The sequence below is a fragment of the Zhongshania aliphaticivorans genome, from assembly GCF_902705875.1.
In the GTDB taxonomy this organism is placed as follows: Bacteria; Pseudomonadota; Gammaproteobacteria; order Pseudomonadales; family Spongiibacteraceae; genus Spongiibacter; species Spongiibacter aliphaticivorans_A.
This window is the reverse complement of the sequence record NZ_CACSIK010000003.1, coordinates 115344-173014: the sequence shown is the minus strand read 5'-3', so window position 1 is coordinate 173014 and position 57671 is coordinate 115344. Positions and strand designations below refer to the sequence as shown.

General features: G+C 46.5%; 52 protein-coding genes (2 of these 52 cut by a window edge). 31 read left to right on the top strand and 21 right to left on the bottom strand.

Annotated elements, in window-relative coordinates; translation table 11 throughout:
- Nucleotides 1-373, top strand: partial view of a LysR family transcriptional regulator gene (locus tag AELLOGFF_RS15900; protein ID WP_159269912.1) — the 3' end only. 545 nt of this gene lie to the left of the window's left edge; only the last 373 of its 918 coding nucleotides appear in the window; the start codon falls outside the window, past its left edge; the stop codon is at nucleotides 371-373.
- Between the two features lie 18 nt (nucleotides 374-391).
- Here AELLOGFF_RS15900 and AELLOGFF_RS15895 read toward each other — a convergent pair whose 3' ends face one another.
- The 3 genes from AELLOGFF_RS15895 to AELLOGFF_RS15880 form a co-directional block, all read right to left on the bottom strand.
- Nucleotides 392-2221 carry a tetratricopeptide repeat protein gene (locus AELLOGFF_RS15895; RefSeq protein ID WP_268818571.1) on the bottom strand — a complete coding sequence of 610 codons (1830 nt, stop codon included), beginning with the start codon at nucleotides 2219-2221 and terminating at the stop codon, nucleotides 392-394.
- Between the two features lie 762 nt (nucleotides 2222-2983).
- Nucleotides 2984-3820, bottom strand: a complete 837-nt coding sequence (locus tag AELLOGFF_RS15885; RefSeq protein WP_235035752.1) for a phytanoyl-CoA dioxygenase family protein — start codon at nucleotides 3818-3820, stop codon at nucleotides 2984-2986.
- A gap of 53 nt (nucleotides 3821-3873) precedes the next feature.
- The gene (locus AELLOGFF_RS15880) at nucleotides 3874-4776 is read right to left on the bottom strand and encodes an FkbM family methyltransferase (RefSeq protein WP_159269908.1); all 903 of its coding nucleotides are present in this window, start codon (nucleotides 4774-4776) and stop codon (nucleotides 3874-3876) included.
- 710 nt (nucleotides 4777-5486) lie between these two features.
- Here AELLOGFF_RS15880 and AELLOGFF_RS15875 point away from each other — a divergent pair.
- Nucleotides 5487-6878 (top strand): flavin monoamine oxidase family protein, encoded by a 1392-nt coding sequence (locus AELLOGFF_RS15875; protein ID WP_159269906.1) that lies wholly within the window; start codon nucleotides 5487-5489, stop codon nucleotides 6876-6878.
- Between the two features lie 25 nt (nucleotides 6879-6903).
- On the opposite strand, the gene AELLOGFF_RS15870 is transcribed toward AELLOGFF_RS15875, so the two are convergent.
- Complete coding sequence (locus tag AELLOGFF_RS15870; protein ID WP_159269905.1) at nucleotides 6904-7167, bottom strand: hypothetical protein; 264 nt, start codon at nucleotides 7165-7167, stop codon at nucleotides 6904-6906.
- A gap of 157 nt (nucleotides 7168-7324) precedes the next feature.
- Between AELLOGFF_RS15870 and AELLOGFF_RS15865 the strand changes: the two genes are divergently transcribed.
- Nucleotides 7325-8827, top strand: coding sequence for a PQQ-dependent sugar dehydrogenase (locus AELLOGFF_RS15865; RefSeq protein WP_235035751.1), 1503 nt, complete (start codon nucleotides 7325-7327; stop codon nucleotides 8825-8827).
- Between the two features lie 12 nt (nucleotides 8828-8839).
- Here the strand turns inward: AELLOGFF_RS15865 and AELLOGFF_RS15860 are convergent, their stop codons facing one another.
- The 4 genes from AELLOGFF_RS15860 to AELLOGFF_RS15845 form a co-directional block, all read right to left on the bottom strand.
- Nucleotides 8840-9691 carry an SDR family NAD(P)-dependent oxidoreductase gene (locus tag AELLOGFF_RS15860; protein ID WP_159269903.1) on the bottom strand — a complete coding sequence of 284 codons (852 nt, stop codon included), beginning with the start codon at nucleotides 9689-9691 and terminating at the stop codon, nucleotides 8840-8842.
- A complete protein-coding gene (locus AELLOGFF_RS15855; protein WP_159269902.1) occupies nucleotides 9688-10620 on the bottom strand; it encodes an alpha/beta hydrolase in 933 nt (310 codons plus the stop codon). Before AELLOGFF_RS15855 ends, AELLOGFF_RS15860 begins: the two co-directional genes overlap by 4 nt.
- A 287-nt stretch (nucleotides 10621-10907) precedes the next feature.
- On the bottom strand, nucleotides 10908-11240 hold the full coding sequence (locus AELLOGFF_RS15850) for a rhodanese-like domain-containing protein (protein WP_159269901.1): 333 nt from the start codon (nucleotides 11238-11240) through the stop codon (nucleotides 10908-10910).
- 29 nt (nucleotides 11241-11269) lie between these two features.
- Nucleotides 11270-12544: an NADH:flavin oxidoreductase/NADH oxidase family protein gene (locus AELLOGFF_RS15845; protein ID WP_159269900.1), complete on the bottom strand. Its 1275-nt coding sequence runs from the start codon at nucleotides 12542-12544 to the stop codon at nucleotides 11270-11272.
- A gap of 190 nt (nucleotides 12545-12734) precedes the next feature.
- On the opposite strand from AELLOGFF_RS15845, the gene AELLOGFF_RS15840 reads away from it, so the two are divergent.
- The 6 genes from AELLOGFF_RS15840 (at nucleotide 12735) to AELLOGFF_RS15815 (ending at nucleotide 18763) form a co-directional block, all read left to right on the top strand.
- Entirely contained in the window at nucleotides 12735-13511 is a 777-nt protein-coding gene (locus AELLOGFF_RS15840) for a glutathione S-transferase N-terminal domain-containing protein (protein WP_200842759.1), read from the top strand.
- A gap of 210 nt (nucleotides 13512-13721) precedes the next feature.
- Nucleotides 13722-14507, top strand: a complete 786-nt coding sequence (locus tag AELLOGFF_RS15835) for a DUF3348 family protein (protein ID WP_159269899.1) — start codon at nucleotides 13722-13724, stop codon at nucleotides 14505-14507.
- Nucleotides 14507-16603, top strand: a complete 2097-nt coding sequence (locus AELLOGFF_RS15830; protein ID WP_159269898.1) for a DUF802 domain-containing protein — start codon at nucleotides 14507-14509, stop codon at nucleotides 16601-16603. The genes AELLOGFF_RS15835 and AELLOGFF_RS15830 overlap by 1 nt, the downstream gene beginning before the upstream one ends.
- 2 nt (nucleotides 16604-16605) lie before the next feature.
- Nucleotides 16606-17253 (top strand): OmpA family protein, encoded by a 648-nt coding sequence (locus AELLOGFF_RS15825; RefSeq protein ID WP_159269897.1) that lies wholly within the window; start codon nucleotides 16606-16608, stop codon nucleotides 17251-17253.
- Between the two features lie 3 nt (nucleotides 17254-17256).
- Nucleotides 17257-18048, top strand: coding sequence for a DUF2894 domain-containing protein (locus AELLOGFF_RS15820; protein WP_235035766.1), 792 nt, complete (start codon nucleotides 17257-17259; stop codon nucleotides 18046-18048).
- 118 nt (nucleotides 18049-18166) lie between these two features.
- Nucleotides 18167-18763 (top strand): tRNA-uridine aminocarboxypropyltransferase, encoded by a 597-nt coding sequence (locus AELLOGFF_RS15815; RefSeq protein WP_159269895.1) that lies wholly within the window; start codon nucleotides 18167-18169, stop codon nucleotides 18761-18763.
- 60 nt (nucleotides 18764-18823) lie between these two features.
- Here AELLOGFF_RS15815 and AELLOGFF_RS15810 read toward each other — a convergent pair whose 3' ends face one another.
- The gene (locus AELLOGFF_RS15810) at nucleotides 18824-19687 is read right to left on the bottom strand and encodes a hypothetical protein (protein ID WP_159269894.1); all 864 of its coding nucleotides are present in this window, start codon (nucleotides 19685-19687) and stop codon (nucleotides 18824-18826) included.
- A gap of 368 nt (nucleotides 19688-20055) precedes the next feature.
- On the opposite strand from AELLOGFF_RS15810, the gene AELLOGFF_RS15805 reads away from it, so the two are divergent.
- The 3 genes from AELLOGFF_RS15805 (at nucleotide 20056) to AELLOGFF_RS15795 (ending at nucleotide 23265) form a co-directional block, all read left to right on the top strand.
- The gene (locus AELLOGFF_RS15805) at nucleotides 20056-20949 is read left to right on the top strand and encodes a DMT family transporter (RefSeq protein WP_159269893.1); all 894 of its coding nucleotides are present in this window, start codon (nucleotides 20056-20058) and stop codon (nucleotides 20947-20949) included.
- A 182-nt stretch (nucleotides 20950-21131) separates the two neighbouring features.
- Nucleotides 21132-21974 (top strand): glutathione-dependent disulfide-bond oxidoreductase, encoded by an 843-nt coding sequence (gene yghU / locus AELLOGFF_RS15800; protein ID WP_159269892.1) that lies wholly within the window; start codon nucleotides 21132-21134, stop codon nucleotides 21972-21974.
- Between the two features lie 163 nt (nucleotides 21975-22137).
- Nucleotides 22138-23265, top strand: coding sequence for a GGDEF domain-containing protein (locus AELLOGFF_RS15795; RefSeq protein ID WP_159269891.1), 1128 nt, complete (start codon nucleotides 22138-22140; stop codon nucleotides 23263-23265).
- A 72-nt stretch (nucleotides 23266-23337) separates the two neighbouring features.
- On the opposite strand, the gene AELLOGFF_RS15790 is transcribed toward AELLOGFF_RS15795, so the two are convergent.
- The gene (locus AELLOGFF_RS15790) at nucleotides 23338-24528 is read right to left on the bottom strand and encodes a class I SAM-dependent rRNA methyltransferase (RefSeq protein ID WP_159269890.1); all 1191 of its coding nucleotides are present in this window, start codon (nucleotides 24526-24528) and stop codon (nucleotides 23338-23340) included.
- Between the two features lie 117 nt (nucleotides 24529-24645).
- Nucleotides 24646-28461, bottom strand: a complete 3816-nt coding sequence (locus AELLOGFF_RS15785) for an ATP-binding protein (protein WP_159269889.1) — start codon at nucleotides 28459-28461, stop codon at nucleotides 24646-24648.
- A 204-nt stretch (nucleotides 28462-28665) separates the two neighbouring features.
- On the opposite strand from AELLOGFF_RS15785, the gene AELLOGFF_RS15780 reads away from it, so the two are divergent.
- Nucleotides 28666-29109 carry a YaiI/YqxD family protein gene (locus AELLOGFF_RS15780; protein ID WP_159269888.1) on the top strand — a complete coding sequence of 148 codons (444 nt, stop codon included), beginning with the start codon at nucleotides 28666-28668 and terminating at the stop codon, nucleotides 29107-29109.
- An 87-nt stretch (nucleotides 29110-29196) separates the two neighbouring features.
- Nucleotides 29197-30048 carry a DMT family transporter gene (locus AELLOGFF_RS15775; RefSeq protein ID WP_159269887.1) on the top strand — a complete coding sequence of 284 codons (852 nt, stop codon included), beginning with the start codon at nucleotides 29197-29199 and terminating at the stop codon, nucleotides 30046-30048.
- Between the two features lie 30 nt (nucleotides 30049-30078).
- Here the strand turns inward: AELLOGFF_RS15775 and AELLOGFF_RS15770 are convergent, their stop codons facing one another.
- The 5 genes from AELLOGFF_RS15770 to AELLOGFF_RS15750 form a co-directional block, all read right to left on the bottom strand.
- A complete protein-coding gene (locus AELLOGFF_RS15770) occupies nucleotides 30079-30705 on the bottom strand; it encodes a hypothetical protein (protein ID WP_159269886.1) in 627 nt (208 codons plus the stop codon).
- 73 nt (nucleotides 30706-30778) lie between these two features.
- Complete coding sequence (gene minE / locus AELLOGFF_RS15765) at nucleotides 30779-31036, bottom strand: cell division topological specificity factor MinE (protein WP_159269885.1); 258 nt, start codon at nucleotides 31034-31036, stop codon at nucleotides 30779-30781.
- Complete coding sequence (minD, locus tag AELLOGFF_RS15760; RefSeq protein WP_159269884.1) at nucleotides 31033-31848, bottom strand: septum site-determining protein MinD; 816 nt, start codon at nucleotides 31846-31848, stop codon at nucleotides 31033-31035. The genes minE and minD overlap by 4 nt, the downstream gene beginning before the upstream one ends.
- Before the next feature lie 55 nt (nucleotides 31849-31903).
- A complete protein-coding gene (minC, locus tag AELLOGFF_RS15755; RefSeq protein ID WP_159269883.1) occupies nucleotides 31904-32689 on the bottom strand; it encodes a septum site-determining protein MinC in 786 nt (261 codons plus the stop codon).
- 181 nt (nucleotides 32690-32870) lie between these two features.
- Nucleotides 32871-33599, bottom strand: a complete 729-nt coding sequence (locus tag AELLOGFF_RS15750; RefSeq protein ID WP_159269882.1) for a 4'-phosphopantetheinyl transferase family protein — start codon at nucleotides 33597-33599, stop codon at nucleotides 32871-32873.
- 260 nt (nucleotides 33600-33859) lie between these two features.
- On the opposite strand from AELLOGFF_RS15750, the gene AELLOGFF_RS15745 reads away from it, so the two are divergent.
- From AELLOGFF_RS15745 to AELLOGFF_RS15715, 7 genes are all read left to right on the top strand, one after another.
- Nucleotides 33860-34873: a DUF2804 domain-containing protein gene (locus AELLOGFF_RS15745; RefSeq protein ID WP_159269881.1), complete on the top strand. Its 1014-nt coding sequence runs from the start codon at nucleotides 33860-33862 to the stop codon at nucleotides 34871-34873.
- A 169-nt stretch (nucleotides 34874-35042) separates the two neighbouring features.
- Nucleotides 35043-36902: a S8 family serine peptidase gene (locus AELLOGFF_RS15740; RefSeq protein ID WP_159269880.1), complete on the top strand. Its 1860-nt coding sequence runs from the start codon at nucleotides 35043-35045 to the stop codon at nucleotides 36900-36902.
- Nucleotides 36903-37402: 500 nt separating this feature from the next.
- A complete protein-coding gene (locus tag AELLOGFF_RS15735; protein ID WP_159269879.1) occupies nucleotides 37403-38083 on the top strand; it encodes a c-type cytochrome in 681 nt (226 codons plus the stop codon).
- Nucleotides 38084-38085: 2 nt separating this feature from the next.
- Nucleotides 38086-39261: a cytochrome-c peroxidase gene (locus AELLOGFF_RS15730; RefSeq protein ID WP_159269878.1), complete on the top strand. Its 1176-nt coding sequence runs from the start codon at nucleotides 38086-38088 to the stop codon at nucleotides 39259-39261.
- Between the two features lie 33 nt (nucleotides 39262-39294).
- On the top strand, nucleotides 39295-40689 hold the full coding sequence (locus AELLOGFF_RS15725) for a parallel beta-helix domain-containing protein (RefSeq protein ID WP_159269877.1): 1395 nt from the start codon (nucleotides 39295-39297) through the stop codon (nucleotides 40687-40689).
- A gap of 84 nt (nucleotides 40690-40773) precedes the next feature.
- Nucleotides 40774-43035: a TonB-dependent receptor gene (locus AELLOGFF_RS15720; RefSeq protein ID WP_159269876.1), complete on the top strand. Its 2262-nt coding sequence runs from the start codon at nucleotides 40774-40776 to the stop codon at nucleotides 43033-43035.
- Nucleotides 43036-43315: 280 nt separating this feature from the next.
- The gene (locus AELLOGFF_RS15715) at nucleotides 43316-43897 is read left to right on the top strand and encodes a Tll0287-like domain-containing protein (RefSeq protein ID WP_159269875.1); all 582 of its coding nucleotides are present in this window, start codon (nucleotides 43316-43318) and stop codon (nucleotides 43895-43897) included.
- A gap of 32 nt (nucleotides 43898-43929) precedes the next feature.
- Here AELLOGFF_RS15715 and AELLOGFF_RS15710 read toward each other — a convergent pair whose 3' ends face one another.
- From AELLOGFF_RS15710 to AELLOGFF_RS15695, 4 genes are all read right to left on the bottom strand, one after another.
- Nucleotides 43930-44334 (bottom strand): hypothetical protein, encoded by a 405-nt coding sequence (locus AELLOGFF_RS15710; protein ID WP_159269874.1) that lies wholly within the window; start codon nucleotides 44332-44334, stop codon nucleotides 43930-43932.
- Nucleotides 44335-44483: 149 nt separating this feature from the next.
- A complete protein-coding gene (locus AELLOGFF_RS15705) occupies nucleotides 44484-44969 on the bottom strand; it encodes a GFA family protein (protein ID WP_159269873.1) in 486 nt (161 codons plus the stop codon).
- A complete protein-coding gene (nrtS, locus tag AELLOGFF_RS15700) occupies nucleotides 44959-45183 on the bottom strand; it encodes a nitrate/nitrite transporter NrtS (RefSeq protein WP_200842758.1) in 225 nt (74 codons plus the stop codon). Before nrtS ends, AELLOGFF_RS15705 begins: the two co-directional genes overlap by 11 nt.
- A 25-nt stretch (nucleotides 45184-45208) precedes the next feature.
- Nucleotides 45209-45841 carry a TetR/AcrR family transcriptional regulator gene (locus AELLOGFF_RS15695; protein ID WP_235035750.1) on the bottom strand — a complete coding sequence of 211 codons (633 nt, stop codon included), beginning with the start codon at nucleotides 45839-45841 and terminating at the stop codon, nucleotides 45209-45211.
- A gap of 115 nt (nucleotides 45842-45956) precedes the next feature.
- Here AELLOGFF_RS15695 and AELLOGFF_RS15690 point away from each other — a divergent pair, with 115 nt between their 5' ends.
- The 10 genes from AELLOGFF_RS15690 to AELLOGFF_RS15645 all read left to right on the top strand — a co-directional run bounded on the left by AELLOGFF_RS15690 (nucleotide 45957) and on the right by AELLOGFF_RS15645 (nucleotide 54744).
- Complete coding sequence (locus tag AELLOGFF_RS15690; RefSeq protein ID WP_159269871.1) at nucleotides 45957-47423, top strand: flavin-containing monooxygenase; 1467 nt, start codon at nucleotides 45957-45959, stop codon at nucleotides 47421-47423.
- A gap of 9 nt (nucleotides 47424-47432) precedes the next feature.
- Nucleotides 47433-48248: an SDR family NAD(P)-dependent oxidoreductase gene (locus tag AELLOGFF_RS15685; protein WP_159269870.1), complete on the top strand. Its 816-nt coding sequence runs from the start codon at nucleotides 47433-47435 to the stop codon at nucleotides 48246-48248.
- Between the two features lie 43 nt (nucleotides 48249-48291).
- A complete protein-coding gene (locus tag AELLOGFF_RS15680) occupies nucleotides 48292-49230 on the top strand; it encodes an alpha/beta fold hydrolase (RefSeq protein ID WP_159269869.1) in 939 nt (312 codons plus the stop codon).
- A 29-nt stretch (nucleotides 49231-49259) separates the two neighbouring features.
- Complete coding sequence (locus AELLOGFF_RS15675) at nucleotides 49260-50015, top strand: SDR family NAD(P)-dependent oxidoreductase (RefSeq protein WP_200842757.1); 756 nt, start codon at nucleotides 49260-49262, stop codon at nucleotides 50013-50015.
- A gap of 197 nt (nucleotides 50016-50212) precedes the next feature.
- On the top strand, nucleotides 50213-51760 hold the full coding sequence (locus tag AELLOGFF_RS15670) for a purple acid phosphatase family protein (protein ID WP_159269868.1): 1548 nt from the start codon (nucleotides 50213-50215) through the stop codon (nucleotides 51758-51760).
- 541 nt (nucleotides 51761-52301) lie between these two features.
- Nucleotides 52302-53183 carry a CBS domain-containing protein gene (locus AELLOGFF_RS15665; RefSeq protein WP_159269867.1) on the top strand — a complete coding sequence of 294 codons (882 nt, stop codon included), beginning with the start codon at nucleotides 52302-52304 and terminating at the stop codon, nucleotides 53181-53183.
- 173 nt (nucleotides 53184-53356) lie between these two features.
- Nucleotides 53357-53611, top strand: a complete 255-nt coding sequence (locus tag AELLOGFF_RS15660) for a type II toxin-antitoxin system Phd/YefM family antitoxin (RefSeq protein ID WP_159269866.1) — start codon at nucleotides 53357-53359, stop codon at nucleotides 53609-53611.
- A complete protein-coding gene (locus AELLOGFF_RS15655; protein ID WP_159269865.1) occupies nucleotides 53604-53870 on the top strand; it encodes a Txe/YoeB family addiction module toxin in 267 nt (88 codons plus the stop codon). The genes AELLOGFF_RS15660 and AELLOGFF_RS15655 overlap by 8 nt, the downstream gene beginning before the upstream one ends.
- 297 nt (nucleotides 53871-54167) lie before the next feature.
- Complete coding sequence (locus tag AELLOGFF_RS15650; protein WP_159269864.1) at nucleotides 54168-54446, top strand: type II toxin-antitoxin system RelE/ParE family toxin; 279 nt, start codon at nucleotides 54168-54170, stop codon at nucleotides 54444-54446.
- 10 nt (nucleotides 54447-54456) lie between these two features.
- Nucleotides 54457-54744 carry a HigA family addiction module antitoxin gene (locus AELLOGFF_RS15645; protein ID WP_159269863.1) on the top strand — a complete coding sequence of 96 codons (288 nt, stop codon included), beginning with the start codon at nucleotides 54457-54459 and terminating at the stop codon, nucleotides 54742-54744.
- A gap of 619 nt (nucleotides 54745-55363) precedes the next feature.
- Here AELLOGFF_RS15645 and AELLOGFF_RS15640 read toward each other — a convergent pair.
- On the bottom strand, nucleotides 55364-57671 hold the 3' portion of the coding sequence (locus AELLOGFF_RS15640) for a 1-acyl-sn-glycerol-3-phosphate acyltransferase (protein ID WP_159269862.1). Its footprint extends 38 nt past the window's final position; only the last 2308 of its 2346 coding nucleotides appear in the window; its start codon lies off the right edge, out of view; it ends in the stop codon at nucleotides 55364-55366.

Sequence of the window (57671 nt, the reverse complement as noted above, 5' to 3'; positions counted from 1 at the left end):
AGATTTAAGTGAACATAATTGTTTGATTTACAGCCTTCAGCAAGGTGGTGGTAATAATTGGTCATTTCGGAATGCTGAGGGGGCTAGCACAATTGTTACTGTGTCTGGCACGCTTGCAAGTAATAATGCTGTAGTGTTAAAGAGAGCATGTATGGCAGGTTACGGAATTACTTATGTCCCAAAATGTTTGGTTCATAGCGAAATAAAGGCTGGCTCATTGGTCAGTTTGTGGCATGAACTTAGTGCTAAAAGACAGGGTGTTTATGCAGTTTCTCCCTATAATCGAGTGCAATCACTACCCGTACGCACATTAATCGCGTTTATTGACAAAGCGTATAAGTCGCGAGAGTTCTGGTTTTTGAAATCACTTTAAGCATAAAGCTATTTGGGCTTATTTATCCTTTACGTGAGCCTTTAAATTAATAATTAACGTATCTAATTGTTTATTATCGGGTATTACTACTTTTAATTTGTTTGCAATTCTTAATGCCTGTTTCCAATTATTAAGGTCTTGATAGCTATTGAGCAGCGCCATTAAAATTTGTTGGTGTTCTGGTGAGATCTTTAAACCGCGTTCCCATTCGGTTATTGCGTCTTGCTTGTTATTAAGATATTGCAAAATTAATCCGTAGGTGTAGCTATATTGAGCATTAGTAGGTGCTATTAGTGTCGCTTTGTGTAAGAAAGACTTGGCTTGGGAATAGTTTTTTTGGCGAACCTTAAGCATTCCACCGCTATAAAATAGCGGAGCGGCTTGCGGCATTTTTTGTATCCCGGTATTTAGTATTTCCCAGCCAGCCTCATCATTGCTAGATCCACGATACAGGTCTGCGAGATTGATATATGCACTTAATTGATAGGGGTCCTGTTTTAGTGCTTGTTGATATGCTTTCTCAGCGGCAGCTGGATTTTTTTGCGCTAAGTGGTACATACCAATATTAAGCTGACCTTCAGGGAAGTCTGCCTGATAGTCTAAGGCTGATTCGTATTCACTCTTCGCGTTTCGCCAAGCGTTCAATTCGTCTGGAGTAAGTGATGCTTCGTTCATGCCAGCAAGTTGCTGTACAACAGCATGTCTAACGGATCGGCTCTTATCTTTGGTCAGGGGGAGTAGTATGGATTTACGATCTTCTGGTGGTAGTAAAGAAAAGACCCTCACTGCTGATGCTCGCTCCATAGGATTTTTACTGTGTAACTTATTCTGGGCAATCGCTATCGTTTGTTGATTTGGGTATTTAGCTAGTTCGGCCAAGCTTGAGGCTTGAATAATGCCGGGGACGGAATCATCCGTCACTAAATCTACAATCTTCATCATCTCATTCATTCCATTTGCACCATTTAGCGCTGGTGCAAGTAAATCACTGAAATGTGAAGGTTGATCATTATTGCCACGCCAATTAATGATTGCTTCATTGGCCCACGTTGGTGTTTTATCCAGATGGCATTGGTTGCAGGCATTTGGTGTGTCGTTGGCAATTGATAAATCTGGTCTGGGAACCCTAAGGCTATGATCACGCCGCGGATCGATTTGCATATAGGTTGTTGCTGGCATATGGCAGTTAACACACTCTGCGCCGGTAGAACCGTTTATATGATGGTGGTGAGCCGGTGTGTCAAAAACAGTTGATTGGTGGCATTGGCTACACACTTGATTACCCGGTAGTTTTAATTCTAGGCTATGTGGGTTGTGGCAGTTGCTACAAACAACGCCACTCTGGAACATTTTGCTCTGCATAAATGAGCCCGTGACATAAACCTCGTCATGAATTTGGCCGTCGGCATGGTATAAAGGTAACTGTATTGCTTGCAAATCATAAACATCATCAAAAGCGCTGCCCGGTTGTGAATCTGACATTGCTGCGCGACGTGAGTGGCAGCGTGCACACACGCCGAGTTGGCCGCTTAACTTATTGGGCTCATCGCTATCACTCGTCATTGTTGGCTTGTTATTGTTGAGTCGCCATGTCGTTGTTGGGGTAAGTTGTTCGGCAAAGCCCATGTTCAAGGGCGGGGTTGTGCTGGCTTTTCCCGACTTAGCTATTTCTTTGGTCCATGCTATGTGATCTTTACCCGGTCCATGACACGCCTCGCAAGCCACATTGATTTCGGACCACTCCGTTTGGTAAGTGTTTGAGGCGATATTATAATTTTTGTTTAAGTTGGTTGAGTGGCAGTCGGCGCAACGACTATTCCAATTAAAATAAGTGCCACTCCAGTGCAGTACATCACCGGGCGGTGTTGCTTCGTCTGGATACAGGTGGAACCAGCGTTGACCGCCGTCGATTTTTGATCTGCTATCCCAAGCAACAGTAAATGCTTGATATCTACCATCGTTGGTTTGAAGTAAATATTGTTGAAGGGGGTAGTAGCCAAATGTGTAAGAGACTTGAAAAGTTTCTTTTATACCCTCTGAATTTAGGGTGTTAATGAAATATTTGCCATCTTGTATAGAGAATTGAGTGACCTCGCCGTAATGCTCAAACTAAAGCCCTGAGAAATCACCTAAAACAAACTCGGGAGTAGCGGGCTTCATAGCCCAGTCGTGATGAGACCCCTGCCAATCAGAAAATTCTTGGATATGACATTGTTTGCATTGATTGCTTCCTATGTAATTGGCGTTCTCTAGACTTAATGAGGACTGCAATAGAATTGCGTAAAGGAAAAGCAATTGTGCAATAATTTTTATCAGCAACATGATGGGGCTCGTACATTACGTCTTTGTAGAAGAACCCTGAGTGAAAAAAGACATGATCGTCATAGTCAGATTAGTCTATCTTACAGAGTTAGATTGCGTACTGATGTTCTAATATTATTGTCTTGAACGGGACTGCCGTATTATTTAAGAGGTAATCCTAACTGGTGCTCCAAGTAGAGGTTATGCTGCCATCAATGGTGGAGGCTTAACTCATTATAGATTATACCCTTAGAGTAATTTAACGATAGTAGTAATTACCCTTTTGAGACACTTTTATTGGGACGTATCTCAGACGTTCTTATGCCATTCATTTTGATCTCGCATTTCGTCAAAAAGTGCGGGGTATTCGCGCCAGTAATATTGCTGGTTTGCGTCCTGCCATTTGGCGTAGATGGATTCCCAGGATAGGCTCTCTATACGCCAGCCATGATGCGGTTCGATATTGCTGATGAATACCGGCGCGCCATAGTTACAAAACCGGGTATCAACGCTGAGGCGTACAGCTTTGTCTGCGGTGTTCGCTTCGGCTTTGTGAACCGTGCAGGAATGGAAAATGATGACGTCGCCTTGTTGCACGTTCGATACGTGCCAGCAGGTTTCTTCTGGAAATATTTCGCACTGCACGCCACCCACTCCCTGAGCTTCTAATACCTTACGCACTCCGAGCTTGTGTGATTTCGGCAGGAGTTTAAGGCGGCCCATTGTTTCGTCTACATCGTGCAAGGCGACCCAAAGCCCGGCCATGGTCGGGCCGGCATGGTGAGAGTAGGCATCCTGATGGGGCGGTGTTTCATAGCCTAGCTTTCTGGGAGTCGCAATGCGGGCCATTTTCATGGGGTAGACAAATACTTCGGTTCCGCTGACCTTTGTCATTAGCGTTTGAAGCTCGGGTTTATGGAATAAGCGCTGAAAGGATTCAAGCGATTGCATGTTTGGATAAACCGCATCCCAGATTGGGTCGGTCTCAAAAAATGGCTCGCCGTATAGCTCAGGTAGGCCGGCCTCGTTTGCCGCAATATGCGGAGATAACGCATCCAGAAAGCCGTCTTTTATGGCATCGCAAGTATCGCTTGGCACAACCTGCTTGAAATACAGGTAACCCCATTGCTGAAAGCGTTGCTGCAATACGGAGGCAGACTCTGTTTGTGATGATACAACCAGAGGTTTGTTGTTGGTGTTCAGAGTTCGAATTCCTGTGTGCTAAGAAGTAAGTTGAAAAAACCTTCGTCGGAAGGGTTTGCGTCCAAAGCGTCTACCCAGTCGCGTAATTCGGATTCCTGGCAGGGGTGCAGGGTGCGCCCGATATGGTCAATCGTCCAAAACGGCAAATTCAATGAGGCCAGTAAATCCAGCAGCTGGTGGCCATGATCCCCCGCCTTTTTAAGGCCAAAGGGCCAAAACTCTATCATGATATGGACGTTTGGTAGGCTGGCACGCAAGGTTGCTTCAAGCCCAGAGAGCACTTGAAACTCTGCGCCTTGGGTATCGATTTTGATCAGGTCGAAACGCGATATTTTGTCTTTGAAAAAGTCATCACCCTTGAGGAGTTCGATGGGAATGCTTTTACGACACTCACCGCGAGAATAAATTTGGTGGTCGCCCCAATTGGTTTCGCTCAAAAAGAGGGTGCTTGCTGAATTTTCGGCCGCAAGACCGGCATTGATTGCGGTAGCGGTTTCAATGCCGTTCAGGGCGATATTGTTTTCGAGTAAGGCGAAATTGGCGGGTTCTGGTTCGAAGGCAAATACATGGCCTTCATGGCCAATGGCCGCAGCGGCGAGAACGCTGTAGTAGCCAATATTAGCGCCAACATCGACAACACAATCGCCGGGCGACAGAATTCTGCACATTAACTCAGATTCGTAGGCCTCCCACGTGCCTTGCTCACGAATCTGGGCCGATACGTGCTGATCGCCATCGGGGTGTACGCGCATAAATAGCGGCTGAGCTTGGCTTAATGAGGTCGGCAGTTTAAGAGCGTATTTCATATCACTGTTGGTCGAAGTTATTGTAGAGACAACCGTAGCAGAGGCATCCATGACGCAAGCAATAGCGTTATGAATACTTCTGACGGATCTCATTGTTGGTGCATTTTGAACAGGAATGGCCGTTGCGACAAGTAATTAATTGAATTTTGAGTGAGAAGGGAAGATCACTTTTGACGGTATTGTTAGACGGTGTAAGTTAATTCTATAGGTGAAGCAGCGAATTTCTCATTGGTTATATTGATGAGGTTTTGTACGATTACTTCATTGATTGCCGTACTTGTGGCAGGCCGCTAATCGGATAATTAACATGCCATCCAGTCCTTGACCGTGATGCGTCCCTCCTATTTCGTTCTGGGAATGTCTAAAACGTTGTGGGCTAAACCGCAGCAATCCGGGATAAATTCCTGAATGAAGCAGGCGCCGATATCGCGACTGCTTGGAACTTAGTGCTTCAAGCCCGTCAGAATGTTATAGAAACCAAAGAGCTTACTGATCGAGAAATACGCTGTATCGCTCAATCTATTTACCTGCTGGTTTCGAAGGACAATACACTTACTTATATAGTCATGTGAGACATGTTAATTTACTAAGACGCTATTCAATTAACTGTTTTGCTAAACAGGCGTTATATAACAATTCATAAATGTTGCGACAGGGTTATCCACGTGAAAACCAAATCTAGCCCATCAATAGAAGGTCTAACCCTACGTCAACGCCCTGTTAATAGAGGTGTATTAACAAATGAATGGAAAAAATAACCTTTAAGGCATAATCGCGTTGATGTTTGGCGCTTATTGGGCGTTATGATAACCAATATAAAAATTGTGGGGCAGTCACGTTTGGAAAATATTATTGTAATCGGTGCTGGTTTTTCCGGTCTGGCGGCGGCAGATGTTCTTAGTGCCGCTGGTAAGCAAGTAGTGATTCTGGAGGCGCGCGACAGGGTAGGGGGGCGTGCGCGCACCGAGCAATTGGCCGATGATATTTGGCTGGATTACGGGGGGCAATGGTTGGGGCCGGGGCAAACGGAGATGTATGAACTGGCAGAGCGCCTTGGTCATACTACTTGGCCGATGTTTGTTAAAGGCTATGTGCGCACGATATTTTCTGGTCGCATTGGTAAATATCGTGGATCTATTCCTTACAATTTGCCGCTTGCGGGTCAGTGGAGCTTGCTCACTGCAGTTGCTCGTTGGTATTGGCAATCTTGGCGTGTTCCGACCAGTTCACCGTGGAAGGCTTCTGGCGCAGCAGAGCTAGATGCAATGACGGTTGGCGATTGGATGCGTAAATACTTGCCTCATAAAGATGCTAGAAGCACTTTCCAAATTGCGATTGAAAGTGTGTTCGCGGCACACCCTGATGATATTAGTTTATTGCATGCGCTCTTTTATAGTCGCAGTGGAGGTGGCTTTTTGTCGCTGACAGAATCTGCGGGTGGGGCTCAGCAGGATCGTTTACAGCGTGGCGCACAACCGCTTGCGGAATCGTATTTGGCGGTGTTAGAAAAGCGTGGGGTTGAGTGTCATCTCAAGCAAGCGGTTCAGCGTATTGAGCAACAGGGTGAAGAGGTGGCAGTCTATTCAGAAACTGAACAATTTACGGCAAACCGAGTGATATGTGCAGCGCCTCCAGCGTTGGCTGCAGAGATCAGTTATGTACCGCCGCTGCCAGATGATAAATTAACTTGCTTGCAAAACCTGCAGCCAGGTTGTGCTATCAAATGCTTTGCGATTTACGAAAGACCGTTTTGGCGATCACAGGGTTGGTCGGGTTCAGTGATCAGTGATGTTGCGCCCTTTCACACTTGCTTTGATGTTACTCCGCCAAATGAGCAGCGGGGTATTTTGATGGGCTTTATTGAAGGGCGCGATGGCGTGCGGGCAAGTGATTACAGCCCTGAGCAGCGTCGCAACCAGTTTATTGATGCGCTAGTATCATTTTTTGGTTCGGAAGCGAGCAAGCCGATAGCTTATTACGATCATACTTGGCGCGATGATGAGTGGGCGCGAGGTTGTTATGCTGGTGTTGCTCCGGTCGGACACTGGACCACGGTGGGTTACCAGCTTCGTGAGCCTCATGTTCGGATTCATTGGGCGGGCACTGAAACGAGCACACGCTGGGCTGGTTACTTTGAAGGTGCAGTTCGCGCTGGGAAACGTGCGGCAAATGAGGTGCTCTCCGCCACACCATAAGCGCTATTGCTCTATTCAGTAAGTGTTATTTCAGCGCATCAGCTTCGCTAACGATGGGGCGGTCTGTTCGTGTGCCGCGCATTACATTAGACTCAGTGGTGGGTGTTTCGCCATAGTGGGTCAGTAAGACATAATCATCGTGAACGTCGACTAATACGCCAACAAACGGCATATCCATCATGCTGCCTTCAACGCGGTAACTCACTACGTCACCGACTTTAAAGGTGCTGGGGTCAAAGTTGAGATCGAAAGGGCATTTGTCGCCGCTTTCATTGCCCATGTTCATCATAGCGTTCTACCTTTATTGTTGTGTAAAAGAACAGCGTTAACATCAAGTATATCAGTTTTTATTTTCGCCTCCAGCGTTGTTTGCTGGATTAGGGTGCTGTATGTGTACAGCGTAACGGACTAGTTTACATAGTATTTCTAGGAATATGAGGCGCACAATGATGAAGGTTTTGCGATCCATTTTTTTTGTTTTGGTTATCTTAATGGCCGTGCCATTTTTACTGATGCATTTCGGGCCGTCAGGTGTAGCAACAACCTCCAAGGTAGTATTACATGCCTTGGTTGGTTATGGCGGTGAAGAGCCTTCTGAAAATAAAATTCGTCAGCAATTGACGGTTGCAGAAGGGTTTCAGTTGAATTTATATGTGACTGGGCTTGGTAAAATCCGCTTTATGCATGTGACCGAAGCTGGGGATGTTTTGGTGAGCCGGCCACGTAGTGGAGAAGTGCTAATAATTAAAGCAGGTGATGGTGCATCACCAAAAGCAGTTAAGGTTCTGTTAAATGAATTAACTCGGCCCCATGGCTTAGATTATGTTGATGGCTGGCTATATATTGCCGAATCAAATGCCGTTGGTCGCGTGGCGTTTGATGTGGCAAGCGGTGAGGTGAGCGGAGATTATGAGCGGCTTGTGACAGGGCTTGGGGATAAAGGCAATCACTGGACCAAGACCTTGCGAGCAGGGAGTGACGGTTGGCTGTATTTGAGTTCGGGATCGACCTGCAATGTGTGTGAAGAGAAGGATACTCAGCGCGCGACCATTATGCGCTTTAAACCTGACGGTTCTCAATTGAGCGTTTATGCGAGTGGTTTACGCAATAGTGTCGGGATGGATTGGGCGCCTTGGAGCAATGAATTATTTGCCACAGACAACGGCCGTGATTTGCTGGGAGATGATTTTCCGCCCTGTGAATTGAATCATATTGTTGAGGGTGGGTTTTACGGTTGGCCGTATTTGAATGCCGGAACACCCGATCCAGATTATGGCGATAAGTTGCCCGATGATTTACCAGCGAATAAAGTGCCAGCGCATGAATTTAATGCGCATAATGCGCCTTTGGGTATCCGGTTTTTAAAATATAATCAACAGGCGGCTTATAAGCGGACTGCGCTAGTAGCATTGCATGGCTCGTGGAATCGAAGTGTACCTGATGGTTATAAAGTGGTTGCGCTGCATTGGCAGCCAGACGGTACTATTATTGAACGTGATTTTGTCACTGGGTTTTTACAAAATGAAAATTTGCTGGGCCGCCCTGTTGATGTGGTAGAAGCGCAAGACGGCAGCATTTATATATCGGATGATTATTCTGGGTCAATATACCGAGTTACGTCTGCAGAGGGCGGCTCTTCATCGCTGACCTTAGCCAATGCTGATAAGCAAACCCTTGCCAATAATGAGGATGTCTTGGTGGGCTACGATGACGAGCAGCGAGAAAGCTTGGTCAAGCAGGGTGCTCAGCTCTATCAACAATTTAATTGCACGGGCTGCCACCAAGGGAGCTTGGAACTTGTGGCCTTGACCGAGCGTTACAGTGTAGACAGTTTGATGAACTTCTTTAGCGCGCCTACGCCACCAATGCCTGCGTTCCCCTTAAACGCTGAGCAGCGAGAAGCCTTGTCTGTTTATTTGTTTAATCAAGAATTACGTGAAATGAAATAGTACACAGCAGGCTCAGTCGTCTTTATGACGGCGGGCTTGCTCTGCAAAAGCAACTGCTTGGCGAACATTGTTTTCTTTAAAACCAATGCGCTCAACAAACTTGCGAAACAAACCGGGCGCGTAAGCAATCATTTTGTTCACGCGGGGAACGGTGACGATCTCTTTGCGGTTTTCAATCGCATTAATTGCCGCATTGACAACGTCTTCTATGCTTACCGCTGTAAATGGGAATTTTTTATGTGCTCCCCACAGTGACGTGCCGGCGGCATTATTTGAAATATTGTCTAGTAACGGTGTTTTGAAAAAGGTGGGGTGTAGGGTGCCAACATCCACGCCGTACTGCCGCAGCTCCACACGAATGCTGTTACATAGTGCCCATACACCGGCTTTGCTTGCTGTGTAAGATGCTTGCAAAGGGGAGTGTACAAATGCAGCCATGGATGAAATGGCCAGTAAGTAACCGCTGCTGGCTTTTACATGAGGTAAGGCTGCACGAAAAGTACGCCACACACCGTTCAAATTAATATCTATGACTTGTTCAAAGCTATCCTCACCGGTGGCGGTGAGTGGTTCAATTAAGTCTATACCTGCATTGGCAATAACAATGTCTATAGCCCCAAAGTAATCTGCGGCGGCGTCCATTGCGAGTCGTAAACTATTCACATCACACACATTAGCGTGCCATGTTTTAGCTCGCGTTGGGTCTGGAAAGTTTTTTAGTTGTAGAGCCAATGCCGTGTCATCAATATCCAATAAAGCCAGCTTTGCTCCGCGCTGGTATAGGGCAGAGCATAATGCCGCACCAAAGCCGCCGCTTGCGCCGGTAATAACAATAACTTTGTTTTGCAATGGCTGGCTTGTCATAGTTTGAGTCCACGAGCGTTTTGTAAAGCAGTTTGGTAAAACGTCAATTGGTCTGTTATCCCCGTGTCGAAATTTTCACCGGTGTAGATATCGAAATGGCCAATGTCGTAGCATTTTAGTGTGGCGGTGGTCGGCATGCGTTTGGCCATTTTAATGGCAGATTTAGCTGGTGCGACAGTATCATTTGTGCAGACTTGAATTAGGCTGGGACAGCGAATTTTTTTCGCATTGCTAATAGGTCTATATAAAGACAGTACGAGTACCGTCCGTGCGCTCATTTCATTTCGCCAGCCAGGGTTGGTGATGGCATGATAACCGTCTAGGGCATCATGGCTGCTCATTGCAGCAAGCTTGCCTGGTTTGGCTATAAGCGGGATGTAGCTTGGTGTTAAGCCTAATGTGCCGCGTAACTGATCGATAATGCCAAAACTACTGAGTTTGCCAAGATGTAGCGGGCCGGCGTACTTTAATATTTCTAAGCTTGCAGCGCGCCCGTCCACCATGGGGCCTTGCGCCGAAACGGCAGCCAGCCGGTGATCTTCTGCGGCAATACTGAGTACATGTCCGCCAGAAAAAGAGGTTCCCCAGAGTATAATTTGCTCGGGATTCACCCCATCAAGTTGACGGGCATAGGCGATGGCTGCACGCCAGTCGGCGAGTTGGTAATCCACTTTTAGCAGTTGGCGGGGTTGTCCATCGCTGTCACCGAAATGACGATAATCAAAAACAAACACATGATAGCCCTCGGCAGAAAACCGCTCAGCGTAGGGCGCTAGACCGCATTCACGGGTGCCTCCTAAGCCATGAGCCATGACAATACAGGGGGCTGATTTCTCGGGCGACTGACTAAGGTAATGCCAGGCACTGCAGCGTGTACCGTTGCTGTCAAAATCTACATCAAGCCGAACGGCCTGGTTGTTCGTAGTCATGTGGATTCTCCATTTTTAATCATTATTTTTTTTGTATTAAAGTAATTTGCCTAGCTTTTATAAAAGAGGCGCATTGCCTGTAGATTCCTGCACTCTTACTTTTCATATTGCCATGGGCTTGTATTCTTTTGGCAAGCAAATGCGAACGAGACTGATAGCTTAGCAGCCCTAGAGATTAAATGTATTTATCCCAGTCATGGCAGTATTAATTGTGAAGATACTGCCATTGTTAAAGTAAGTCTGATTTATTACCCGCGGTGTAGCCAATAAAATTAGTTATGATCGTATTATTCCGTTATGCCTCTTATTTGACGAGCATCATTGATGCTGCCGGTATTATTAATATTGGTATAGCCTGCGGCCAGCAGTGCGGTTTTAGCTTTGCTGGCTCGACCTCCGCTGCGGCAATACAGATTGATTTCGGTGTCTAGATCAGGGTGCAATTTTTTGGTGACATCAACAATTTGATCATGTGATATACGGGTATCACCTTCGATGCTATCGATCATATGTTCCGCAGCGCTGCGCACATCAATCCAAACTGGGTCTGCGTTTGACGATGCGCAGAAGCTCGCGATGAATAAATATAAAAAAATCGATTTAATATTGATCAAGCGCATGGCTAGGTTCTCCCTTTATATACAGAAAATCATCTCTGGGTTTGGTGTCTTGCCCGTTTTATTGCCGATTTTCGTTCTGCCACCATATGTTTAAGCATGACGCGAATGAGCCCTGTGTGAGTATTGGGCTCTCGCCCTTCAGCTAAGTCGATGATTTGGCGATAGTACCACTGGGTGGCGGCGCCGAAATTAAGTGTGCGTATTTTTTGATTGCTACTTTTTGGCCCTAGCCAGCCAGACCCAAGTTGCAGCTTACATTCCCAGTTCGGTAGGCTCGCTTGTTGGCCTGCCAATAATGGCCGCACATTGGCTTGTGAGCAAAGTGGACGGCCTAAACCAATAACATCTAAGGCTCCGCTATCTAGTGCTTGTTGCATCGCCGCGTGGCTGCGAAAGCCGCCAGTGATGGCGAGGGGAATCTGGGTGACTTTGCGAATACCTTCGGCGTATTTAAGGAAGTAAGCTTCGCGATGTTGGCTGGATTCTGCAGCGTCCTTGTCGTTTTCGTCACCCATGAGTGCCAGTTTTTCGTAGGTGCCACCAGATACCTCGAGTAAATCAATGCCCGCTTCGGATAGCCATTGAGCAACCTGTAGGCTGTCTTCGTGGCTAAAGCCGCCTTTAGAGAAGTCGGCGGAATTTAATTTAACTGAAATGGCAAAGCTGGGCCCAACTGCTGCTCGCACTTCGGCAACGGTGCTGAGTAAGAATCGCGCGCGATTTTCAAGAGAACCTCCCCATTGATCGCTGCGGGTGTTTGCCAAAGGCGATAAAAACTGGCTGATGAGGTAGCCATGTGCTGCGTGTATTTGCACCCCGGTAAATCCTGCAGCCTTGGCGGTAGCGGCTACTTTGGCGTAGCGGGTTATTGTCTGGCGAATATCAATTTCAGTCATCGCTTTGGGGCGGCCAAACATGCCAATAAGGTCAATGCCTACGTCGGACGGTGCTAGCGGCTGAGCGGCCACTTGGCGCTGGCACTGGCGGCCGGGATGGTTTAGCTGCATCCATAATTGGTTGTTTGCTGAGGTGCCGGCTGTTGCCCAGTCGCGTAGCGCCGCTTCACCGCCATTACCATCAATAACCACATTGCCCGGCCGTTCAAGAAAACGGCGATCGACCATGACATTGCCTGTTAGTAAGGTGCCGGTGCCACCTTCGGCCCAGCGTTTGTATAGTGCAGACAAGCGGGGGGTAGCTTGATCGTTGATATTGGCAAGGCCTTCCGTCATGGCGGATTTTAACAATCGGTTAGGTAGTATTACACCGCAAGGGAGTTCCAGTGGGTCTGTTAATAAAGGCATATTTGGGTGGATCCTTGCGAGTTTAAGGGTGAGCTGTATGCAATCGTAGGTTCTAACGTTTTCTTAGCGGTGTGATTTTATACATCATTGTTATTAATACACACTATCTTGGTCGTAAATATTAATATTGCCCTAATACGACATAATTTGCGTATGCTGCCGCCATAAATGATTTTATCTAGGAGACCTAATGGCGATGTTTGAATTATTGAGCTCAGTAATGGCAAGTTCGGCGCGAGGGTGGCGAGGTACAGCGGCATTTACGGGCCATAAGACTCGGCAGCCTGAGCAAATGTTGATTTTGTATGATATCGAGGCCTGCCCATATTGCCGTCTGGTTAGAGAAGTGCTGTGTGAGTTAGATATTGATGTGCTGATATACCCATGCCCTGTGGGTGGAATGCGTTTTAGGCCCGATGCTCTAGATATCAGCGGTGTTAGCCAATTTCCTCTGTTATTTGACCCCAATACTGGAGAGCACGTATTAGAGTCTGCAGATATCATTGATTATTTATACAAGCATTACCGCAGTGCTAATGGTCATTCTGCTAGAGGTTTACGGGCAAAAATTGCACTCGCAGGGTCGATGGCGGCAACCGCAGCGCGATCAGTTGGTCGTATTCGTGGTATGAATGCCGCGCCGTCAATCGCGCCTGAGAAGCCATTAGAATTGTACAGCTTTGAATCTAGTCCTTACTCAAGACCGGTTCGTGAGCTTTTGACCGAGCTTGAGCTGCCTTATCGTCTGCGTAATTTTGCAAAGTCGCGCTGGCAAGAAATGGGACCACCGCAGGTGCGCTCGCGCTGGTTTTCCGATGCGCCAATTACCAGCCCGAATCGGCTGCGTTTGCGAGAGTTAACGGGGCGGTCACAAGTCCCATACTTGATTGATCCTAATACCGATGTGGCTATGTTTGAATCCGCAGAGATCATGACTTACTTGCGGAATAGTTACGGGGGGGAGTGATAATCTCTCCTTGGCGGTAATGAGGGGGCTGGCTATTTGATCGCTAATCCTTGAAGTTAGCAGCAAAATAGCGATAATTGGTCGCCAAAAACGGCTAGCTCCCTGTCATTTCTGTAAATCAGATTTTCCTATCTGGCAGTGTAAGTAGGTATCTTAAAGCGGCATTTATGTCGTCATTAGCGGTGTGATTCCGTCTCTGATAAGGATGTTATGAATCCAATTTCGATAACAAGCTCTAGACTGCAACGCGTTTTGCTTGAGATGGCGGTGGTGGACGGAGGCTTAAGCCACTGCCAGTTTGCTGACAAGCTGGGTGAGTTGATTAGCTTGTCAGATGCGATTGTCTTGGCTGAATCACTGCGGGGTTTGAAGAAAAAGCCGTTCACGCGACTAGAGAGCACAGAAGAACCACATGACGTGTTTATGCAAGCTCGCGGGACAATGCTAAGGTTTATTGTTGATAGCTTTGTGATGGAGGGGCAAGAGGGAGCGAGCCAAAGTACATCGTCTTTGATTTTGCCGCGCCCCAACCGAGATACCTTGGCGGACCCAGAAGCGGGTTTTGTTGCTTATCAACGATTTTACTCACTGCATCAAAGTGAGATGGACCATAAAATAGTGATTTTGCGGCGGCAGTTACAACTCATTATGACGGGCTGCTCGCCAAACTTGGCTCAGCTAGCAACATTGGATGGCACTATGGCGGAGACGATGGCAGAGTTTAGCCGACGCGTGTTCGCCGGCATCCCTCATTTACTTGCTAAGCGGTTTTATGGCTTGAACTTGGCATATCGTCAGGATCATGAAAATCCCTCTGAAATAGAAACTGCCGCTGTTTCAGGGCAAGACGATATTGACCGTTGGCTGCAAAAAGGCGCATGGCTAGACCGTTTTATTAGAGAGATGCAGGCCTTGCTGTTAGCTGAACTAGAATTGCGACTGATGCCAATAATCGGTTTGGTAGAAGCCTTAGAAATGGAAGTAGAGAAAGTTTAATGACAAGAATAATTTCGGTGGCGGCGTTTATATTGGGTGCATTGGTGGTGGTGTGGATGGCTTCGGCGTTTGTCGGTAGCAATGTTCTGGCCTTAGGTGTCACTGTGCTTATTGCCGCGGCATATGCAATGGGGTTTGCGGAGTTGTTGCGCTACCAACAAGCTAGCACCGCATTGGGAGTGGCTATCGCAAGTGTCGATGACACGCTACAAGATATTGAAACCTGGTTGTCGACGGTTCCCAGCGTTCTTCGCAATGCCGTGCGTCAGCGAATACAGGGAGAGTATATTAGATTACCGGCTCCGGTATTGAGTCCATATATTATCGGTTTATTGGTGATGCTGGGCTTGCTAGGAACCTTTATTGGCATGGTGGCCACCTTAAAGGGTGCCGTGGTCGCACTAGAAGGAAGTAATGAGCTGGAGGCGGTGCGCGCTGGTTTGGCGGCGCCCATTAAAGGTTTAAGTATGGCCTTTGCAACGTCAGTTGCAGGGGTTTGTGCATCGGCAATGTTGGGGCTGATTTCTACATTAAGCCGGCGAGAGCGCTTGCAGATCTCTCGTGAATTAGACGCCTCCTTGAATACGGTATTTAAATCTTTCTCATTAAATCAGCAGCGTCGCCAAAGTTATCAGGCCATGCAATCTCAGGCAGAGGTATTACCGGAGGTTGCGCAGCAATTGACCGTGTTAGTTGACACGCTGGGACGTATGGGCGGCGAGTTGGCGGCAACGCTAACAAAGAATCAAGAGCAGTTTCATGGCGCCACTCAAGCACAGTATAAAGAGCTGGCGAACTCTGTTGATGCAAGTTTAAAGCAAAGTTTGGCAGACAGCGGGCGTATTGCCGGGGAGCATATTGCACCAGTCATAGCTACCCTTGTTCGTGATTTACGGGCTGATATGCAAGCAAATCAACAACACCTTACTGTAGCAACCGAAGCGCATTTGCAGCATGTAGATGAGCGTCATGTGGCTTCAACTGATGCGTTTAGTGAGGCATGGCAGCGGGCCATTTCAAGCCAGCAAACGGGCAATGAGACATTATTAAGTACCATCGATCATCGCTTTACCCAGCTTGCCGAGCAGTTTGCCTCTAGCTCTCAGTCCTTAGTCGCCAGCTTTAATACGGTGAGTGAGGATTGGGTCGCACGGCAGCAGACCGCTGAGCAAGAGCGTCTTGCTAATTGGTCGGCGGTGTTTGATCAGAGTGCCGACTTGCTACGCAGCAATGCCGAGGCATTAAGTGTTAACGCCCGTGCTGGATCTCAGGAGCTGATAGCGGAATTTAGCAAGCTGGTGTCTACGTCCGAAGCACTCGTCGCTGAGCGGCAACAGAGTGAAAGTCGCTGGTTTGAGGCATATCAGCAGCGAATGACGGATATGACCGCAGCAATAAGCGGTGAGCTGCACAGTTTAACAGCGCAAGAAGAGCAGCGTAGCCAAGCCGCAGTGGCGCGTTTGGCTGAATTGCAAACAGCGGTGAAAGAACATTTGGCGAGTCTTGCCAAAGCACTAGAAGAGCCAATGGCGCGACTAATTGATTCAGCTTCTGAAACACCACGTGTCGCTGCAGAGATCATGGCGAAATTACGCGAGGAGATGAACGGCAATATCGAGCGCGACAATAGCTTGCTAGATGAGCGCCGCGAGTTAATGGTTCAGTTAAACAGCTTGTCAGAGTCCCTGCAGATGTCGGCAGCAGGCCAGCGAGAAGCGGTGGAAAATATCTTGGCAAATTCATCTAACTTGCTTGCGGATATTGGTCAGCGTTTTGGTGACAATGTAGAAAAAGAATCCAGCAAACTGTCAGATGTTGTTGCGCACTTTGAGGGTAGTAGTGCGGAGTTGGCCAGCCTGGGTGATACATTTGCCACAGCAGTAAATGAGTTTAGCCAGTCCAATAGCGGCCTTATCGAGACATTGTTAAAAGTCGAGTCGGGTTTGCAGGGTAGCGGTGAGCGAAGTGATGAGCAAATGGCGTATTACGTTGCACAGGCGCGTGAAATTATTGATCACAATATGTTATCTCACCAAGATATTATTCGTCAGTTGCAGGCCATAACCAGTCATGCGGTTGCAGAAGAGGGCGAGTAGCGGTGAGTGCATCTGAGCTCGATAATGGGATAGATCAAGAGCCGCCAATTTGGGCTATCTTTGGCGATTTAATGACCGGCTTAGTCGGTGTGTTTGTATTGTTATTGGTGTGGGCGCTAGGGTTTCAACTTGAGCTATCGCAATCTTTAGAATCAGAAATACAAAAGCGTGAGGTGGCTGAGCAGCGTCGTCAGGCCTTAGAGGAAGCCTTGGCCGACCCTTTGGCGGCGGGGCGAGTGACCTTGCGCGATGGCAAAATAGGCATTAGTGGCAGTGTTTTGTTTTCACTGAATTCGGCAGAGCTGCAGGAGGAAGGGCGGGCTCTTTTGCATACTTTGCGTGCGCCACTTCAGGTGTATTTAGGCGAGAACGAGCAGCTACTAATGGTGAGTGGTTTTACCGATGACTTACCTATTCAAAAGGGGAATTTGCAGTTTCGTGATAATTGGGAGTTATCGGCACAGCGTGCGCTAACAGTAACACGTGCTTTGATTGACGAAGGAATGCCGGCAAATATGGTGTTTGCCGCAGCCTTTGGTGCCCAGCAACCCGTGGTGGATAATCGTGATAGTGACAGCCGCTCGCAAAATCGGCGTGTAGAAATGGCGCCTGTGCCACGGGCACAAAATGCGAATCAGAAGGCTCCGTAGGTGATGTTGGTTGAGCTCAGGCAAGAGTTAATGAACATGCGGGAGGCGAATGCACATTGTTTTAGCCCAGCTCGTTTTCGTTATCTTGAGTCGATGTTGGGTCGTGCAGAACGGGCGCGGAAACCGGTGCAGGTGTTTTTAGAGCAAAAAGCTCTAGATGCATTACAGCGTTATCGTACTGATTATGAGGCTGAAGCTAAAAAAGCACTAGGGTGTTTGTCTGAGAGTAAATTAGCGCAAGGTGAGGCACTTTTCCACGCGGGGCATTATCACGAGGTTTCGATGCTGTTATCGGGGCAGGGTGTGCGACTTACTCCAGAGCGTACTCAGACTGTAACGGCACTGCGCGAGCTGCAGGCAATACTTAATAATAAACAAGCTGAGCTCGATTCGCCGGCGTCGTCAACCTTGGAGCGGCAGTTGCGCGTGCAGGAAGCGCAGAGTTTGACGGATGGCCTATATTCTCAAAGTCTTGCCCAAGATGAGGACGGAGACGATGCGGCCACTGGACGCCGATCTTTGCAGTCTATACAGACTATGCAAGTTTCTCAGCAGCGGCGAGAATTACAGCGACGAGTAGAATTAGCGATTCAAGAGGGGCCAGACAGCCCCGGGCCGCTGAACCCTCAAATGCTAGCCATTAAAGCCTTAACCGCAATGCGTGACATTTCTCCACAGTACCTTAGCCGATACGTTAATTACTTGGATGCGTTATTTTGGCTTGAGCAAGCCGTAGCGCGGCCGGCACCGGCAAAGCCTGCAAAAAAACCGCGAAAATCGAGTAAGAAAAAATAAGGTGGCGATTAACCCTGTGCTACATTCTGGTTTCCATTACTATTAGCGTATCTCTATTTTTTACGCTTGGATGGTCATCACTGTGGTGAGTCTCAGCCGATAATATGAAGGAGCGATAATGGGGAAGCGAGTGATATGTCCCCGCTGTGAGCGACCGCTTAAAACCTGCTTGTGTGATGTTTTGGTAACCATGAGCTGCGAGCCCTATAAGGTATTTATTTTACAGGATGTGAAGGAAGCAAAGCATGCGCTTTCCTCTGCTCCTTTATTGGAAAAATCTCTTGTTGGGGCGCGGCGAGTCGTCGGTGAAACCTTTGATCCCGATAGTTTGTTTGACCGCGCTTGGCAAGAAAATACCTTGCTTGTTTTTCCTTCAGAGAATGCGCTTGCAGCGAATGAAATCAGTAGTGCGAAGTTTAAAAATATTATTCTCTTAGATGGTACGTGGCGGAAAGTCGCTCGCTTAATGCACTTAAACCCTTGGTTGAAAACGCTACCTCATATGGCGCTAGATATTGAGGAAATATCTCAATATAAAATAAGAAAATCACCGCGAGCGGATGGTCTTTCGACAATTGAAGCGGCGGTTACCGCGCTCAATGGCTTGCTACCCGGGCAGGATTACAGTGTGATTTTACCGGCTTTTTATAAAATGATAGATTTTCAAATTCAGGCGATGGGTGAGCTTACCTACCAAAAAAATTATTCGCGGTGAGTACATTATAAAAAGGGAACGTCAGCTAGGCGCGTTGGCCTAGTTGGCGCTGGGTAGCATTTAAATACAAAAGCTGGCGTCATACTCGTATGCAAAACGTGTTTTTGTTTTGGACGCAGGGTCCGTCCATGCGGTTAAATCTTGTAATGCCAGAAATGCTTGTTTGGCTCGGTTAACCACTTTCTGGGTATAGTCAGCACTGTTGTCTTGATATTTGAAGGACACTTCTACCACGACAGGCGTGGCAGAACCTGTTGGCGCACCGTTGTACCACAATGTTACGGAAATCTCAGCGTCTATGGAGCCTAGGTCTATGTCGACATTTTTGTAGACATGCTCGCGAATAGTCAGGTTTCCAACTAGATCTAGGTCAATGCTATTTGCGTAACCATAATCGCTATCAAAACCTGGGAACTGATCATTGATATCTTCCATTTCGTTAATGGTGCGGGTGTTGGGTGCGGTAGTTGAATGGCTATACTGAATAACAAAATTAGCGCTGCTAGCAATGCCAATGTCTGACTCTAATTTTGTTTCTGCCGATCCACTGCTGGCAGATAGATCTTCAAAGTCAGATATGTAGCGATCTTCACTACGAAACTTCAGCGTGACCTCTGAGTCGCCGCTTTCAATGCGCTCTCGAAATGAGTAGCCGATATCGCGAAGTATGCAACTACCATCGGTATCAAAAAATTTAACATCACGCACTTTGCTGAGTGTTGCAGAGCCGCTCACATTGCGACTTATTGCCGCTTCAATGGCTGTCTCGGCATCATCGATGAAATCATCAACGTCAGTACTTTCGGTGTTGTAGGCAAAAAGTGATGGCTGAAGCATCAGCTTATATTCTCTAGAGGTTACATCTGGATTCGCTGATACCGTAGTGGCTGCTGTCAATACGCTGAGCATGAATAATTTTTTCATTTAAAAAGAGTGTCCTACTTTATTTTGGAAAAGATAAGAGGGTGCTAATGTAAGTAAACAATGTGACTAGTCGATGAAGGTATTTTGACAGAGGGTGAATTATTTCTTGCGCTCGCTACTGCTCTTCTCCTATAGTTGACGATCTTTACATTAAATTGAAAATTCAAAATGAAGTGCTTCACTTGTTCTGTCATATTCTCCGCAGCCAAACGCAATATTGCATTGCGCTGGGTGGGGCGTTTTGTGGCTGAAAATTGATGCATTAATTTAAAAAATCAATATTTCTCAAAGGCCGCAGACCACACCCTGCGGCCTTTTTCATTTGTGGCTTCAGGTAAATGTCTCGGCAGGCAATTAGGTAAATTATTATGCTTGTACGGTTGACCTATATTTTGGTCATATTTATTTGGGCGACGACACNGATGGCAATAAAACTCGGCGGAGACACCCTGTCGCCCATAGCGGGCCTAACCATGCGGATTGCCTTAGCATTCGCCGTCGGCAGCGTTATTTCTACCTTAGCCGGATTTTCGGGACTTAGAATACGTCGACACTGGAAATTATATTTTGCAGCGTCGATTAGTGTGTTTCCTAATATGGCCTTGGTGTATTTTGCCGCAGGTTATTTATCCTCAGGTTTGGTTGCCTTGTTATTTGGGTTGACGCCGTTTTTTACAGCGGTGCTAGCTAGACCTATTCTAGGTGAGCGCTTGTTACAGCCACGAAAAGTACTTGGTATTGTACTGGCGTGTTTGGGCCTGCTGTGCATAGTCTTGGACGACGTAAGCGTGACGGGGGATAGCTATATAGGGATTGGCTTGATGCTGTTATCAAATGTATTGTTCTCGGCCAGCGCGCTGTGGGTAAAGAAACTAAATGTGACCATGACAGTTAGCCCTGTGGAACAAGCCTTGGGGGCGATGGCCTTTGCTCTGCCAGGTTTGCTGCTAAGTTGGGTGTTTTTGTTTGGTTTTGAACCGCCACGATTTAGTTCGGTGTCATTAGGCTCATTGTTATATCTATCTTTGTTTGCGTCTTTGGTAGGTTTTGTGGCGTATTACACCTTGCTCAAACACATGGCCGTTGAAGCCGTATCATTGATTCCGTTTATCTCTCCCATTGTGGCGGTGTTTATTGGCGTGGTATTGGTTGATGAGGTCGTGTCACCAGCGATATTGCTGGGTGGTGGTTTGATTTTGCTGGCACTGGCGGTTCACCAAGGATTTTGGCGTATCCCTAGAGGCTTGGCCCGGGATGGCTAGGGGCTGCGCGTGCTCGGTGTCGCTATCAGGAATGCTTTTGATGTTTGTAAGCTGAATGGCTGTTAGTGAAAAGTTTGATTACTATGTAACAGTGTTAATCTTGTGGTGTCTGATTTAGGCGAGTTAATCAGATTACGCTGTAGTGATGATGTTTTCGTCCAAGATAATGGGAGCCTATATTAATGTCAGATTCTAATAGTTATACCCCGCCGGCGGTGTGGAAGTGGGATAATCAAAGTGGTGGAAAATTCAGTAATATTAATAGACCAATTTCCGGTGCGACCCATGATAAAGACCTTGCTGTTGGTGAGCATGCATTGCAGCTGTACTCATTGGCAACGCCAAATGGTGTAAAAGTCACGGTGATGTTAGAAGAGTTATTGGAGTTGGGGATCAGTGCTGCAGAGTATGATGCCTACACGATTAATATTGGCGAGGGCGAGCAGTTTGGCAGTGGGTTTGTGGATATCAACCCTAACTCTAAAATTCCTGCTTTAGTTGATCACAGCTTAAATCCCCCCCAGCGTGTCTTTGAGTCTGCGGCGATCATACTGTATTTGGCTGAGAAATTTGATGCATTTTACCCCGGCGACATTGCTAGCAGAGCGGCATGTCAATCATGGCTTATGTGGCAGCAGGGTAGCGCGCCATTTTTAGGGGGTGGTTTTGGTCACTTTTATGCTTATGCGCCCGAAAAATTTGAATACCCCATTGATCGTTATAGTATGGAAGTGAAAAGACAGCTAGATGTGTTAGATAAACATCTTGCACAAAATACCTATCTCTGTGGTGATAGTTACACCATTGCTGATATTGCGACTTTTCCTTGGTATGGCGCATTGGTTAAAGGTTATCTCTATGAGGCAGCTGAGTTTCTCGATGTGGCGTCATATACCCATGTGATTCGCTGGGCGAATTTGATTGCTGAGCGTCCGGCGGTTAAACGTGGGCGTCGTGTCAACCGAGTTTGGGGGGCAGAGGACGAACAAATGGTGGAGCGTCATAGCTCAGCTGACTTTAGCTGATTTTTTAATAATTAGGCGTTGAGAATGAGTTTGTATACTAGGATTGCATGTCGGCAGTTAGCTTAATAGAAAAATATACTGCTGATATGTATTTTCACTGCTTGTGCTCTGAGGTGATGTAGCGATATTTTGATAAATTATAACAAGCAATATTAAGGTTGGGATGACTAAATTTCGACGTTTTAATTTTCTTTCACTCATTGACCCTCTGCTTTCAAAAGCAGAGGGAGGCGAAGCGCGATTAATAAGGCATCGTTTTGTTGCTAGCTTGATTCTAAGCGTCATGTTTTATATTTCGGTGTTGGCGATTGTGGCAAGTTTTTTTTTGCCGCTGGGTGAACAAGGTTTAAATATTGTCCGGGCATTCTTTATTGTTTCTGGACTTGGCGCCTTACTCTCTATTTATATTTTAAGGGCGTTAGATAGGCGTGTTTTTGCAATTAATACCTTTATCGCTTTTCTCGGTTTAGCTATTTTATATTTGGCATTGATGACCGGAGGAATACTCTCTCCCGCCTCTATTTGTTTAATTATTATTCCCGCTGTGGCTACCTTAAGTATTGATTCTCGGGCGGGGGTGATCTGGGGTGGTTTGGCCTGCTTGTTTTGGACTTTACTTTTTGTCATGCCGTATATTGGCGTAGAAATGCCGCAATTGATGCCTGAGGTCGATGATCATATGGCGTTTTACTTTTGTATTATTACTACTCATACGTTTATTGCCTTTGTGGCACTTTATTATGAAAGTACCTCTAAGGCCTTACGCCTTAATTTACTAAAAGAAAAACGTGAATATTTTTATCTGGCTAACCATGATGCTCATACAGGGACGATTAATCGTCGCCATTTTTTAGAAATTTTGGAGCAAGAGGTGGCGCGGTGTGAGTCGAGCGATGATTCATTCTGCTTGTTCTTTATCGATCTAAATGATTTCAAAAAAGCGAATGATGAATTTGGCCATGATTATGGCGATCAGATTTTGGAAGTGTTTTCGCGTAGGTTGCGGCACCGTGTGAGAGCGGTCGATACCGTTGCTCGTATTGGTGGTGATGAGTTTTGCGTGATTAGTCGTGATATGAAAAACGAAGCAGATGCTAAGCGAGGTGAGCAGCGTTTTGATTTGATTTTACAAGAGCCTCTGGTACTTGCGGAAGGCAGTTATACCCTTAAGGCGAGTATTGGTTGGGCGATTTATCCAGTGGATGCCAAAGATTCTAAAACTCTTCTTAAGTTTGCTGACCAAAGTATGTATGAGGCAAAACGACGAAATAAAGCGGCTACGGCCCTATAATGAGTTTGTTAGAGGTTTGCCCCGTACCTTGAATATAGATCTAGTAAGACGGGGCAGTGATGGCACTGCGTATTACACCCGAGATATTCTACTGAGTACGGCCTTGAGATAGCGGGTTTCAGGAATTGCAGCGTGAACAGGGTGGTCGGAACCCTGCATACCTTCAGCTAGAATTTGGGCATGACGATCAATATGGCGGGCAGAAGCCCGCACTAGGTCTAGCAGTTCTTCTCTTGGCATATGCATAGAGCATGAGCCAGAAATTAAAAAACCATCATGGTTGAGCAGTCGCATGGCCATTTCATTTATGCGGCGGTATGCAAGAATCCCTTCTTTTTGATCTTTTTTGCGTTTAATAAAGGCTGGTGGATCAACAATAATAATATCAAAACGCTCATCTGCCTCTTTGAGAGACTTTAGGGTAGTAAAGGCATCGCCTTGCACAGTACAGAGTTTGTCAGCCACGCCGTTGAGTTCGGCATTTTTGTGAACCATATCTAAAGCTGATTCGGAGATGTCCGCACACCACACATCGGTGGCGCCAAAGACGGCGGCCTGGACACCAAAGCTACCAATGTAGCTAAACACATCTAGCACGCGTTTGCCGGGTGCGAGATGGCGGAGCCATTCACGATTAGGGCGTTGATCATAGAACCAACCGGTTTTTTGTCCCTCAGCTAAGGGCGCTAAAAAACGCACGCCATTTTCAATTAATTCAACTTCGCTGGGGACATCTCCGTAAGCTGTGACGACCTCTAATTCCAAGCCCTCAAGCTTGCGAACGGCGGCGTCATTTCGAAGTAGGATAGACTGTGGTTGCAGCATGCGTACAAGGGCTTCAATAATAATGTCACGCATGGCGTCCATGCCGGCGGTATTGAGCTGCACGGATAGGTGGTCACCAAAACGATCAACAACTAAGCCAGGAAGCAAGTCGCTTTCGCCGTAGATTAGGCGATAGCAAGGATGGTCGAATAGGGCTTCTCTCAGTGCAAGTGCAGATTTGATTCGTTTTTTGAAAAAATTAACGTCAATGGTGCGCTCGTCGCTACTGAGTAATCGGGCGCAAATCAAAGACTGAGGGTTTACATACGCAAGCCCTAAACTCTTGCCTTGCTGGTTCTCAACTATGGCATGCTCGCCAGCAGCAAAATTACGCAGTGGGGTCGCCGCAGTGTCTACCTCGTTACTGTAAATCCATAAATGACCGCTGCGCAGACGTTTGTCTTCGTTTTTAGCAAGGCGTAGGCGTTGTAATGTCATTACTAGATTCCGTGGGCGGTGGCATTGAGGGTGGGCATTATCGCTGATTGCTTCGAGGGGGGGAATACTAAACGGCGATGCCGGCCAAATCAGCAGTGAGATTGCAGCTGTGGTTCGCTAACTGTTGTTAGTTGCAAGCGGTGTGGCGGCTGTGTCCGCGAGTTCACTTTGCTTGGTATTAATATAGTCGTTAAAACACTGTTTTAGGGTTTCACTGTGGGTTTTAAAATCGGTGTAGAGTAGCTTAATCATGCTGGTATCATTATCTTTAGCTGCGCGCTCTAATTTTGCGGCACATTGATGTAATTGAATGCCATGAAGCTGCCCGGCACTGCCTTTGACGGCATGTGCAATCGAAATGATTTCTTCTAGATTTACTTCTTTGTAAGCACGTTCTATCTCTATCAGCTGAGATTCAATTTGTTCACAAAATAAATGCAACAATTTCAGTAGTACCTTAGGTCGCCCCATGGCGCCCTCTAAGGCCTTGTCACTCAGCCATATGGCGGTTTGTTGGTCTTTATCCTTGTTGCTGGCTATGTTTTCTATGGGCTCAGGGATTGCCGGCTTGGCGAGCATGGTAACGTCTTTGCTGTTGATTGGGAGCCACTGTTGTAATTTATCGATTAAATCGTCTGGCGAGAAGGGTTTAGGCAGGTAATCGTTCATGCCAGCGCTAATACATTTTTCTTTGTCGCCGGCCATCGCATTGGCGGTGAGGGCTATGACTGGAATAGAGCGATAATTGTCCCCAGCGCTGCCGTTTCTAATCATCTTGCATACTTGATAGCCATCCATTTCAGGCATTTGGCAGTCGAGTAATATAAGTGAATAAGCCATATCTGGGTTTGAGTTTTTAAGCTTCTCTAAGGCTAAAACACCATTTTCGGCGATGTCGGCGGCTAGACCAATTTCATTGAGCGTAAACAGCCCTACCTCTTGGTTGACGGGATTGTCCTCTACTAATAACACTTTGGTGCCTGACATAGTAGTTTGGTTTAGTGTATTCCCTGCAGCTAATGTCGGTGAAGCTAGGTTTGAATTTTCCGGTCTGCCTGCTTGGCTTGCTGAGTTAGGAAAGCGTTTGTCACTTGCTTGTAGTCTGTGGATTGAGACAAGGTCAGCGTATGACAAGGGTTTCATGAAATAGCCATTTATACCGGCGGCCATAAGGCGTTCAGCATTATTGATGCTGAGGTTTCCAATTAGGACTAAGGTTGCAGAGCTAAAATCAGGATGAGCTCTAAGTGTTTTGGATAATGTCAGAGTAGCGTCAAGATCGTTATTATCTAGCCCGATGATGACCAGTGTCGATAATGGATTTTGAGGCGGCGTACTGGTGGATTGATAGAGTGCTTCGGGGGCATCTAGAGACGTAACATTGTCTCCCCATTGCTTGAATTGATTGCTAATCGCTGATTTCAGTTCGTGATTACGGTCAATAATATATACATTTCTTTTGGCTGTGTTTTTCAGTGTTTGGTCTGTGCTATTTTGATCTTTGCTATCTTGCAGATATACACTAAAAGTAAACGTACTTCCTTCTTTATACGTGCTGGCAGCAGATATGCTCCCGCCCATTAATTCGCATAAATTCTTACAGATAGAAAGGCCGAGCCCCGAGCCGCCGAACTTCCTCGTGGTGCTAGCGTCCACCTGAGTAAAGGGCGAAAATAGACGTTTCATTTCGCTGTTGGGGATGCCTACACCGGTGTCGGTAACTGCGCAGTTTAGGATTAATCGTTGATTTTTTTGCCTGAGCCCAACTCGAACAATGATGGAACCCTGCGATGTAAATTTGATGGCATTGGCTAATAAATTAGTAATAATTTGGCGGAGTCGAGCTGGGTCACCGCTTACCCAGCTTTGTTTTACCGCACTCTGATCAATGATCAGCTCCAGTCCCTTTTCAGCGGCGCCTAAGCTTTGGCTGGCCATGACGTCATCAAGTAGATTTCTAATATTAAAAACAATATTTTCAAGCTGAAGCTTGCCCGCATCTACTTTTGAAAAGTCCAGGATGTCATTAATTAACCCCAATAAGGATTGCGCACTGTTTTTGGCAACGTGGACTTTGTGTTCTTGGTCTTTATCTAATGTTGATGTTTCTAGTAAATTCAGCATGCCGAGAACACCGTTCATCGGCGTGCGAATTTCATGACTCATGACGGCTAAAAATTCGCTTTTAGCATGTACTGCTGCCTCGGCTTTTTCTTTGGCATCAACCAGTTCATCACGCACTTTCTTACGAGTATCAATATCTTGAACAGAACCGTAAATGCGGGTACAGCGCTGGTGTTTAAATTCGGCCTGGCCAGTAACTTGAACCCAAGTTTCTCTGTTGTTGGCGGTGCGTATTTTGATTTCTTCGCTAAAGGGTACTCCTTCTTCCATGGATTCTTTAAAGGCGTTGTGAATACGTTGGTGTGAATCAAGCGTGGAATAGAAGTCTTTTAGGTTAGTCAGGTTGGGAGAAAAATCGTCTGAAACTTTGAAGATTTTCCGCGTCATTTCTGACCAATATAATTTATCGGCATCGACAATGTATTCCCATGCCCCGACCCGTGCTTGCGCTCCCATAGAGCGCATTAAAGACTGTTGCCGCTGCATGATTTCTGCGGTTTTTTTCTGGGCGGAAATATCTTCAATAATAGACCAAACATAGCCGGATCCAGAGTCGTCATGGATCAATACGCCGCTCAAGCGAACTGGAAATTCGCGGCCATCTTTACGAATATAGTTGCGCTCATAAGGGCCGTAGCGACCAGTTTTTTGTAGCGCCCTTAGTTGATACTGCTCAGCTTCGTCTTTATTTTTAGCGCCTAGCTGCCAGTCTTGCATTTCAATAAATTCATCACGACTATAGCCAGTGCTTGATAGCAAGGTATCGTTAACCTGCAGGAAGTTACCGCTTTTGAAATCACTTAGTGCGATGCCAATTGGCGAGAGGTCAAAAAGGTTGCGCAATAAAATATTGCTGCGATGACGGCGGGTGATCTGCAGTGAAATGATAATAATCATCGAGTAGATGAACAGGCCGCAAAGAATAAGATAGGTGCGGACTGTTTTGACGTTTTTGGCTAGTGTCGGCCAGCCATTTTCAGGGATCCCGGCTAGCTCCCATTTGTCTCCTGACGGCATGGTTAGCTCAGCCATAACGGGATTTTGGTCGGTATAAAAAGAGGCGTTGTTACCAAAAAAAACCGCTGAGCTGTCATTGGTGATTTTGCGGATGGCAATATTTAAGTCTGAGTTTGTCTCCAGTAAGCCGCTGGCTTCATAAAGACTTTGTAAATCGATAACTGCAGAGATGGTTCCCCAAATCTCTTGCCTGCTTGAAATCGAATTTGGCAATAAAACGGGTAAGCGAATGACGAGACCTTGGCCGCCTTGGATAAGTTCAAACGGACCGGAAATAACAGTATCTCCGGTTTCCCGGGCTCTTACTAGGTCTTTGAGTTGGTCTGGACGATCGGCAAAGGGAAAATTGATTGCGCTCTCATTGCCTTCAACGGGATAAATGTATTTCAGGGTCAAGTCGCGTGTTGCGCTAATGTTTTTTAATTCTACACCGCCGTCGAATAGCGGTTTGGCAAATTTGGCAAAGCTCTGTTGATCGATACTCGGGTTTGTATTGACTGCGGATACCATTGCTTTTGAGGTTTGTACATTGCTTGATAAGCGGCCTTCTAGGCGCGCCGCAATGATAGCGAGGGTGTTGCTGGCTTGCGTACGTTTCTCTAAGCCGTAATTTTGGTTGTTAAGCCAGTCGATATAGCTTCCAATGGCAATAATGGCGATGGCTGAGCAAGTCAACAACGCTCTCTGCGGCCATTTACGATTGCTAAGATAGGGGTGATGTCGCCCGTGGAGAGGCTCTTCTGCGTTCTCGCTACGATCATGTATTTTAGGCGGCGCTAGCAGAAATTTCACTCACTGGCTCTCAGTATCTTTTGCTCGTGGCTATCCTTATGAATAGCCCATCCTACGGGTGAGTTGGTCTTTCTTATATTCGTATTTTCCCTAGGGGGGTATCACGCTGCTTTAATTTGCTGGTAGCGGATGTTGAGCGGTCTTTCTTACTTGGGTTTCTATACAATGTTGTCTATATGAGTGATGCATGACAGCGAGGTGAAAGTGACAATCTGGGTAGATGCTGATGCGTGTCCGGTTGTGGTACGGGAAATATTGTTCAAAGCGGCAGTGCGTACACGTGTTGCTTTGACTTTGGTTGCGAACCAATTTGTACGTGTTCCACCATCGCCGTTTATTTCCGCCATTCAAGTGGCCAGTGGGTTTGACGTGGCTGACAATGAAATTGTCTTAAGGGCTCAGGCTGGAGATTTAGTGATCACGAGCGATATTCCCTTGGCGGCTGAAGTGATTGAGAAAGGGGCCTTGGCCCTTAGCCCTCGGGGCGAATTACTGACGGCGGATAATGTACGTGGGCGACTCATGATGCGAGACTTTATGGATACAATGCGTTCGTCGGGGGTCCACAGCGGTGGCGCGGCGGCATATAGCGCAACAGACAAGCAGGCATTTGCCAACCAGTTAGATCGCTATTTGGCTAAGCAGTAGTTACTGTAGGTTTTATAGTTGTATTAATTGCGTCAAATTTTGACATAACTTACATCAGGGTTATTTATAAAAGGTTGGATTAAGTTTATGTCGCGCGTGCAGTTAGTAACAATCACAGTGATGGCTATGGTCGCATTTGCTGCCAACTCCTTGCTATGTCGCGAAGCGCTGGCATCCGATTATATTGGGGCTGCGAGTTTTACCTTCATTCGCATTGGGTCTGGTGCGGCAATTCTTGGGGGGCTGCTGCAGCTTAAATTTCGAGACCATAAATTGGGCGGAAATTGGTTGTCCGCTATGGCCTTGTTTGCTTATGCGGCGGCATTTTCCTTTGCTTATATCAGCATGAGTGCTGCGACGGGTGCCCTATTACTTTTTGGCGCTGTGCAAATAACTATGATTGTTTATGGCTTATGGGCGGGTGAGCGGCTTAATGCGTTTCAAGTGGCGGGTGTTGTCTCTGCCTGCGGGGGGATTATTTGGCTTATGCTGCCGGGAATAGAAGCCCCGCCATTACTGGGGGCCTTGCTTATGCTCGGAGCCGGTGTGTCCTGGGGTGTGTACTCTATTCTGGGGCGAGGAGCTTTAGATCCGACGGTTGCCACAGCAGGTAATTTTATTCGCGCGGTGCCTTTTGTTTGCATACTGTTATTGGTGTTGGGGGAGGAGGCCAGTAGTGGTCTTGGCGTGGCGTATGCCATTGCCTCCGGTGCTTTGGCATCCGGTGTGGGGTATGCGCTCTGGTATAAAGTGTTACCCGCTTTAGCGGCAACAACCGCGGCGACAGTTCAGTTAAGTGTGCCCGTTATAGCCTCATTCGGCGGCGTATTATTACTTGGCGAAGCGATGACCTTACGATTTGGCTTGGCGTCTATTGCGGTACTGGGTGGTGTCTTATTATTTCTAATGAGCAAGCAGAAAAAGCCAGTTGAGGCCTGAAATCTTGGCTCGGGGTGGGGCTTTTGGGGTCTATTTTAAGGGTTCAATAAAACAACCAAACTCTCTATCAAGCTCAACACTAAAGCGATGGTGGTTAGCGCTGGCATTGATCGTGTAGCGGCGAAAACCGGGAAGCATATTGATGGAATTTATCACTGTATCGGCAGCAAGTGGAATATCTAGGGTGGTGTCGAGAAGTCGATTGTACTTGCGTGTTTTTACGGTGCCGGCCTGCAGCCCTTGGGTAAAGCAGTCTAAGGCAAGCATGTAATTTGCTATTTGTTTTTCATTGTCATTTTTAACTGTCAGGGCGCGGTCTGTATCGATTGTGGTGTCCTGATATTTTATTCGTCGTCCTTCACTGCTATTGCAGCTCACCTCCTGTGCTGAGGTGTTGGTATGGCAGCTCACCATATTGTAATAAGTGAAAAATTCGTCCTGTTCGTGATCGCTGAGTTTTATTTTCCGCTGTGTTCCAGGTCCACTTTCGCAGCTGGCAATAGGGCGTTTGCTGGCCTCAATACCAAAATGTTGGACAAGTTCCTGAACTGCCTTGCTCAGGAGCTGCTCAGTAAAAATTTCGCTGTCTTCACAGTTAGCGGCAAAACTGCTTGTTGGTGCGATGAGGAGTAGGGCAAAAAAAACACGCAGGAACATAGAGATTGCTTTCATTTTGGTTAATAGCTAAACGCGAGCGCGCTGCCCGTTTGGGCAGTCGCGCAGTGGGAGCTTATTGGGCTCTGTCGGGTAGGGTGATATTGAGTTCCAGCACCGAGCAATTGCCGTTGTTATCGAGTTGAACTTCAACTTGATCTTGATTTACGTCGACGTACTTCCTAATTACTTCGAGTAATTCCTGTTGTAATTTAGGTAGATAGTCAGGCTTATTACGCTGGTTGCGCTCATGCGCCACAATAATTTGCAGGCGTTCTTTTGCGATGGATGCCGTGTCTTTTTTTGCGCTGCGAAAATAATCGAAGATGCTCATGCGCTCCTCCCAAATAGCCGTTGAAATAGGCCTTTTTGCTCTACGCTCATAAACCGGTGTTCTACTTCTTCACCTAAAAGACGGCTCACTGCATCGGAGTACGCTTGGCCCGCAGGGCTTTCGGTGTCGTGAATGACGGGAATACCCTGGTTAGATGCTTTGAGTACGGTTTCTGATTCTGGGATAACCCCTAACAGCTTGGTGGCAAGGATCTCTTCGACATCTTGAACGCCAAGCATTTCACCTTTGGCTACTCGTTCTGGGTTGTAGCGGGTTAGCAGGAGGCACTCTTCTACGCGCTCGCCTTGCTCGGCGCGACGAGATTTACTTTGTAGTATGCCAAGAATACGGTCAGAGTCGCGTACTGATGAGACTTCTGGGTTGGCGACGACGATGGCTAAATCAGCAAAATACATCGCCATAAAGGCACCGTGTTCTATACCGGCGGGAGAGTCGCAGATAATATATTCAAAGCCATCGGCGGCAAGTTCATTCAGAATGCGTTCGACGCCTTCCACGCTTAGTGCATCTTTATCGCGTGTTTGAGAAGCCGGTAATATGGATAAATTCTCTACCCGCTTATCTTTAATTAAGGCTTGGCGAAGGTTGGCCTCGCCATTGATGACATTGACGAAGTCGTAAACGACTCGGCGCTCACAATTCATGATGATATCGAGATTGCGCAGGCCAATGTCAAAATCGATGACAACGGTTTTATGGCCGCGCATTGCGAGGCCGCTACTAATAGCCGCGCTGGTTGTGGTTTTACCCACACCGCCTTTTCCTGAGGTAACTACAATTATTTTGGCCAAGGCTATCATCCTTTTTTGGTCGTGATTAAAAACGTAAGTTTGTTGTTTGGTGGTGTCAGACTAAGGGTTCAATACAAAGTGATTGTTCACTTAGGCTAGCGTGAATCGCTGACTTCCAATGATCTTGGCGCAGATCTTCGTCGACTTTAAAGTTGCCCGCAATAGATATTAATTCTGCTTCTAGGCTTTGGCAAAATATCCGTGCAGTGGTGTCGCCGCGTACACCCGCTAGCGCTCTGCCGCGCAATGCGCCATAAATATGGATATTACCGTCAGCTAATACTTCTGCACCGGCCGATACCGAGGCCATGATAATAAGATCGCCACCCGGTGCGTAAACTTGTTGGCCAGAGCGAATAGGTGTGGTGATAACTTTGCTCGGGCTGTGACTGAGTGCAGTTTGTTGGCTGGCTGAGTCAATGGCTTCATCTTGAACGCTATCAGTGGCCGGCGCTTCTTGTGCGGGAGCCGCTGGTTCTGGTGCTGATTTTACCCGGCCGACGGGCATAATCGCTAAATTTAGTTGTTTGGCCTGTTCTTGTAGCTCGGGATTGCTATTGCGTAAAGCTACCGGCAGCAGTCCATGGGATACACAAAGTGAGACTAACTCTTCAATGCGAAGGGCATTGATGTCACCGTCAAACTCTTCAAAGCTAAGTACTACGGGAGTCTGTTTGAAAAAGACAGGCGCTTCTGCGGCCTTTTCCTGCAGCTGCTTAGCAAATTCGTTGTGGTCGTATCGTGTGATTTCCAAAAGGGTGAGAGGAAACAAGCCTCCTTTCAGACGAAAAGCGGCGGCTGAGGGTGCTGACTTACTGGCTACGGACTTTAATAGTGGCAATCTGCTTTCCTAGATACGTGTTGATATTAATGTGTCTTTCTTTTGGTTTTTGCTGTGCAGGTACAGCGCGAAGCTTAAGTTTACTCGCTTCGCAGGTGTTTATGCGACATATAACGTGATTGAGTCTTAGAGTAAGAGATCGTGACGATTGTTCAACGGTTTTTCAAGGTGTGACGAAGATCTATTTCATGCTTGCGGGCAAGATTAAATACGTGAGCACCCTTTGGTCGTTGCACAGGTAATTAAGTTGCAGGGTATTCCTGTCGTTATGTAAAACCCAGAGGGCAGGATCAAAGCGGAATGTTAGGGTTTGTTTGCTTGGGTCGATGCTATGCAGCTTGGCGGCGCTAAAACCAAAATATTGCTGAACATAAGGGTAGAGGGCCTTGTAGATAGCTTCTTTGGCAGAAAAACACAGGCTTAGGCCCAGCGCGGGTGAGAGTTCATTTTGGGATAGTAGGCTTGATTCAGCTTTATCAATGATGCGAGATTGTAAGCGTTCTACACGGGCATCATTAATCATATCTTGAGCGTCGATACCAATGGCGGCAACGTCAGTTTTTAACGCGGTAATACATGCTGCGTAGTCATTGGTGTGGGTGATGCTCCCTACTAAGGTGCTGGGCCACTGGGGGCAGCGCTTAGCATCGGCACGTAAAGTAAATTGATGTATATCGAAATAGCTCATGGCCTGGGCGGCAAGGTAGCGGCCAGCAAAATATTCAGCTTGGCGTTTGGGGCTGGCGCAATACATGGCTGGGGGGCAATACACATCATGCTGATCATAAAGTGCCGAGTTAAATAGGCTTTTATCGAAGTTTGCACTGGCTAACACAGCGGGTGAGAAGCTGTGTTGGTTAATTTCGGGCTGAATAAACTTGGCAAAATCTGCTTCTGCTGCGCTGATCACGGCGATATACCGCCTAGGATTTCGCCTAGCTGCGTTGGGAATTGGCTTATGCGTAAAGGGATCAAATGGAGTGAGCCATTCTAAGTTTCTCAAGTCTGTACTCTGATTTTGCCTTAGTGGCTGCAGTGTCGCAATGTCTGATGGGTCACATTTTTGATCATCACTATTTGACCCGCTTATAGTGCTACTACAGAATGAATACAGTTGTTTACTAATAATAGCGGGTGTGGTCACTAAGGTGCCGAAATGAGAAGTGCAGCATGAATGGTAAGCCGGCATTGATTGGAAAAAATGGCCAGCCGACGTTTGGTCTGTTTGAGACTGGCGTCAATGAGGTTAATTTTCAGGATTATGATTTGCGTTCTGCCATGGACCGTAAATTAGGTGGCCTTGCCAAGCATTTTAAATTTAATCAGTTCCAGTTTGTTGCCTTAGTCAGTCCGCAGCTTATTGTCGGTGTGGCTATCGTCGACCTTAAATTGGTCAGTAACGCCTTCGTATATTTGTATGAGCCACAAACTCAGGTTTTTGAAGAGTTTAGTTTTACACAGCCCTTGGCTCGACAGACCAAGATCGAGACCAGACCAGAAGACGGAGCTGCTAGCTTTCGATGTGGCAAAAATCAGCTGTCAATAAAAGCGCAGGCTGGTCGTCGTGAGGTAAGCGTTAGCTTAAAGAGCGGCTTAGAGATATCGGCGAGTATTGATGAGTCGAATACGCCGCCCTTGGCGCTTTGCAGTCGTGCAGGGTATCAGGGTTGGGTTTATACCCGAAAGAATGCGGCAATGCCCTGTGAAGGGCATATTGTATGGGGTGGTAAAGACATAAACCTAGCTGAGATTAAGGCCTTGGCGTCGGTAGACTGGACTGCCGGCTATATGCGTGGAGAAACGTTTTGGAACTGGGGGAGTCTGTCGGCGAGCTTGGCTGATGGGCGTAGGTTGGGAATGAATCTCGCGGCCGGTGTCAACGAAACGGGCTTTACTGAAAATGCCTTATGGCTTGATGATCGACTGATTAAAGTCGACATGGTGAATTTTGAATTTGACCGTTATCAAGCATCCAGCCCTTGGCGTATGCGCTCGGCGGATGGCATTGTCAATATAGTGTTTACGCCAAAGGGGCAGCGAAAAGAAAAAATTAATGCCCTGTTTATCGCGTCTAATTTCACTCAGCATTTTGGTGTGTTTAACGGTGAAATCCGACTTGCTGATGAAGTCATTAACATTAATAACTGCTGGGGTTTTGCAGAAGACCATTTTGCTAGGTGGTAGCGACAACACAAAGTTCTCGCAGTGATAAGTCCGGTGTGGTGACTAGATGGCCCAGCATTTCCCCTTATGTCACGCGATCACTGAACTCGATTAAATGACGAAGGCTGCGTGCAACTAAATAGTAACGGCAAATATGTGAGTTTTTAAATACTGAAAAGGTGGCAACAATATGGCGGTAATAAAGTCTGGGCGTTACGCTCTTGGCAGTTTGGTATTGGCGGCGTTGGCTGCCTGCGGCGGCAGTGGCGGTGGCGCAGTTAGTGCGGTGACCGATGAAGTGGAAGTCCAAGCGACCGCAATTGAAAGCTCGGTCTCTGATGCACTTACTGCGGGTGAGCCCATCGATGGTCAGTATATCGTTTTACTGAATAAATTAGATTTACCGTTAATATCAGATTTACCGCTTTTAGGGGTGGTCACAGATTTGCTGGCAAACGTTGGTGGGACTTTATTGGGAAGCTTTGACAACGTAGTGCGTGGCTTCGTTGCACAGCTCAGCCCAGAGGCGGCCGAATTATTGGCGCAAAACCCCTTGGTTAAGTTAGTGGAACAAGATCAGACGGTAACCATTGCCGCCACACAGAATAATGCCACTTGGGGTCTGGATCGGGTCGACCAAGCTAGTCTGCCTCTAGATGGAAGCTACCAATACAACAGTGATGGTAGTGGGGTGCATGTTTATATCGTTGATAGTGGCATACGTACTAGTCATCAGGAGTTTGCCGGGCGTGTTGGTGCGGGTAGAAATTTTGTGTCCTCCGGCTTTCTTTTCTCAAGTACTGACCCAGCGGATGTAGAAGATTGTAATGGTCATGGTACCCATGTTGCGGGCACAGCAGCCGGTGCTACTTGGGGTGTTGCGAAAGGGGCAACGGTTCACCCTGTTCGGGTGTTGGGCTGTGGTGGAACGGGTAGTACTTCTGGTGTTATTGCGGGCATTGACTGGCTGGCAGCTAACTACCTTAGCCCGGCCGTGGCCAATATGAGTTTAGGTGGCTTTAGCAGTACTGCACTTGATGAAGCGGTTCAATCGGCTATCGCGGCAGGTGTAACTTTTGTGGTTGCAGCGGGTAATGACAATACCGATGCGTGTACTGGGTCGCCTAATAGAATTGCGGAAGCGATTACGGTTGGTTCTACAGTCTCTGATGATAGTCGATCTTCATTTTCAAATAAGGGCAGTTGTGTCGATATTTTTGCTCCTGGCTCAGCGATTAGTTCAGCGTGGTATCAAAGTGATACCGATACCAATGTGATTAGTGGCACCTCTATGGCATCGCCACATGTGGCAGGGGCTGCTGCATTGATTTTAGCTCAGCAGCCATCAGCGAGCCCTGCAGCTGTTTTTGCACAGATTGTTGGAGAAGGAGTTGCGGGTAAATTAAGTAATATTGGTACCGGCTCACCAAATTTATTACTGCAAGTTTCCAATGCTGGTGACGGTACGCCTACAGACTTCCCGCCCACAGCAGCTTTTACGTATAGCTGTGTGGATTTAGAGTGTAGTTTTGATGGTGGAAGCTCGACCGATGATAATGGTGTTGCAAGCTATCAATGGAATTTTGGTGACGGTAATTTTGCAAGTGGTGTGACGCCTAGCTATACCTTTGATGCCGCGGGAAGCTATGCAGTGGCCTTAACGGTGACGGACACTGGCAGTCAGCAAAATACGGGCGTACAAACCGTTGTTGTTACCTTGCCTGGTAGCGGCCCTTGTCCGGAGTGCGAGCAAACTAGTGGCACACTGAGTGCGACCAATGCACAGGTTTATACGCCAAGCAGCAGCGGTTTTTACAGTGATGCAGGGCAATTTAGAGCCTACTTAGAAGGCCCAGCAAATACCGATTTTGATGTGTACTTGGAAAAACTCGGTGGATTTATATTCCAGTATTGGTCTGTTGTCGCATCGGGGGAGACTAACGGTTCGGACGAGGCGGTGAGTTATGACGGCAGCTCAGGTACTTATCGTTGGAGAGTGAAATCTTTTAGTGGTGCCGGTGATTTTATTTTGTACACCGATAATCCCTAATAATATCTTCCAAGCGTAGATATGAAACCCAAAAAACGGCACCATAATGGTGCCGTTTTTTTTGGATTTAGATTTTGCATTTTTGTTAGATTTTTGAGCCCTGCACTACGATGGGTAAGCGTTCAGATCAGGGGTTTTGTTAGGCTTGAGCGTGACGTTGAGAGTGTACTGTCAAATTTGTGCACAATTATGGTTTGATCGTTGTTGTCATTGACAACATCAGTAGTACACTGTTTGATATAACAATAACACTTTTGGTGCGAGTAAAATAATTGCCAAAATAGAGTCGAATGGTGATGATAATGTGGCAAAAATCGTTAAAAATCAGCTAACGTGTCATTTTTTACATATTGATTCGTCCGCTGTTGTTCGGTAAGTTAATGAAATATAACCTGCCGGCAGAATAGATTTCCTCACCTACACTGAATGTAATGCGCAAGTTTAGCGTGGTGATTTTCGGTCTAGAAATTGATTAATTAGCACAGAGAAGGGTCGCGAAAATGAAACGATTGGTGTTATTGCTTACTGTGATATTGGCCGCTTGTAGCGATGACAATGTTCCAGACGTTAGCAGCGAAAAGGCGGCAGCAGATGCCCTGCAAGCTTTACAAGGTGCTGCTAATGCGGCCGACGGTAAGGCGCTATACGCGGCGTGCGCGGCTTGCCACGGTGCGGCTGGTGAAGGGAATAGTGCTTTGAATTCACCTTCCTTAGTGAATCAGCAAGACTGGTATTTAGAGCGTCAGCTAAATGCGTTTAGAAGTGGTGTTCGTGGCAGTGACCCCAAAGATGGTTATGGCGCCCAGATGCAGGCTATTGCCAAAACACTGCCCGATGAAGCCGCCGTTAAGGCCGTGGTTAGTTATATTTCCGATTTGAAAGCAAAGCCTGCTGAAAAAACCCTTGATGGCAATGTTAAGCGCGGTGCTGATTATTACTCCAATTTGTGTGGGGCTTGCCACGGCCCAGAAGCCGAGGGCAATGATAAATTACAAGCGCCGGCCTTGGCTGGGGTGGATGACTGGTATTTGTTGAAGCAGTTTAATCATTTCCGTGATGGCATTCGTGGTGCAGACGAAGCAGATCGCTATGGCTATCAAATGGGCATGATGGGTAAAACACTTCCCGATGACGATGTTGCCATGGATGTGATTGCTTATATTCAATCTTTGGCAGATTAAGAATGCGGGATAAATTAGCACCCGTTGTTTTATGGTTTTGTGCTTTCAGCGGTATTTTGAGTAGTGCAGTTGTGCAGTCAGAAACTCACGAATGGGCATTAAGCGAAGTATGCCCCGCTGGGTTTCAAGAGCGTGAAGGCGGTTGCTATCTACAAAGTTTTTATAGCGGCTATAAGTCATTACGTGAGTCGGGGGTGGGCGGTTTAAAAACCGGATTGCCGGCGCTGCGTGAAGGCTTTAGTGCGCAGCAAATCGATCTTGGCCGGCTGTTATTTTTTGATCCATTACTATCGGTAGATGGTGACATGGCATGCTCATCCTGCCATCAGCCTGCACGTGGTTTTTCCGATGGCTTGGGGGGGAGTGTTGGCCGACACGGTGAAGTGATGACGCGATCGGCGCCAACACTTTGGAATGTTGGGTTTTTACGCGAGTTGTTTTGGGATGCTAGGGCCGACTCCTTAGAGGAGCAAATGCAGGGGCCATTATTTTCAAGTATCGAGATGGCCAACACCCCAGAAAACCTATTGGCGAGTTTGCAGCAAGATGCTAATTACCCTGCTTTATTTGCGCAGGCTTTTGGTGAAAAACCATTGTCGTTAGAGCAGGTATACACAGCCTTAACAGCGTTTGAATCATCACTTGTGTCATTGAGCAGTCGCTATGATTTATATGCTAACGGTTTTCATGAGGTATTAACGCAAACTGAAATCGAAGGCATGAATGTGTTTCGTTCATTTGTAGCTAGGTGTGCTGAGTGCCATACGCCACCGGCATTTACCAACCAGCAAATAGCGGTCATCGGCACACCTGAGTTAGAAGGTATGCCACGTGATCCGGGTGTACAGGCAATTACAGGTGATGCCTCGCAGCGTGGTGGGTTTAGAGTGCCAACGCTACGCAATATCGAGCTAACCGCGCCGTATATGCATTCTGGGCGGTTTAAGACACTGCGTGACGCCGTTGCTTTTTACACAGGTGGCCGAGGGCATGCCGTGCCTGAAGGCGAGCACCTAAGCTTGCATTGGCATATTTGGGAGCCGGATCTGGCTGACCATGAATTAGATTTACTGGTGGCATTTTTAAAGACCTTGACTGATCAAAGTTTTATGCCTGTTTTACCTCAAAAAGTACCATCAGGTTTAAAACCTGTTGCGACTGAATTTTTGACCTATTAACCATCCAGACTCTGGAAAGTAAGGAGCACAACAATGAAGAAAATAATCCCCTTGGGGCTGTTGTGGCTTAGCCTATTATTGGCTGTGCCGAGTTTGATGGCCGCTGAAATCGCAGTAAAGGATGGCGAGTCCATACAGAGTGCGGTGAACAAAGCCAGCACCGGTGATGTGATTTTGGTTTATCCGGGCACATACAAAGAAAGTGTTTATGTCGACAAAGACGGCATTACTATTCGCGGTGTTGTGGAAGATGGCGAATGGCCGGTGATGGAGGGTGAAGGAAAACGGAATGATGCAATTCTGTATTCTGGCAATGACTTTACTGTCGAGTGGTTAACCATTACCCATTACAAAGGTAATGCGATCATGGGGCAGGCCGGTAATAATTTTGTTATCCGTTATAACCGAGTTATTGATACCGGTGTATACGGTATTTTCCCCCAGTTCGGTAAGAACGGTTTGATTGAATACAATGTCCTGAGCGGAATAGAAGACGCGGCAATCTATGTTGGTATGTGCGATAACGTTGATGTACTTCACAATGAAGTCTTTGACAATGTGGCAGGTATTGAAATTGAAAATACGCGTCATGCACTTGTAGAAAATAACTACGCCCACGATAACACCGCTGGTCTACTGGTGTTTATTACTCCCGGCCTGCCAATTAAAACCACCTTTGACGTTATTTTAAGAAACAATTTTGTAGTGAATAACAATACCGCCAACTTTGGTGCGCCTGGCTCTATCGTCTCTAAAGTGCCTGCCGGTATTGGTATTGTGGTGATGGCTGCAGATGATGTGGTGATTGAAGGTAATATTATTTCGGGAAATAAAACGGCTGGTGTGGTTGTAACGGATCTAGCGTTTATTACTGATATTTCTAGTGACCCTGAGTCTGAACCTAATCCAGACCGTATGGTGTTCCTTGATAATCTGATGTTTGACAATGGTGCTGATCCCGTTGCCGATGTGAAGGCATTAATGTTAACCCAGTTTAGCCGTTCCGGCCCTGATATTCTGGCCAATATGGGGTCGGCACAAGAACCTGATAATTGCATTATTAACCGTGAGCGTTACACCAGTTTTGGTGTGAAAAAATGGAGTGAATGCGAACGGACAGACACCTCAGATATTGTCAGCATGTTAATTCCTGGTGGTGCTCCCGATGAGGTGGTGACAACCGAAAATCGCACACGCCTGCTATATCAAGGTATCTGCGCTGGATGTCATGCCTACAATATGCGAATGATTGGCCCGCCAACTCTCACCGTGCAGGCCTTGTATCACAATGACCCACAAGCCATTGCTGATTATATAGCGGCGCCTCACAAGGTGAGGCCTGACTATCCAACAATGCCGCCACAGGGGCATTTGTCGCCAGAATTAAGACGTGAAGTCGCAGAGTTTATGTTGAGTGTTACCAAGTAGTGTTTCAGTAGTCACAATGTGATGCGATTTTAAATGCATTGCGCTGAGCGATTAGTTTGCGAGAGAGGGCGTTATATGAAATCCATGAGTAGAAGTCGCATGGCCTACGCAGTTGGTCTTGCAGTACTGGGTGCGCCATCAGCGTACGCGGCTAAAAATTTGGCCCTGGAAGAGGTGGTTGTCACTGCACAGAAGCGTGAGCAAAGTGCAATGACAGTGCCGGTGACGGTAGATACGTTCACCAATCAAGACTTGGAAAATTCCGGCGCTTTAACAATGGAAGATATTCAGGCCTATATACCTGGCTTGAAGGTTGGCGATGGGGTGCGCGGTGGCGGCACTACACAGTCGTCTTTTATTATTCGCGGTATTGATAGCTCAAATATTAGTACCGGTGGTGACCCTTCCGTCGCTACATTTCTTGATGGTGTGTATTTGCCGCGTGCGGCGATTACGGTGCCATTTTCAGACATGGAGCGTGTTGAAGTCTTAAAAGGACCGCAGGGCACTTTGTTTGGCCGTAATGCGGCGGCGGGGGTGGTGAGCTTTATTCCCAATGCGCCAAACCTTGATGAGACCGAAGGTTTTATCACTGCCAAACTGGGAAGTTACGATTTATTTCGGGTGGAGGGCATGGGCAATTTCCCTTTGACTGACTCCTTAGCCCTAAGGGTAAACCTCTTACATAATCAGCGCGGAGCTGTCACCGAAAATCTAGGGCCAGCGTCGCCAGATCCGGGTGAGCAAGATAATCAATTTGCACGCTTGGCGTTGTTATGGGAGGCCAGTGATCGCTTGCGCATGCAATTTTCCTACGATATTGATCAGGTCGACAATGGCCCACAAGCACGCATGAGTATCAGTGAAGAATTCGCAACGTACCCTGACCCTAGTGAACGAAAGCTAGAGACCGATGCGATTGATGGTGGTGAGACTCGCGATATGCAGGGGTTTACTGGCAAACTCTGGTACGACATAAATGATATTACCAGTATGACGCTCATTGGTAGCTATCGCGCCTTTGAAACGTATAATTTACAAGACGAAGATGCCACTGCTGATGAGTCAGTCTATGTAGACACCAACAATATTGAAGATTCTGATATTGCTTATTTTGAAGCGCAATTTAATGTCGCGTTGGACTGGGCAGATATTGTATTTGGTGCAAACTACAGTATTGAAGACACCTATCAGCAAACCGCCTTAAGGTTTAGTTATGGCACTGTGTTGGAACTTGCGTCGAGTGTGGCAAGTCTTCCTCCGGGCCTGATAAATTCCTTAATAGGTGGTGTTGTGGCGGGAAATTACGTTACTGAGACCATGACTAACGAAGGTGAATTTGAGAGTTACGGCTTGTATACCGATTTTGATTTTATTGTTACCGATCGTTTAAATATCATCGCCGGTTTACGTTATAGCAATGATGATAAAACCTTTAGTTGGGATGCGCCATTATCAGATTTTGTGGTGTCACAGCTGATCGGTGAAAATTTCTTTTTTAATTCTGACGGTTACGAAGTGGGCTCGCAGAGCTGGGATAAAATAACAGGTCGAGTTGTTGCCAATTACCAGGTCTCTGATGGCGCAATGGCATTTGCCAGCTATTCCTCGGGTTATAAGTCTGGGGGGTATGATTCCTTAAATACCGGAACGCGAGAGGCACCTTTAAGTCCTGAAGTAGTGAGCAATATTGAGCTTGGTGTGAAGGGGGATTTCTTTGATACCAAAGTCAGAACCCAGGTTGCCTTGTTTCAAATGATTATTGATGATCGTCAAGAAGCGATTGAGTCACGTGGGCCAGACGATAATGGCGCGGTCCCAACCGTCATTAATACTGATGAGGATATTCAGGGTGTTGAGCTAACGGTTGATTGGCTGGCGACAGAAAGTTTACGTTTTGGTCTTATTTATACTTTTCGCGAGCAGGAATCTAGTCGAGAAGCTTATTACAATGCCCAGGGCGATTACATTGTTGCTGACCAGTTAAATGTGACGTCGCCTCAGGAATATACCTTGACGGCGGACTGGTCTCCTCAGATCAATTACGGTTTATTGTTTTTCCATTTTGATTATATCTATGAGGAAAATACTGAGCCTGAAAATGAGGACCACCAAGAATTTTTCAATGAGGTTAATGGCTACGGTGACGATACCAGCTTGTTAAATGCGCGCGTAGCTTGGGTCACGCCCAGCGGTGCTTACGAGATGGCGGTGTGGGGTAAAAATTTATTAAATAACGACCGGGTATCACAACCAGGTGGCTTAACTGGGACGGATGTCGGTACTTATCATGTCGGCATCGTTGATCCTTTAACCTACGGCGTAGATTTTAAATTAGTATTTTAACCTTGCCGATTCTATGTTGCAGCCGGTCTCGGTTGTAACATAGGGTCATTTATAAGCTGATAAATCCCTTTCTTTTTATTCTTAGCATCACTTTCCTTCTTATTGTCGATGCCCCCGTGGATCTAATTCTGTCTATTATCTTTCTTTGAGTTGCGCTAGATCAAAATGCAATCGATAACTTACCTGTATAGTTGTAATGTCTGAAAAGTGCAGACGATAGACTTGTGCAGATGTGTAAGCTATTTCTCTGTATTGATAAATAATTCCGAGGGTTTCGTGGATGAAATCTATTTTTAGATATTTATTTGTAATCAATCTGTTAGTCATGTCATCCGGCTTTGTGTCTTCTCAAAGCCTGGTGTCAGCAGAAGATCAGCAACAAGCGAGAGCACTGGTATCCGATTTTGGTAAAGCATTGAAGTCGGTATTGGTATCGTCAATTGCTGAAGATGGCTTAATAAACGCGGTGGAGGTTTGTCAGTTACAAGCACCACTCATTGCAGAAAATAAATCGAATTTAAGTGCTTGGCGTATCGCCAGAACCTCATTGAAAGTTCGAAATGAAAAGAATGCCCCAGATGCATGGGAGTCAGAAGTTTTACAGCGGTTTGAAACCCTTAACGAGCAGGGGGAGGATGTTAGTAAAATGGAGTATTTTGAGCTGACTACCCAAAATGAAGAAGCTGTTCTGCGATATATGAAGCCTATTTCCACTGCTGGTTTATGCCTGGCTTGTCATGGCGAAAGGGTAAGTCCAGAGCTTGCCAGCAAGATAAATCACTTATATCCAAATGATATGGCGGTGGGTTTCAAGATGGGCGATATTCGAGGGGCTTTCTCCCTCCAAAAAACGTTAGATTAAGCACTGAGCTTGAAGGCAAGCTATGGCAGTGATCAAAAATGTATAAAGTCAGATAAATGTTGTTCAGGAAAAAGATCTATTCCAAGAAAGGACTTTAGGACATAAATTGAAAACAATATGGCTGGGATTAGTAGGCAGCCAAGAACAAAGAGCAAAATGACAAAACTGATGGACTTAGCCTCTTTTCGGCGATTGTTCTCCGTTGTTTGGACAGTATGGCGATGATCTCGACCGAATAAAATAACAAAATAGAAGCGCGCAAAAAACAGCCGAATACTACCTCTTAGATCAATGGCGTGTTGACGGAAGGGGGCGTTGCGACCAATCGCCGTTTCGATGGCTCTGATTTGGGTCAAATTCAGTGTGCTGAAAATATCAGAATCAATATTGGCCATGACATGCTTGGTATAGGCGTCGATTTCTCGTGTTTCTGTCATAAAAAACTCTAAGCAATGGTTAAACGCGCTAACTTGTGATGCTTCTTTTTGCGCGTCAAAAGGCGGCGCTGTCAGTGCTAGGTGTTTGCTAATAATGACATTTTACGCCAGAGCCGGTGATGGTAAATCGGGAGAGTTACTTATCGGGACTACTTAAAGTGTGAGTGAATAAGCGCGCTTAGCAATTTACCCCCTAAGGCAAGCTGGCTTGGTAAGTAGCCGTTTACCTTGGGGAGTGTGTCATTGATATCTGAAGCTCTGCTTTGGTAAAAGATATGAAGTGCGGGATCTATATGGCAATCACTTGGAAGGTTTAGGGTTGGAATAATGATGAATTTTGGTAAGGGGAATATCGCCATAACCTCAATGGCCGGCTTTTTACAATGTAGGCAAACACCTCTTTGTACTGCTGGCGGGGGGCGGTAGGCTTGAAAGGAAATTAATGCGGGATTGGGTAGCTCGACATCTCTCGCTCTGTAAATACTAATATCTGCACACTCGGCTTGGTTAAATTCTTGGCAAATTGTGCAGTGACAATAGCCTCGTAGAAGAGGCGGGCCTTGTACAGAATAGGTAACATGGCCACAGGAACACTGGGCAAGATGTTCGGTCTTTTCAGGTGTTTTAGCGTTCACTGTTTAATATAGCCTTTGTTGATGAGTAGCTTGAAACACAGTAAGGGACTAAATAAGTAAGCAAAACTTGTAAAATAGTTTGGGTGCTGAATATCCCATTAAGTATTGCCGTACTGTGGTTTATGAAAGCCAGAATGGTGCCTACCAGTAGTGAGACTTTAATTGCCGTTGAATAGACCTCCGGCCGAAGTGCTACTTGGATAAATCGCTTCATTATTCCACCGCTTGCCTTAGCCACATTATTCATCAAAGGTAGCAAAAAGGCCTTGTATTAAGCGACTATTCGCACGGATTAATACGGCACGCGGCGCCCGATAGTCGTCTAGTAACCATTGCATAGCTGATTGACTAATGGCGCCAACTAGAGAAATTCCCGTGATGCGTGTTTCTTCATCTCCTAGGGGCCATTGCGGGAGTATGGATTTGCCAAGCTCTAGGAGCAAGTCGGCAAATTTTTGGATGCGGTCGGTGTACATAGAGTCTATACGAGGGCTGACGCCAAGCACTTCTAGCCAGCATACCCTTGCAACCTGGGCGTTTTCAAATGCGCTAAAAAAGGCTTCAAGACCAGCGTGAATCTGCTGTTTGGGTGCTTGTTGCTTGCTGCTTGAGAGCTGAATAGCGGTGACCACCTCGGTTTGGATTTTGTCTAGTGACTCGGTATAGACAGCGGCTAAAAGGTCTTCTATGTCATTGAAATTCTTATAAAAATATCTATCTATTAGGGCGGCTTGTTTGCAGAGGCTACGCACTGTTGTACCGCGATAGCCGATTGTCCCAAAAAGTTCTAGGCCAGCATCCATAAATTGCTGTCGCTGTCGGGATAAGCGCTCCGTTGCGCTTTCTCCTGCATAGGTGCGTCCAGTCGTCATGTTGTTTTGCTTGTCATGTCTCATTGTTGTATTTGACGACAAGCGCCATCAGAAGTAAAGTGATGCACGCTGTCATCACATAGTAATTCATTATCGCTCCTGAGGGTCTCAATCAATGCAAGCAAAACAATGTTATCGGGTTGTTATTATCGGTAGTGGTTTTGGCGGACAATGCGCCGCAATGCGCTTACAAGAGCAGGGTATTACTGATATTCGAATCCTTGAGCGCCGAGACTTTATGGGGGGTACGTGGTGCCAGAACAGTTACCCTGGAGCCGCTGTCGATGTTCAGTCGCCACTATATTCCATTGCCTCAGAGCCCTATGCATGGTCGCAAATGTTTGCGGAACGGGATGAGTTGCAGCAATACACAAACAGCGTGATTGATAAGCATGGTCTGCGAGAGAAAACCACGCTCAATGCAAATGTAAAACAAGTCGAGTGGGATGATTCACGCAAGCGCTGGCTTGTAGACACCGATGCTGCGGGTACTTTTGAAGCGCAGATACTTATTAATGCCTCCGGGCCACTGAGCACGCCAGTAATCCCCGCTTTTCCGGGTCGTGATACGTTTAAAGGGGTGAGCTTTCATACTAATGGCTGGGATCATTCCTATGATTACAGCGCTAAGCGGGTAGCCATTGTTGGTAGTGGTGCAAGTGCGGCACAGGTGATTCCAGCTATCGCCGGTAAAGTGAAACAATTGCATGTGTTTCAGCGAAGCCCACATTGGGTGCTGCCACGTAAAGACCGTAAGTTCACAAATTTGCAGCGAAAGCTGCTGACTATTCGCCCGCTTTATAAGGCGTTGCGGTGGTTCATTTATTGGAGTTTAGAAACGCGAGTCATCGGCTTCAAATACTCCAAATTATTATTAAACATTCTTGCCAAACGCCCTGCGTTAAAGCATTTAAAGAAACAGGTGCCAGATCCGCAGCTTCGCAAACAACTTACCCCTGATTTTACTATCGGCTGCAAGCGAATCATTTTATCTAGTACCTTGTACCCGGCCTTATGCCAAGAAAACGTATCGGTGCATGATAAGAACGATGGCATTGCCGAAATTAACGAGCGTGGAATATTAACCGCGCAGGGCCAGCAATTAGATGTTGATCTGATTATTTGGTCAACGGGTTACGACGCGACGGATGGCGTGATTTCTTACCCAGTACGGGGTAAGAATGACAAATTGTTATCTGATGTTTGGCGTGAGTTCCCCCGCGCTTACCTTGGTACTGCCATTCCTGATTTTCCTAATTTATTTGTAGTGACTGGCCCAAACACGGGTATAGGGCATACCTCGGCTATATTTATTATTGAGTCGCAAATGAAATACATTACAGACAGTATTGCCCATCTTGATAAAACGGCTAAACAAGCCATTGAAGTGAGTGAGCAAGCCGAAGCGGAGTACACCGACATGGTGCATTCTGAGATGGAAAAAACGGTGTGGAAGTCAGGTGGGTGTACAAGTTGGTATCAAAGTAAGAGCGGCCACGTTATTGCGATGTTTCCAGGATTTAGCTTTACCTACCGTCGCCTTGCTAGTCGCTTTAAGCCTAAACATCATCAATTAAGTTAAGAGAGCCTTATGAAAAATTTTAATAATAAAGTGGTGGTTATTACCGGTGCAGGATCGGGTATGGGGCGAGCTTACGCCCTTGAGTTTGCGAAGTTGGGAGCGAAACTGGCGTTAAACGACTACGACAATGTCGGTCTTGCCGAAACGGTTGCGCTTTTGAAAGCAAAAGGCGTTACGGGTGTTTATAGCGCGACTTTTGATGTCTCAGATAAAACCGCAATGACGGGTTTTGCTGATGACGTCCGAGCCGAACTCGGTAATGCCCATGTAATTATCAATAATGCGGGGGTATCCGGTGAAGGTAAACCTGTCTGGGCGACGCCACTAGAAGCTATTGAGCGTGTAATGGGCATTAACTTTTACGGCGTAGTACACGGTACCCAAGCGTTTTTGCCGCAGCTGCGTGAAAATGGTGAAGGGGCAGTGGTCAATGTGTCGAGCATTTTTGGTTTAATTGGCCCGCCTAATAATTGCGACTATAGCGCAGCCAAATTTGCAGTGCGTGGGTTTACGCAGGCGCTGATGGTAGAGCTGCATGATAGTCCCATCAGCGTACACCTAGTTCACCCTGGTGGTATTGCCACAAATATCGCCAGTGATCCTCAGCACAAAGCCTTTTCCGATAAATATTTGTCAACGCCACCAGAAGATATTGTTCGTTATGTGATTCGCGGCATTCGTCGCGGTCAACCGCGAATTATCTATGGTCGTGATGCCTTTAGAACGTGGTTAGGCGCCACCTTCTTACCGTTAGCGCTGCTAAATAAGATAATTTGGTGGGATATGCGCAAGGTGATAGACCGTAGTGATTATCCACAGAAATAGTTGTTAGCCGCTAATTTTAGTTTTTTGTAATAAGGAATGCAGCATGAAGAAATCCATGACCGTGATGGTCATCGCACTAGTCGCTATTGTTACAGCTTGGTCGCTGGTGACTTACCCCCGTGTGGGGGGAGAGGTTTTGAATGTGGCCAGCAGATTGGAAACCGCTGTTTATGGATTGCAGCGCGCTGAGATTGATATCAGTGATAGCAAACTAATGAGTTGGCAGGGCGGACCGAGTGAGGCTGAGGCGGTGATCATGCTTCATGGTTATAGCGCTGACAAGACCGTGTGGATGCGATTTGCTCGTTATTTTTTAGATGACTATCGGGTGGTGATTTTGGATTTGCCGGGCCATGGTGAAACCGCCTTTGATCCTGAGCTTAAGTACGACACCCGCAGTCAGGGGCAGCGAGTGATAGAGGTAATGGATGCATTAGGTGTTTCACGCGCCCATATAATAGGTAATTCAATGGGAGGCTTTATTGCGGCTCAGCTTGCGCTTCATCACGCTAAGCGTGTGCTTACCGCGACATTAATTGACCCAGCGGGTGTGGTTGCGCCACAAGCTAGCGACATGGAAAAAATGTTAGCAGAGGGACGCAACCCCTTTGAAATAGCATCACGAGAAGAGTTTGATGAATTTTACGCCATGACCATGGCGCAGCCGCCTTGGTTGCCACGAATGGTTTTGGATTATATGGCCGACGATTACATCTTGCGCCGTGAGTCATTGGTACGCATTTTTGAGGATTTTCACAGTGTGGATATGCTGGATTCATCCTTGGGTAAAGTGCGGGTGCCGGTCTTGATTATGTGGGGCGAGCGCGACCGACTTTTACACTTTAGTTCAGCTGAAGTTTGGCGTAGCGGGATTGAAGGCGCTGAGCTGGTTAGTTATCCCGAGCTTGGGCATATGCCAATGCTAGAGGCTCCAGAGCGAAGTGCCCGAGATGTGCTTAAATTTTTCGATAAGCAACAATAATAAACAGACTTAGCAAGTGGCTTATAGTTATGAAAACATTTAAAGATAAGATTGCGATTGTGACTGGCGGTGGTGGCAATGGTATAGGTCACCACTTGGTTATGGCGCTTGCACAACGTGGTGCAACAGTGGCGTTTTGCGATATTTCTAAGCGTGAAATAACAGAGGAAAAGTTAGAACAACTCGGTGTGGATTTCTATAGTGAGCACGTCAATATGGGGGACAAGGACGCCATTAATGTCTTCATTGATAATGTGCTCAAGCGTTATAAGCATATTGATCTTCTCATAAATAATGCCGGTATCGCCCTTGGGGATCTTACTTTTGGTGAGGCCAGCGAAGCTGATTTTGAAAAAATTACCAATATAAATTATTGGGGTGTAATCCATACCACGCAACGCTGTTATCAATATTTGCTTTCGCGACCGGAGGCAGCGATTGTTAATTTATCTAGTTCTCAGGGGATTTTAGCGCTTCCCTACTTGGTGCCATATTGCACTACTAAATTTGCGGTGCGTGGTTTTACTGACAGTTTACGCGCTGAACATCGTATTCGTGGGATCCGAAATCTTACCCTTCATACGGTGCACCCCGGTGCTGTGGCCACCAATATCACGCTTAATGCCGATTATCATAATAGTGGCACAGGGCATTTTCATGAAGAGCTGCAAAAAGGGACTACGCCGACAGAGGCCGCGAATATTATTTTACATGGCGTGCAAAAAAACATAAGGGGCGTATTTTTATTAGCGATGGGCGGGTGCAAGATATATTGGCGCGTTTAATGCCAAATGCTTATATTCACGTCGTGCGATTAATGATGAAAATTCGAGGAATGTCCGTGCGTTAGTGAATGACTAGCTTGCCTATAACCGCTGAATAATCGCGTCAATACGCTATTGATATAGTATTAAGTGTTATTTGTCATCAAATCTTCATGGCGACCTCTTAGACTCCACCTAGCCTAAATGTGGAGTCTCTCATGTCATACCCTCGTGATCCTAAATCTCGTTCATTGCCACTGCGTCCTTTAACTCGTCGCCGATTTGTTATGGGTGGACTGGCAGGCTTGGCGCTTACAGCCTGTAATAGTGGGAGCAGTAATCGCAATGCAGATGGCAGCATTGATGACCCAGATCTAACACCGGATCCAATGCCAGAGCCGGAGCCAATTCCAGATACCGAAGTGCCTGGCCCTATGATGCCTAGAGGCTTGCATGCAAGCTTGGTTGGCGATAGCCACACGTCTAGAGCCGTCACCTGGTTTACCGATGGAGAAGACGCGCCGGTGTCATGGCTCGAATACTCTTCTTTCGATATAGGCTTGGATGAGTTTTCTATACAGGACGATGGTTTTGAATTTAGTGTTGAGGCTAGCACGATGGAAACCACGGGTATTGAAAGTTTTACTCACCGCGCCAATGCCGAAGGTATCGACCCTGATCGCCCTTTACGTTATCGGGTTGGCTCCGATGAGGGTGGCTGGTCACCGGTCTATGTCATCATGCCTAGCCCAAGAGACGAGTGGAGTTTTATTCATTTTGGTGATCACGGCGTTGGTGAGTTGCCTCAATTGGTGACCGCAGAAATTATGAGGACGCCAGCCGACTTACTGATGTTGGCCGGTGACTTGTCTTATGCCAATGGTGATCAGCCAATTTGGGATTTATGGTTTGAGCAAATGGAACCCCTTCTAGCGCGACGTATTACGATGGCGGCACCGGGTAACCATGAACAAAAAGATTTTGGCGGTGATGCCTTTAAAAATCGCTTTACCCATCCAGATAAACCCCTGTCATCGCCTTTTGGCTCGGGTGATTTGGGGAGTGCGTTTTATTCTTTTGATTTTAATCGCGTACATTTTTTAGTGACCACAGCAGGAGCGTTGATCGAAGATGGCACCCTACCTGAAGAGCTTATCAATATTGAAGCCGACCTCGCTAATGCCGCGTTACGCCGTCTGCGTGGCGAAATAGATTTTATCATTGTCATGCAGCATTTCACTATTTGGACGGACCAGCTAGATCGCAGCCCGGCCAATTTCACCTTGGTGGCATTAGAAGAAAATATTTTCATTCGCTATGGCGTGGATATTGTCATTGTTGGCCATGACCATGTTTATCAGCGCTCAACAGCAATGGCGCTAGGTTTACCCAACCCCTTGGGCTATGTGCAAATGTTGGTGGGTACGGGGGGCGCCTCTATTCGTCTATTCGACGATAATGGTCCGCAAATTTGGTCTGAGAGCACGTTTGTTGGGATTGGTTTTGCTCGCTATGTGGTGAGTAAAGGCAAAATTAAAATTGAATATATTGCCGCACCGCCAATGGATATGTCTGATTTGGGGCGACAGTATAGCGAGGGGATTTTTGAGGTCCAAGACAGCGTTGAAATAAATGCTAAGTCTCTGCTTGCCTGTTCGCAGTGCGCAATGCCTGCGCGTGGTCCTGAAACACTGATGCAAAATTTTGAAGCTATTGCTGCCCACACCCGTCATCGAAATCGCCACGCCTTAAAGCATTGCGGTTAAGAATTGTTGATTCACCCATAAGTTGACTTAACTTTGAATCATAAAATGGCCGAATAGAGGCTCTTGGGAGATGGAAAGCCAAATATGCCGCGCCCGTTTACTCATAACTTGGCCGCGAGCTAAGCCATATTGTGGCCAGCAAAGTCACAAAGCGAACATATTCGTCAGCGGCTCTAATCCCGTCACAATTATCCGGCAGCCAAAAAGCCAAGTTCTCCGGCAGGACAAGCCGTTCACGCCAGCGACGAGCTTGTTCAGTGGACGCTGGCTCACTAATTCCGTAGATCGTAGTCTAAGTTGTTGATTTCCTAAGATATGGGTTTATGATCAGGAGAAGGGATTTAAGAAAAAATAGAGGGAGCGAGTCTTGCTAACATCGATAACCTATTCCACCAAATACAATCAAGTGCATGATATGGCAAGGGTTTTTGACGCCATTCAGAATCCAGCCCCAGAGATAGGGAGCCAAAGTGATATATGGCCCCAGTATTGATAAGAAAAACTGTTATGCTGTTTTTTGGAGTTTATAGGATATTATTAAATGGGTTATCAGTTATGGATGTCACCAATCTCAGGCTACAGGAGAAATGGAACACGATTTAGCGCTCTGAAGAAAATTTTCATTGATAATGTTACTGTTCGAGACATTTATGAACCTTTACTGTGTTGTCGTATTAACGACCCCTCTCTTCACGTGAAAGATACTTTACTACATCGACAATTTGATACGGCGGGCGTTATCGATTTAGGAAAAAAAGTTATCGGTTATATAAACACCGCTGAACTAAAAGGCGGTATTGTAGAACAATATTATCGTGAAATAAAAATTGAGCAGGTAATATCTGACTCAACTCCATTGGCTAGTCTTTTAAATGTTCTTAAAGAGAGTGAACTGCTTTTTGTTAATCATGGAGCTAAGATCGTAGGCATAATTACAAAAGCAGATCTAAATAAGCCTCCTGTCCGTGTATATGTGTTTGGAATGCTATCGCTTTTTGAAATGCACCTAAATTCATGGATTCGTCATGATTATCCTGACAATTGTTGGCATGATAAAATTTCAGAACAGCGGTTAGTAAAAGCTCAAGAAATCTATGGTCATAGAACACTAAGTAATCAGGATTTGACACTGTTAGATTGCTTACAATTAGCTGATAAACGTGATTTGTTAGCAAAGTCTCAAGAATTTAAAGAACGCTTTAAATTCTCTAAACAAGACTTAGAACGATTTATTAAAAGTGCTGAGAAAATTCGTAATGAAATAGCACACAGCCAAGATTCAATTATTGCATGTATGCCTTGGAATAATTTTGTCGAGGTGTTGAACCGTGTTGATAAATTTCTTTCAGAATCCGACCAAAGAATTGAAGATGCAGCAAAAAATGGCGCTCATGATTTTGTTGAATACCTTACAACAGCATAACAAGACATTTAAACGGAACTATAATAGTGGGTTACGTTCCGCTTCGCTCCACAGTATAACCCACTATTTTAGCCCGCTTAATGCGGCGTTAAATCTTAAGCAACCCAGTGCTTGCACAATATATAGTACAGGTTATACTTTGTACAAATTCTTGTACAAGTGAGGGCATAATCATGAGAGTTATCAACTTTTCTGAGGCTCGGAATAAGCTAAAAAGCGTTCTAGATCAGGTGGTTAACGACGCTGATTACACTATTATTTCACGTCGTGATGCAGATGACGCCGTTGTTATGTCTCTAGATCATTTCAATGGGCTAATGGAGACCGTCCACCTTTTAAAAAGCCCTGCAAATGCAGCTCACTTAGCCAAGTCTATTAAACAGTATCAAAAGGGTCAGGTTGTGCAGCGTGAGCTGGCTGATGACTGAGGTGCTTTCATGGACAAAAGAAGCTTGGTCAGATTATGTTTATTGGCAGGGCCAAGATAAGAAAACATTAAAACGCATAAACAAACTTATAACCGATGCCCAGCGTTCACCATTTGAAGGTATCGGAAAGCCTGAGCCTCTGAAAGAAAATTTGTCGGGTTTTTGGTCTCGCCGTATCGATGATTCAAATCGTCTTGTTTATGTTGTCGATAATAACCAAATAACAATTATTTCTTGTCGCTATCACTATGAAAAATAATTTAACAAATTTGGAAAATCGGTGCCGACCAGTCCAGCGTGAATTTCAAAGGCGTTGAAGTCGTAGAGTTACTCTACTCAACGTCTACTAATTTATCCATGCCGTCGTTTATGGCGCACGATAAAAGCACTTTATTATAAGTTAGCCGCGGGCCATTTTTACCACAAGATGGCCAAAGCGGACATCTTGTGAATCAATAGATTGGCGTGGGCTGGCTAGGTTTATTTCTCAAGTTGAGTATTGATGGTGGGCGTTATGTGAATTGATACCTGGTACGTTACAGGGTACGATAAAGGGATGATACGAAGCTTCAAACATAAGGGCTTGGCCAAATTTTTTAAGTCCGGTAGCACCGCAGGGATTCAGGCCGCTCACGCAAAAAAGCTTCGGCTTATTCTCGGTAGATTAAATGTAGCGTTGGATGCCAAAGATATGGACTTGCCAGGCCTTCGACTGCATGAACTCTCCGGCAATCGCGTCGACATCTGGTCAGTCACCGTTAGCGGTAACTGGCGAGTGACCTTCCGATTCGAAGATGGAGATGCCGAGATTGTGAACTATGAAGATTATCACTGAGGTACCGTAAATGTTGATGCACAACCCTCCTCACCCTGGTGAAGTATTGCGAGAGCTTTGTCTTGAGCCCCTTGGCCTCACTGTTACGGCGGCTGCAGAGGCATTGGGCGTTAGCCGCAAGACTTTGAGTGCCGTATTGAACGGCAAGGCCGGTATCAGCCCCGAAATGGCTATCCGGCTTTCTATTGCTTTTGATACCTCTGCAGAAAGCTGGATGAATCAGCAGTCCCAATATGAGCTCTGGCATGCCGAACAACATCGCAATGAACTCAACGTGAAGAAGCTTGTTGCGGCTTAAAATAGCACATAACCACGCCATGCACTGGATGCCAAAGCCTCTGCTTCCCACCGGTGATGGCGAGCGTTACTCCGCTCTGTATCGACTTTCGATGGATTGCTATACCTCAGTTTTCTCAGCTATTTCCAGAGCATGATCCAGTTCAACGCCAAGGTAACGCACCATGCTGTCTAAGTTTGTGTGATCGAGAAGTAACTGCACCGCTCGAATATTTTTCGTTCTTCGGTGAATCAGCGTAGCCTTTGTCCGTTTCAGTGAATGAGTACCATAAGCCGGGACTGTTAAGCCCAATCATTTCTGCCCAGTGGTGCACTATATGGGAGTATTGCCGTGTCGAAATATGACCAGCGTTTCTCGCGTTTGCTTTGCTATTTCAAATCGTACCGGTTTTCCTGTCTTCAGCTGCACAACTTGCCCTCTTGAAAGCACTGCAGGGCCGTGCATTACATCTTTGACCTTCAATTCACTTTGGCGACTGTCCGCTAATTTACCCATGCCGTCGTTTATGGCGCACGATAAAGCACTTTACTATAAGTTGGCCACGGGCCATTTTTACCACTAGATGGCCAAAGCGGACATCTAGTGGGTGAATCAAGAGATTGGCGTGGGCTGGCTAGGTTTATTTCTCAAGTTGAGTGCGGACCTGCAAACGTTTGGCGTCAGCCATTGAGGCTAAAAACCGCACGTTTGCAGACGTTTCTCTGAGGTCTTCAAGCCAGCGTTGGCGACCTGCTACGGCATCATCGCCGGCTTTGAGTAAGTCTAAGCTTTCTGCAATCTTTATCGCATTTTCAAAGTAGCTGCCAGATACTGACTCTTCACAATGGATACGTTTTTGTAATACCCGCTGTTTGCCAAGTGTTAGGGCATGATTGATGAGTGCTTTTGGATCGCTTACTTCACCAACAGCCTGCATTCTCAGTGCGCGGGCGAGTACCAGATAGGCTTCTAAGAAGGGCCGAAGTGTACCGTGACCAAGAATGGGGGTGATGCCGGCTAACAACTTCCGAGTTGGTTTGCTGCCCTGTCTCACGCTGTCGCGCCAATTGGGAGCGCGTAATTCCAGCTCTTTTTCTAGCAGAACAATAAAGGCGCTAGAGCCTTCAAAGAAAAACTCGTATTTAAACATGTCCCGCAGCTTTAATGCTTCGTTATGAAACTGAGCGATAGCTTCATCGCCGGTTTCACTCACGGCCAATAGTGCCATATCGGCGATGGCGCTGGTGATGAAAAAGTGGATTAGGCCGTTGCGATAATAAGCGGCGGTGCGGCCACCACCGCTAGGTAGCATGTATACCGATTCAATACCGTCATTGAATATGTCTATGACACCGGTGGTTCCGAGTTCTTCTAGGCATTTTCTAATACCGGCTTCGTCTAGGTTGCGAACGTCTTCGGTAGCGGAAAAATTTAGTAGTTTAATCAGGCTTAGTAATTCGTTTATGTCGGTGTTTAATTCACTGAAAGTGATGGCCTTGTGGCCATGTTCAAGCACGACGTAGCAGATGAGTGAGTTTACGGTGATCGGGGTGGCGTTGTTGGCATCCACGGCAAGTTCAAAGGCAATTTTTTGAATATTTCGCGTTTGCGGGGTTCGGTTGTTGTGATCGATATATTCGCTAATGGGGACGCCTTCACCAAAGCGCACATGGATTTTGCCATGGGGGTTTTTCAGGCCGCTGATGTATTCCATAAACCATGAGGTAGACTCGGGGCGTTTTTTACCGCCCGCTTGTAATGCATCGTAGTCGGCAACCTCAGGTACTTGATCATAAGTGATGGAAACCGGCATGAGGATTAAGTCGGGTGCATCGTCGCGCATATGAGCGCTAACGACGTAGTTGATTAAGCCGTAGCGAGGCGGCATTAATTTCCCTGTGCGTGAACGAGTCCCTTCCAGTGCCCACATTAGGGGGAAGCGTTTTTCGCCAAGGTAGTCGATATAGTTTTTGAAAATCACCTTGTAAACCGGATCATTTTGAAAGCTGCGGCGAATAAAAATACCACCGGCGCGCCGAAGTATTGGCCCAATACCCGGCATATTCATATTGATGCCACCAAAAAGGTGCAGCGGGGTTAAGTTTTGGTCGTGAAAGATGGTCATTAACAAAAAACCATCCATGTGTGACTTGTGGGTAAATAGGAAGGCGACCGGCTTTTCCTTAAGAAGTTTGCGGATGCGGTCAATATCACCTTCTGCAAAATCGATGTTTTTATCGAATCCTCGGGTGTACATAAAGCGGCCTAATGCGGCTGCCATATCGGTGCCGAGCATATTAGGTTTTGCCGACATTTCATTGAGGCAGAGTTTTGCTTCTTTGATTAAGCTGTCCATTGAGCGGCCGCTAGACTCGCTTATTTTGGACAGGGCTTCGATCACTGCGGGTTTGCGAATGACCTCGTCGCTGAGCAGTTGTGGAATTTTATAGCGCGCGCCTTTGGTAAGGCGTTCCGTTTTTTCAAGGGCCAAAAATGCAGAGCGATCAATAAATTTGACAAGGTCTTGATTGCTGCCGTGTTTATGGGCGTGTTGGGCGCAAGCTTCTTTCAATTGGCTTAGTGTGGCACCAAGGCCAATGCTGATGCTGTAACTGTTGCGGTCTTTGCGCAGACGGATTTTTTGCTGGAAAGGGCTGGGGTATTCTCTATTGCCGGTTATTAAATCTCGCAGAGAGACGCCGTGATTACCTTCCTGGGTTCTGGTTTGCCAGCAAATGCGTAATGGCACAAAGTAGGGATTGTCATTGGACTTGGTTAGTTCAAGCAAGAGTGAACTTGCACGCCGTTTACGATTGGACGTTTGTCGCAATTGGCGTTGGGCAATATGAAAGCTTGCTCCCTTGGGCTGATTATCGCGTATCGCTTTTTCTAAAAGGTATTTTTCTGTTCGGCTAATACTGTCAACGATAAAAACAATGGGTCCATCT

What these genes read in the sequence shown, in the direction of transcription:
- AELLOGFF_RS15650 (WP_159269864.1), top strand. Translation starts at nt 54,168, where the DNA reads ATGATACGAAGCTTCAAACATAAGGGCTTGGCCAAATTTTTTAAGTCC.
- AELLOGFF_RS15680 (WP_159269869.1), top strand. Translation starts at nt 48,292, where the DNA reads ATGAAGAAATCCATGACCGTGATGGTCATCGCACTAGTCGCTATTGTT.
- AELLOGFF_RS15860 (WP_159269903.1), bottom strand. Translation starts at nt 9,691, where the DNA reads ATGACAAGCCAGCCATTGCAAAACAAAGTTATTGTTATTACCGGCGCA.
- AELLOGFF_RS15730 (WP_159269878.1), top strand. Translation starts at nt 38,086, where the DNA reads ATGCGGGATAAATTAGCACCCGTTGTTTTATGGTTTTGTGCTTTCAGC.
- yghU (WP_159269892.1), top strand. Translation starts at nt 21,132, where the DNA reads ATGTCAGATTCTAATAGTTATACCCCGCCGGCGGTGTGGAAGTGGGAT.
- AELLOGFF_RS15820 (WP_235035766.1), top strand. Translation starts at nt 17,257, where the DNA reads ATGTTGGTTGAGCTCAGGCAAGAGTTAATGAACATGCGGGAGGCGAAT.
- AELLOGFF_RS15665 (WP_159269867.1), top strand. Translation starts at nt 52,302, where the DNA reads ATGGGTTATCAGTTATGGATGTCACCAATCTCAGGCTACAGGAGAAAT.
- AELLOGFF_RS15770 (WP_159269886.1), bottom strand. Translation starts at nt 30,705, where the DNA reads ATGTTCCTGCGTGTTTTTTTTGCCCTACTCCTCATCGCACCAACAAGC.
- AELLOGFF_RS15695 (WP_235035750.1), bottom strand. Translation starts at nt 45,841, where the DNA reads ATGACGACTGGACGCACCTATGCAGGAGAAAGCGCAACGGAGCGCTTA.
- AELLOGFF_RS15795 (WP_159269891.1), top strand. Translation starts at nt 22,138, where the DNA reads ATGACTAAATTTCGACGTTTTAATTTTCTTTCACTCATTGACCCTCTG.
- AELLOGFF_RS15645 (WP_159269863.1), top strand. Translation starts at nt 54,457, where the DNA reads ATGTTGATGCACAACCCTCCTCACCCTGGTGAAGTATTGCGAGAGCTT.
- AELLOGFF_RS15670 (WP_159269868.1), top strand. Translation starts at nt 50,213, where the DNA reads ATGTCATACCCTCGTGATCCTAAATCTCGTTCATTGCCACTGCGTCCT.
- AELLOGFF_RS15715 (WP_159269875.1), top strand. Translation starts at nt 43,316, where the DNA reads ATGAAATCTATTTTTAGATATTTATTTGTAATCAATCTGTTAGTCATG.
- AELLOGFF_RS15855 (WP_159269902.1), bottom strand. Translation starts at nt 10,620, where the DNA reads ATGACTACGAACAACCAGGCCGTTCGGCTTGATGTAGATTTTGACAGC.
- AELLOGFF_RS15875 (WP_159269906.1), top strand. Translation starts at nt 5,487, where the DNA reads ATGATAACCAATATAAAAATTGTGGGGCAGTCACGTTTGGAAAATATT.
- AELLOGFF_RS15685 (WP_159269870.1), top strand. Translation starts at nt 47,433, where the DNA reads ATGAAAAATTTTAATAATAAAGTGGTGGTTATTACCGGTGCAGGATCG.
- AELLOGFF_RS15810 (WP_159269894.1), bottom strand. Translation starts at nt 19,687, where the DNA reads ATGAAAAAATTATTCATGCTCAGCGTATTGACAGCAGCCACTACGGTA.
- AELLOGFF_RS15740 (WP_159269880.1), top strand. Translation starts at nt 35,043, where the DNA reads ATGGCGGTAATAAAGTCTGGGCGTTACGCTCTTGGCAGTTTGGTATTG.
- AELLOGFF_RS15690 (WP_159269871.1), top strand. Translation starts at nt 45,957, where the DNA reads ATGCAAGCAAAACAATGTTATCGGGTTGTTATTATCGGTAGTGGTTTT.
- AELLOGFF_RS15675 (WP_200842757.1), top strand. Translation starts at nt 49,260, where the DNA reads ATGAAAACATTTAAAGATAAGATTGCGATTGTGACTGGCGGTGGTGGC.
- AELLOGFF_RS15735 (WP_159269879.1), top strand. Translation starts at nt 37,403, where the DNA reads ATGAAACGATTGGTGTTATTGCTTACTGTGATATTGGCCGCTTGTAGC.
- AELLOGFF_RS15790 (WP_159269890.1), bottom strand. Translation starts at nt 24,528, where the DNA reads ATGACATTACAACGCCTACGCCTTGCTAAAAACGAAGACAAACGTCTG.
- AELLOGFF_RS15660 (WP_159269866.1), top strand. Translation starts at nt 53,357, where the DNA reads ATGAGAGTTATCAACTTTTCTGAGGCTCGGAATAAGCTAAAAAGCGTT.
- AELLOGFF_RS15870 (WP_159269905.1), bottom strand. Translation starts at nt 7,167, where the DNA reads ATGATGAACATGGGCAATGAAAGCGGCGACAAATGCCCTTTCGATCTC.
- AELLOGFF_RS15865 (WP_235035751.1), top strand. Translation starts at nt 7,325, where the DNA reads ATGATGAAGGTTTTGCGATCCATTTTTTTTGTTTTGGTTATCTTAATG.
- AELLOGFF_RS15710 (WP_159269874.1), bottom strand. Translation starts at nt 44,334, where the DNA reads ATGACAGAAACACGAGAAATCGACGCCTATACCAAGCATGTCATGGCC.
- AELLOGFF_RS15725 (WP_159269877.1), top strand. Translation starts at nt 39,295, where the DNA reads ATGAAGAAAATAATCCCCTTGGGGCTGTTGTGGCTTAGCCTATTATTG.
- AELLOGFF_RS15720 (WP_159269876.1), top strand. Translation starts at nt 40,774, where the DNA reads ATGAGTAGAAGTCGCATGGCCTACGCAGTTGGTCTTGCAGTACTGGGT.
- minE (WP_159269885.1), bottom strand. Translation starts at nt 31,036, where the DNA reads ATGAGCATCTTCGATTATTTTCGCAGCGCAAAAAAAGACACGGCATCC.
- AELLOGFF_RS15830 (WP_159269898.1), top strand. Translation starts at nt 14,507, where the DNA reads ATGACAAGAATAATTTCGGTGGCGGCGTTTATATTGGGTGCATTGGTG.
- AELLOGFF_RS15775 (WP_159269887.1), top strand. Translation starts at nt 29,197, where the DNA reads ATGTCGCGCGTGCAGTTAGTAACAATCACAGTGATGGCTATGGTCGCA.
- AELLOGFF_RS15745 (WP_159269881.1), top strand. Translation starts at nt 33,860, where the DNA reads ATGAATGGTAAGCCGGCATTGATTGGAAAAAATGGCCAGCCGACGTTT.
- AELLOGFF_RS15655 (WP_159269865.1), top strand. Translation starts at nt 53,604, where the DNA reads ATGACTGAGGTGCTTTCATGGACAAAAGAAGCTTGGTCAGATTATGTT.
- AELLOGFF_RS15850 (WP_159269901.1), bottom strand. Translation starts at nt 11,240, where the DNA reads ATGCGCTTGATCAATATTAAATCGATTTTTTTATATTTATTCATCGCG.
- AELLOGFF_RS15840 (WP_200842759.1), top strand. Translation starts at nt 12,735, where the DNA reads ATGGCGATGTTTGAATTATTGAGCTCAGTAATGGCAAGTTCGGCGCGA.
- AELLOGFF_RS15815 (WP_159269895.1), top strand. Translation starts at nt 18,167, where the DNA reads ATGGGGAAGCGAGTGATATGTCCCCGCTGTGAGCGACCGCTTAAAACC.
- AELLOGFF_RS15835 (WP_159269899.1), top strand. Translation starts at nt 13,722, where the DNA reads ATGAATCCAATTTCGATAACAAGCTCTAGACTGCAACGCGTTTTGCTT.
- AELLOGFF_RS15880 (WP_159269908.1), bottom strand. Translation starts at nt 4,776, where the DNA reads ATGAGATCCGTCAGAAGTATTCATAACGCTATTGCTTGCGTCATGGAT.
- AELLOGFF_RS15845 (WP_159269900.1), bottom strand. Translation starts at nt 12,544, where the DNA reads ATGCCTTTATTAACAGACCCACTGGAACTCCCTTGCGGTGTAATACTA.
- nrtS (WP_200842758.1), bottom strand. Translation starts at nt 45,183, where the DNA reads ATGAAGCGATTTATCCAAGTAGCACTTCGGCCGGAGGTCTATTCAACG.